At 69.3% G+C, this 55,768-nt stretch carries 53 protein-coding genes, 2 tRNA genes and 1 riboswitch (1 of these 56 only partly in view); of the genes, 32 read left to right on the top strand and 23 right to left on the bottom strand.

The window, feature by feature from the left end; genetic code table 11:
- Together ACFFIO_RS10405 and arsB are read right to left on the bottom strand one after the other, a co-directional pair.
- Positions 1–260, bottom strand: the 5' portion of a protein-coding gene (locus ACFFIO_RS10405; protein WP_378041560.1) for an arsenate-mycothiol transferase ArsC. It extends 187 nt beyond the left edge of the window; only the first 260 of its 447 coding nucleotides appear in the window; it begins with the start codon at positions 258–260; the stop codon falls past the left edge of the window.
- 28 nt (positions 261–288) lie between these two features.
- Positions 289–1,401 carry an ACR3 family arsenite efflux transporter gene (gene arsB / locus ACFFIO_RS10400; RefSeq protein WP_378041558.1) on the bottom strand — a complete coding sequence of 371 codons (1,113 nt, stop codon included), beginning with the start codon at positions 1,399–1,401 and terminating at the stop codon, positions 289–291.
- 80 nt (positions 1,402–1,481) lie between these two features.
- Between arsB and ACFFIO_RS10395 the strand changes: the two genes are divergently transcribed.
- Positions 1,482–1,859, top strand: coding sequence for an ArsR/SmtB family transcription factor (locus tag ACFFIO_RS10395; RefSeq protein WP_378041556.1), 378 nt, complete (start codon positions 1,482–1,484; stop codon positions 1,857–1,859).
- Positions 1,860–1,872: 13 nt separating this feature from the next.
- Here the strand turns inward: ACFFIO_RS10395 and ACFFIO_RS10390 are convergent, their stop codons facing one another.
- Positions 1,873–2,769, bottom strand: coding sequence for a dihydrodipicolinate synthase family protein (locus tag ACFFIO_RS10390; protein ID WP_378041554.1), 897 nt, complete (start codon positions 2,767–2,769; stop codon positions 1,873–1,875).
- Positions 2,770–2,944: 175 nt separating this feature from the next.
- Between ACFFIO_RS10390 and ACFFIO_RS10385 the strand changes: the two genes are divergently transcribed.
- The 8 genes from ACFFIO_RS10385 to ACFFIO_RS10350 all read left to right on the top strand — a co-directional run bounded on the left by ACFFIO_RS10385 (position 2,945) and on the right by ACFFIO_RS10350 (position 11,965).
- Entirely contained in the window at positions 2,945–3,298 is a 354-nt protein-coding gene (locus tag ACFFIO_RS10385) for a ribosomal maturation YjgA family protein (RefSeq protein ID WP_378041552.1), read from the top strand.
- On the top strand, positions 3,279–3,932 hold the full coding sequence (locus ACFFIO_RS10380) for a GNAT family N-acetyltransferase (RefSeq protein ID WP_378041550.1): 654 nt from the start codon (positions 3,279–3,281) through the stop codon (positions 3,930–3,932). The genes ACFFIO_RS10385 and ACFFIO_RS10380 overlap by 20 nt, the downstream gene beginning before the upstream one ends.
- An 83-nt stretch (positions 3,933–4,015) precedes the next feature.
- Positions 4,016–4,312, top strand: coding sequence for an Asp-tRNA(Asn)/Glu-tRNA(Gln) amidotransferase subunit GatC (gene gatC, locus ACFFIO_RS10375; protein WP_159549672.1), 297 nt, complete (start codon positions 4,016–4,018; stop codon positions 4,310–4,312).
- A 53-nt stretch (positions 4,313–4,365) separates the two neighbouring features.
- On the top strand, positions 4,366–5,925 hold the full coding sequence (gatA, locus tag ACFFIO_RS10370; protein WP_378041596.1) for an Asp-tRNA(Asn)/Glu-tRNA(Gln) amidotransferase subunit GatA: 1,560 nt from the start codon (positions 4,366–4,368) through the stop codon (positions 5,923–5,925).
- Positions 5,925–7,439 (top strand): Asp-tRNA(Asn)/Glu-tRNA(Gln) amidotransferase subunit GatB, encoded by a 1,515-nt coding sequence (gene gatB / locus ACFFIO_RS10365; RefSeq protein WP_378041548.1) that lies wholly within the window; start codon positions 5,925–5,927, stop codon positions 7,437–7,439. Before gatA ends, gatB begins: the two co-directional genes overlap by 1 nt.
- Before the next feature lie 122 nt (positions 7,440–7,561).
- Entirely contained in the window at positions 7,562–8,494 is a 933-nt protein-coding gene (locus tag ACFFIO_RS10360) for an aminoglycoside phosphotransferase family protein (protein ID WP_378041546.1), read from the top strand.
- A 103-nt stretch (positions 8,495–8,597) separates the two neighbouring features.
- Positions 8,598–9,917 (top strand): ATP-grasp domain-containing protein, encoded by a 1,320-nt coding sequence (locus ACFFIO_RS10355; RefSeq protein WP_378041544.1) that lies wholly within the window; start codon positions 8,598–8,600, stop codon positions 9,915–9,917.
- On the top strand, positions 9,914–11,965 hold the full coding sequence (locus ACFFIO_RS10350; RefSeq protein ID WP_378041542.1) for a CocE/NonD family hydrolase: 2,052 nt from the start codon (positions 9,914–9,916) through the stop codon (positions 11,963–11,965). The genes ACFFIO_RS10355 and ACFFIO_RS10350 overlap by 4 nt, the downstream gene beginning before the upstream one ends.
- 56 nt (positions 11,966–12,021) lie before the next feature.
- Here ACFFIO_RS10350 and ACFFIO_RS10345 read toward each other — a convergent pair whose 3' ends face one another.
- The 4 genes from ACFFIO_RS10345 to ACFFIO_RS10330 all read right to left on the bottom strand — a co-directional run bounded on the left by ACFFIO_RS10345 (position 12,022) and on the right by ACFFIO_RS10330 (position 16,159).
- Entirely contained in the window at positions 12,022–13,416 is a 1,395-nt protein-coding gene (locus ACFFIO_RS10345; protein WP_378041540.1) for an MFS transporter, read from the bottom strand.
- Complete coding sequence (locus ACFFIO_RS10340) at positions 13,409–13,915, bottom strand: MarR family winged helix-turn-helix transcriptional regulator (RefSeq protein WP_378041539.1); 507 nt, start codon at positions 13,913–13,915, stop codon at positions 13,409–13,411. The genes ACFFIO_RS10345 and ACFFIO_RS10340 overlap by 8 nt, the downstream gene beginning before the upstream one ends.
- 97 nt (positions 13,916–14,012) lie before the next feature.
- Positions 14,013–15,050, bottom strand: a complete 1,038-nt coding sequence (gene zapE / locus ACFFIO_RS10335) for a cell division protein ZapE (RefSeq protein WP_378041537.1) — start codon at positions 15,048–15,050, stop codon at positions 14,013–14,015.
- Positions 15,047–16,159: a phosphotransferase gene (locus ACFFIO_RS10330; protein WP_378041535.1), complete on the bottom strand. Its 1,113-nt coding sequence runs from the start codon at positions 16,157–16,159 to the stop codon at positions 15,047–15,049. The genes zapE and ACFFIO_RS10330 overlap by 4 nt, the downstream gene beginning before the upstream one ends.
- A 90-nt stretch (positions 16,160–16,249) precedes the next feature.
- Between ACFFIO_RS10330 and ACFFIO_RS10325 the strand changes: the two genes are divergently transcribed.
- Positions 16,250–17,161: a CPBP family intramembrane glutamic endopeptidase gene (locus tag ACFFIO_RS10325; protein ID WP_378041533.1), complete on the top strand. Its 912-nt coding sequence runs from the start codon at positions 16,250–16,252 to the stop codon at positions 17,159–17,161.
- Between the two features lie 30 nt (positions 17,162–17,191).
- On the opposite strand, the gene ACFFIO_RS10320 is transcribed toward ACFFIO_RS10325, so the two are convergent.
- The gene (locus tag ACFFIO_RS10320) at positions 17,192–17,848 is read right to left on the bottom strand and encodes a VOC family protein (RefSeq protein ID WP_378041531.1); all 657 of its coding nucleotides are present in this window, start codon (positions 17,846–17,848) and stop codon (positions 17,192–17,194) included.
- Positions 17,849–18,051: 203 nt separating this feature from the next.
- Positions 18,052–18,166: riboswitch (SAM riboswitch) on the top strand.
- Positions 18,167–18,247: 81 nt separating this feature from the next.
- Here ACFFIO_RS10320 and ACFFIO_RS10315 point away from each other — a divergent pair.
- Together ACFFIO_RS10315 and metX are read left to right on the top strand one after the other, a co-directional pair.
- Entirely contained in the window at positions 18,248–19,624 is a 1,377-nt protein-coding gene (locus ACFFIO_RS10315; protein ID WP_378041530.1) for an O-acetylhomoserine aminocarboxypropyltransferase/cysteine synthase family protein, read from the top strand.
- A 16-nt stretch (positions 19,625–19,640) separates the two neighbouring features.
- Positions 19,641–20,762, top strand: coding sequence for a homoserine O-acetyltransferase MetX (gene metX, locus ACFFIO_RS10310; RefSeq protein WP_378041528.1), 1,122 nt, complete (start codon positions 19,641–19,643; stop codon positions 20,760–20,762).
- A 4-nt stretch (positions 20,763–20,766) separates the two neighbouring features.
- Here metX and ACFFIO_RS10305 read toward each other — a convergent pair whose 3' ends face one another.
- From ACFFIO_RS10305 to ACFFIO_RS10290, 4 genes are all read right to left on the bottom strand, one after another.
- Entirely contained in the window at positions 20,767–21,327 is a 561-nt protein-coding gene (locus ACFFIO_RS10305) for a DUF2231 domain-containing protein (protein WP_378041527.1), read from the bottom strand.
- Between the two features lie 5 nt (positions 21,328–21,332).
- The gene (locus ACFFIO_RS10300; RefSeq protein WP_378041526.1) at positions 21,333–22,169 is read right to left on the bottom strand and encodes a class I SAM-dependent methyltransferase; all 837 of its coding nucleotides are present in this window, start codon (positions 22,167–22,169) and stop codon (positions 21,333–21,335) included.
- A 107-nt stretch (positions 22,170–22,276) separates the two neighbouring features.
- On the bottom strand, positions 22,277–23,125 hold the full coding sequence (locus ACFFIO_RS10295; protein WP_378041525.1) for an SGNH/GDSL hydrolase family protein: 849 nt from the start codon (positions 23,123–23,125) through the stop codon (positions 22,277–22,279).
- A gap of 179 nt (positions 23,126–23,304) precedes the next feature.
- Positions 23,305–23,748: a hypothetical protein gene (locus tag ACFFIO_RS10290; RefSeq protein ID WP_378041598.1), complete on the bottom strand. Its 444-nt coding sequence runs from the start codon at positions 23,746–23,748 to the stop codon at positions 23,305–23,307.
- Between ACFFIO_RS10290 and ACFFIO_RS10285 the strand changes: the two genes are divergently transcribed.
- Positions 23,666–23,899: a 2Fe-2S iron-sulfur cluster-binding protein gene (locus ACFFIO_RS10285; RefSeq protein WP_378041594.1), complete on the top strand. Its 234-nt coding sequence runs from the start codon at positions 23,666–23,668 to the stop codon at positions 23,897–23,899. The two genes, ACFFIO_RS10290 and ACFFIO_RS10285, sit on opposite strands and share 83 nt — an antisense overlap.
- A gap of 82 nt (positions 23,900–23,981) precedes the next feature.
- On the opposite strand, the gene ACFFIO_RS10280 is transcribed toward ACFFIO_RS10285, so the two are convergent.
- On the bottom strand, positions 23,982–24,566 hold the full coding sequence (locus tag ACFFIO_RS10280; RefSeq protein WP_378041523.1) for a TetR/AcrR family transcriptional regulator: 585 nt from the start codon (positions 24,564–24,566) through the stop codon (positions 23,982–23,984).
- A gap of 47 nt (positions 24,567–24,613) precedes the next feature.
- Between ACFFIO_RS10280 and ACFFIO_RS10275 the strand changes: the two genes are divergently transcribed.
- Positions 24,614–25,351 (top strand): alpha/beta hydrolase, encoded by a 738-nt coding sequence (locus tag ACFFIO_RS10275; RefSeq protein WP_378041521.1) that lies wholly within the window; start codon positions 24,614–24,616, stop codon positions 25,349–25,351.
- 16 nt (positions 25,352–25,367) lie between these two features.
- Here the strand turns inward: ACFFIO_RS10275 and ACFFIO_RS10270 are convergent, their stop codons facing one another.
- Entirely contained in the window at positions 25,368–26,786 is a 1,419-nt protein-coding gene (locus ACFFIO_RS10270) for an AAA family ATPase (protein WP_378041519.1), read from the bottom strand.
- 98 nt (positions 26,787–26,884) lie between these two features.
- Complete coding sequence (locus ACFFIO_RS10265) at positions 26,885–27,172, bottom strand: RNA-binding S4 domain-containing protein (RefSeq protein WP_378041518.1); 288 nt, start codon at positions 27,170–27,172, stop codon at positions 26,885–26,887.
- A gap of 162 nt (positions 27,173–27,334) precedes the next feature.
- Here ACFFIO_RS10265 and ACFFIO_RS10260 point away from each other — a divergent pair, with 162 nt between their 5' ends.
- The 4 genes from ACFFIO_RS10260 to ACFFIO_RS10245 all read left to right on the top strand — a co-directional run bounded on the left by ACFFIO_RS10260 (position 27,335) and on the right by ACFFIO_RS10245 (position 31,695).
- Positions 27,335–28,726, top strand: coding sequence for a glycine--tRNA ligase (locus ACFFIO_RS10260; RefSeq protein ID WP_378041517.1), 1,392 nt, complete (start codon positions 27,335–27,337; stop codon positions 28,724–28,726).
- A gap of 14 nt (positions 28,727–28,740) precedes the next feature.
- The gene (locus tag ACFFIO_RS10255; RefSeq protein WP_378041515.1) at positions 28,741–29,790 is read left to right on the top strand and encodes a GNAT family N-acetyltransferase; all 1,050 of its coding nucleotides are present in this window, start codon (positions 28,741–28,743) and stop codon (positions 29,788–29,790) included.
- A gap of 106 nt (positions 29,791–29,896) precedes the next feature.
- The gene (locus ACFFIO_RS10250) at positions 29,897–31,126 is read left to right on the top strand and encodes a YibE/F family protein (protein WP_378041513.1); all 1,230 of its coding nucleotides are present in this window, start codon (positions 29,897–29,899) and stop codon (positions 31,124–31,126) included.
- Positions 31,123–31,695 (top strand): cysteine hydrolase family protein, encoded by a 573-nt coding sequence (locus tag ACFFIO_RS10245; RefSeq protein ID WP_378041512.1) that lies wholly within the window; start codon positions 31,123–31,125, stop codon positions 31,693–31,695. The genes ACFFIO_RS10250 and ACFFIO_RS10245 overlap by 4 nt, the downstream gene beginning before the upstream one ends.
- Before the next feature lie 4 nt (positions 31,696–31,699).
- Here ACFFIO_RS10245 and ACFFIO_RS10240 read toward each other — a convergent pair whose 3' ends face one another.
- From ACFFIO_RS10240 to ACFFIO_RS10230, 3 genes are all read right to left on the bottom strand, one after another.
- Positions 31,700–32,386, bottom strand: coding sequence for a hypothetical protein (locus ACFFIO_RS10240; RefSeq protein WP_378041510.1), 687 nt, complete (start codon positions 32,384–32,386; stop codon positions 31,700–31,702).
- Positions 32,387–32,736: 350 nt separating this feature from the next.
- Positions 32,737–33,915 (bottom strand): hypothetical protein, encoded by a 1,179-nt coding sequence (locus ACFFIO_RS10235; RefSeq protein WP_378041509.1) that lies wholly within the window; start codon positions 33,913–33,915, stop codon positions 32,737–32,739.
- A gap of 14 nt (positions 33,916–33,929) precedes the next feature.
- A complete protein-coding gene (locus ACFFIO_RS10230; protein ID WP_378041507.1) occupies positions 33,930–34,949 on the bottom strand; it encodes an LLM class flavin-dependent oxidoreductase in 1,020 nt (339 codons plus the stop codon).
- 112 nt (positions 34,950–35,061) lie between these two features.
- Here ACFFIO_RS10230 and dusB point away from each other — a divergent pair, with 112 nt between their 5' ends.
- Positions 35,062–36,270, top strand: coding sequence for a tRNA dihydrouridine synthase DusB (gene dusB / locus ACFFIO_RS10225; protein ID WP_378041505.1), 1,209 nt, complete (start codon positions 35,062–35,064; stop codon positions 36,268–36,270).
- 94 nt (positions 36,271–36,364) lie between these two features.
- Positions 36,365–37,651 carry a deoxyguanosinetriphosphate triphosphohydrolase gene (locus tag ACFFIO_RS10220; RefSeq protein WP_378041592.1) on the top strand — a complete coding sequence of 429 codons (1,287 nt, stop codon included), beginning with the start codon at positions 36,365–36,367 and terminating at the stop codon, positions 37,649–37,651.
- Here ACFFIO_RS10220 and ACFFIO_RS10215 read toward each other — a convergent pair.
- Positions 37,648–38,358 carry a DNA alkylation repair protein gene (locus tag ACFFIO_RS10215; protein WP_378041503.1) on the bottom strand — a complete coding sequence of 237 codons (711 nt, stop codon included), beginning with the start codon at positions 38,356–38,358 and terminating at the stop codon, positions 37,648–37,650. The two genes, ACFFIO_RS10220 and ACFFIO_RS10215, sit on opposite strands and share 4 nt — an antisense overlap.
- A 226-nt stretch (positions 38,359–38,584) precedes the next feature.
- On the opposite strand from ACFFIO_RS10215, the gene ACFFIO_RS10210 reads away from it, so the two are divergent.
- Together ACFFIO_RS10210 and dnaG are read left to right on the top strand one after the other, a co-directional pair.
- Positions 38,585–39,973, top strand: coding sequence for an MFS transporter (locus ACFFIO_RS10210; protein ID WP_378041501.1), 1,389 nt, complete (start codon positions 38,585–38,587; stop codon positions 39,971–39,973).
- A 9-nt stretch (positions 39,974–39,982) separates the two neighbouring features.
- The gene (dnaG, locus tag ACFFIO_RS10205; RefSeq protein WP_378041500.1) at positions 39,983–41,893 is read left to right on the top strand and encodes a DNA primase; all 1,911 of its coding nucleotides are present in this window, start codon (positions 39,983–39,985) and stop codon (positions 41,891–41,893) included.
- 66 nt (positions 41,894–41,959) lie between these two features.
- Here the strand turns inward: dnaG and ACFFIO_RS10200 are convergent, their stop codons facing one another.
- Both ACFFIO_RS10200 and ACFFIO_RS10195 read right to left on the bottom strand, forming a co-directional pair.
- Positions 41,960–42,646 carry a PepSY domain-containing protein gene (locus ACFFIO_RS10200; RefSeq protein ID WP_378041498.1) on the bottom strand — a complete coding sequence of 229 codons (687 nt, stop codon included), beginning with the start codon at positions 42,644–42,646 and terminating at the stop codon, positions 41,960–41,962.
- 134 nt (positions 42,647–42,780) lie between these two features.
- Positions 42,781–42,856, bottom strand: a tRNA-Asn gene (locus ACFFIO_RS10195).
- A 117-nt stretch (positions 42,857–42,973) separates the two neighbouring features.
- On the opposite strand from ACFFIO_RS10195, the gene ACFFIO_RS10190 reads away from it, so the two are divergent.
- On the top strand, positions 42,974–44,494 hold the full coding sequence (locus tag ACFFIO_RS10190; protein WP_446681842.1) for an MFS transporter: 1,521 nt from the start codon (positions 42,974–42,976) through the stop codon (positions 44,492–44,494).
- Between the two features lie 39 nt (positions 44,495–44,533).
- On the opposite strand, the gene ACFFIO_RS10185 is transcribed toward ACFFIO_RS10190, so the two are convergent.
- Positions 44,534–46,114, bottom strand: coding sequence for an ATP-binding cassette domain-containing protein (locus ACFFIO_RS10185; RefSeq protein WP_378041588.1), 1,581 nt, complete (start codon positions 46,112–46,114; stop codon positions 44,534–44,536).
- A 372-nt stretch (positions 46,115–46,486) separates the two neighbouring features.
- On the opposite strand from ACFFIO_RS10185, the gene ACFFIO_RS10180 reads away from it, so the two are divergent.
- The 9 genes from ACFFIO_RS10180 (at position 46,487) to ACFFIO_RS10140 (ending at position 54,241) form a co-directional block, all read left to right on the top strand.
- Entirely contained in the window at positions 46,487–47,710 is a 1,224-nt protein-coding gene (locus ACFFIO_RS10180; protein ID WP_378041497.1) for an MFS transporter, read from the top strand.
- Between the two features lie 110 nt (positions 47,711–47,820).
- A complete protein-coding gene (locus ACFFIO_RS10175; RefSeq protein WP_159549756.1) occupies positions 47,821–48,333 on the top strand; it encodes a ferritin in 513 nt (170 codons plus the stop codon).
- Between the two features lie 228 nt (positions 48,334–48,561).
- Entirely contained in the window at positions 48,562–49,458 is an 897-nt protein-coding gene (locus ACFFIO_RS10170) for a phage holin family protein (protein WP_378041495.1), read from the top strand.
- Between the two features lie 29 nt (positions 49,459–49,487).
- On the top strand, positions 49,488–50,132 hold the full coding sequence (locus ACFFIO_RS10165; RefSeq protein WP_378041494.1) for a CDP-alcohol phosphatidyltransferase family protein: 645 nt from the start codon (positions 49,488–49,490) through the stop codon (positions 50,130–50,132).
- The gene (locus tag ACFFIO_RS10160; RefSeq protein ID WP_378041492.1) at positions 50,129–51,043 is read left to right on the top strand and encodes a DMT family transporter; all 915 of its coding nucleotides are present in this window, start codon (positions 50,129–50,131) and stop codon (positions 51,041–51,043) included. The genes ACFFIO_RS10165 and ACFFIO_RS10160 overlap by 4 nt, the downstream gene beginning before the upstream one ends.
- Positions 51,044–51,096: 53 nt before the next feature.
- On the top strand, positions 51,097–52,296 hold the full coding sequence (locus ACFFIO_RS10155) for a glycosyltransferase (RefSeq protein WP_378041490.1): 1,200 nt from the start codon (positions 51,097–51,099) through the stop codon (positions 52,294–52,296).
- Between the two features lie 10 nt (positions 52,297–52,306).
- Positions 52,307–53,809: a lipase maturation factor family protein gene (locus tag ACFFIO_RS10150; protein ID WP_378041489.1), complete on the top strand. Its 1,503-nt coding sequence runs from the start codon at positions 52,307–52,309 to the stop codon at positions 53,807–53,809.
- Positions 53,810–53,846: 37 nt separating this feature from the next.
- Positions 53,847–53,920, top strand: a tRNA-Ile gene (locus tag ACFFIO_RS10145).
- Positions 53,921–54,070: 150 nt separating this feature from the next.
- Entirely contained in the window at positions 54,071–54,241 is a 171-nt protein-coding gene (locus tag ACFFIO_RS10140; protein WP_159549772.1) for a hypothetical protein, read from the top strand.
- A gap of 16 nt (positions 54,242–54,257) precedes the next feature.
- On the opposite strand, the gene ACFFIO_RS10135 is transcribed toward ACFFIO_RS10140, so the two are convergent.
- A complete protein-coding gene (locus tag ACFFIO_RS10135; RefSeq protein ID WP_378041487.1) occupies positions 54,258–55,427 on the bottom strand; it encodes an S-layer homology domain-containing protein in 1,170 nt (389 codons plus the stop codon).
- Positions 55,428–55,768 lie beyond the last annotated feature (341 nt).

Genomic DNA, 55,768 nt, shown 5'->3' with positions numbered 1-55,768 from the left:
ACCACGCGGTCCACGCGGGCCAGCAGCCCCGGGTCGATGGGCTTGGGGCGCCCGGCGGACATGTCCGCGCCGGATTCGGCGACGACCTCGGCCGAGAGCGCATTGAGCGTCTCGCCCGGCTTGGTGCCGGCGGAGTGGACCTCGACCGTGCCGCCGGCGTGGTGTTCCATCAGGGCCGCGGCCATCTGGGACTTGCCGCCGTTCTTGGCACAGACGAACAGCACGGAGGGTCTGGATGAGGATCGTGGCTCGGTGGTCATCTCTACGGGTCTCCTGTCGGGCGAAGGTTCAGGCGCGGGTCGCGGAGACGGTCTCAGCGCGAGCGGGGAGGGTGGAGTCGCCGGGGAAGAGCTTGCGGCCGGCCCACAGGGAAACGTACACAAGCCCGACAAGCACGGGCACCTCGATCAGGGGACCAACGACGCCGGCCAGGGCCTGGCCGGAGGTGACGCCGAAGGTGCCGATGGCCACGGCTATGGCCAGCTCGAAGTTGTTGCCGGCGGCGGTGAAGGCGACGGTGGTGGACTTGGCGTAGTTCAGCCCGACGGCCTTGGATGCGATGAGGCTGATACCGAACATCAGCACGAAGTAGGCCAGCAGGGGCAGGGCGATCCGGGCGACATCCCACGGGTTGGTGGTGATGGCCTCACCCTGCAGGGCGAACAGCAGCACGATGGTGAACAGCAGTCCGTAGAGGGCCCAGGGGCCGATGCGGGGCAGGAATGTCTCTTCGTACCAAGTGCGTCCCTTCGCTTTCTCGCCGAAGTGACGGGTGAGGAACCCGGCCAGCAGGGGAATGCCCAGGAACACCAGGACGCTGAGCACGATCGACCAGACGGAGAAGTCGGCCGAGGTGGTCGGCAACCCCAGCCAGGACGGGAGGATCTGAAGGTAGAACCAGCCCAGGGCGCCGAAGGCGATGACCTGGAAGACGGAGTTGATGGCCACCAGGACGGCGGCGGCCTCCCGGTCCCCGCAGGCCAGGTCGTTCCAGATGAAGACCATGGCGATGCAGCGGGCCAGGCCGACGATGATCAGGCCGGTGCGGTACTCGGGCAGGTCCGGCAGGAGCATCCAGGCCAGGGCGAACATCAGGGCCGGTCCGACGATCCAGTTCAATGCCAGGGACGTGATCATCAGCCGCTTGTCCCCGGCAACGCGGTGGGTCTCGTCATAGCGGACCTTGGCCAGCACCGGGTACATCATCACCAGCAGGCCGATGGCGATCGGCAGGGACACCTCGCCGATCTTCACCGCTTCCAGGGCGGTGTTCAGGCCGGGAATGAAGCGGCCCAGGGTCAGCCCGACGACCATGGCCAACAGGATCCAGGCCGGCAGCCAACGGTCGAGGAAGGACATCTCCTTCATCACCGGTTGGGGCCGGGCGGTGGTGGTGCTCATGCAGGCCCAACTCTCGTATCGATAACCATCGATGGGAACACTACTGGTCATATCGATGAGCGTCAATGTAAGATGGGGCGATGGTACCGACAGCTACCCAGACCGCCATTGACGCCTCTGACCGCCACCACTCGGCCTCCGCTTCATCCGGGTGCTGCTCCCTCTCGGCCGGTCCGATCGGCGTCGACGACGCTCAGCGCTCAGCGGGCATGTTCAAGGCTCTGGCCGACCCCATGCGACTGCGCCTGCTGTCCCACGTGGCCGCGCAAGGGTGCGAGGCGGTCTGTGCCTGTGACCTCACCGAGGACCTGGGCATCAGCCAGTCGACCGTCAGCCACCACATGAAGAAGCTGGTCGACGCCGGTCTGATCGCCCGCGAACAGCGCGGCAAATGGGCGCACTACACCGTGGTGCCGGAGGCCTTTGCCACCCTGCGCGGGCTGCTCGAGATCGGCTGACCCGAGACGGCTTCTAACCCTCCAGACCGAGTACCTCGATCACCCGGGCCACCTCGGCTCGCTGGTCCTCCGTCAGTCCCAGCAGCGGCAACGGCAGGCTGGAGTCCTGCGCCAGCCCCAGCTGTTCCGCCACGGCGGCCATCACCCGGATGCTCCCGCCGTGCCGGGCGAAGAGCTCCCAGAGCGGAGCAAGGCGCTGGGACTCCACCTGTGCCTCCGCCGGTGAGCCCTGGTGGACGGCCCGGACGATCCTCAGGGCCGCCTCGGGCAGGGTCCCGGCGATGACCGAGTACCAGGCATCACAGCCGGCGAGCAGGCCGTCTGCCGCGTGGGCATCCCCGGAGACACCAATGGTCACCTCTGCCGGAAGGACATCGCGGATCTGCTGGACGTGGGTCCGGGCGGCCTCCGGATCCGCGGGCACGCCGGGGATCTTGATGGAGGCGATCCCTCCGAGCGCGGCGATCCGCGCGTACAGCTCCGTGGTGAAGGTGAAGCGCGTGGTGCCCGGATTGTCGTAGACGATCACCGGCACGGACGAATTGCTCGTCACCGTCCTGAACAACTCGAAGACATCATCCTCGGTCAGCGGCTGGTAGCTCACCGGCGCCAGCAGCAGTCCCGCAGCGCCGGCCTCCTGCGCCGCCTCGGCATGGGCCATGACCTGAGAGGTCCGGGTGGCACCGACGCCCACGAAGACGGGCACGTCCCCGGCATGCGCGACGGCGGCGCGGGCCACCCGGGCGCGCTCGTCCCGGTCCAGGTACGCGTACGATCCCGTCGAGCCGAGCGCGGTGATGGAATCGACGCCGGCGGCCACCAGACGCTCCACCAACCCGATGAAGGCGGGCTCATCCACCTCGTCGTGGCGCAGAGGGGTGAGGGGGAAGGCGCTCAGCCCGGTAATCATGGTCGTGCTCCTTGGTGGTGGTTCACCACCAGAGTGGCACACGGTACAGCAGCGAGACTCGTGTCTACACTCAACGGGAGCCCGAACCACCTCCCGGAAGGCGGCTGCCATCTCTGAGCCGACCCAGGCCGTCCCCGCCCGCACCAGGTGCCTTCTCCTCGGCGCCGCCGTCCCCGTGACCATTGCGCTCGGGCTGGGCATCCGCGCCCTCAGCACGGCAGCCTGGACGGGTCCGGCCGGAGACACCCTGTATGCCGTGCTGATCTACCTCCTCGTCGCCATCCTGCTTCCGGCCCGGCCCCGGGTCCTCGCGGCCGGCCTGGCGCTGACCGTGTGCCTGGCGGTGGAGTTGCTCCAGCTCACCGGTCTCTCGGCGGAGCTGGGAGCACTGTGGGCACCGCTGCGCCTGGTCCTGGGCACCACGTTCGGGTTCGCGGACCTGGTGGCCTATGCCGGAGGGGTCGCCCTCGCCTACGCCGCCGACCGTCTGTTCGGCGTAGGATTCAGCCGTGCCGCACGAACGCCCTGAGAACGCCGACCCGACCGAAGACCTGCACCCGGCCCTCCGCGCCGCCGGGTGGCCGCAGGCGGCCTCGCGCGTGCCAGGCGTCACGGTGCGTGACGCGCAGGCGGAGGATCATGCGGCGATCGCGCACCTCACGGTGACCTCCTACATCGACGGCGGTCATATCGACCCTGAGGACGAATACATCGCGAACCTCCAGGACGTGGCTACCCGCGCTCGCCAGGCCCGCGTCCTCGTCGGAGAGGTGGAGGCGACTGCGCTGGCCGGCCCGGCCACGCCCAGCGCGGCGGGCACCGTCGTCGCCGGCTCGGTGGTGCTGACCCTGCCGGGGATGCCGATGTCCGAGACCGCCCGCGAGGGTGAGTTCGAGTTCCGGATGCTGGCGGTGGACCCGCGGGTCCAGCGCCGCGGGGTGGCCCGTGCCCTGGTCCGTGCCGCGATCGACCGGGCCGAACAGCTGGAGGGGATCGACGCCATCGTGTTGACCACCATGGTGACCATGACCGGAGCGCACCGGCTCTACGAGTCCGAGGGGTTCGTCCGGGTCCCCGAGCGGGACTGGCGCCTCCCGGACATCGGCCAGGCGCCGACGTCGGGCGAGGACCCGTTGTACTGGGTCTACCGGCGCTCGGTCTGAACCCAGTGCTGAACCCAGCCCGCCAGTAGTCCCCACTAGACTGGGTGACCGAACCACCCCGCCCGCGGAACCACAGGAGATTCATGTCCGCCATCACCCGTGAGGACGTCGCCCACCTGGCGCGACTGGCCCACATCCGGATGGACGAGAACGAACTGGACAAGATGTCCGGAGAGCTCGCCTTCATCATGGATGCCATCACCTCGGTCAGCGAAGTCGCCGGCCAGGACGTGCCCCGCACGTCCCACCCGATCCCGCTGCGCAACGTGTTCCGTGAGGACGTGCCCTCGGGCATGCTCACCCAGGAACAGGCACTCGCCATGGCACCGGACGCCGAGGACGGCCAGTTCAAGGTCCCCGCGATCCTGGACGGGGAGTGATCGGCGTGACTGAACTCTCCGCGAATGAACTCATCAAGCTGACCGCCCTGCAGATGGCCGAGCGCCTGCGCGCCGGCGAGATCACCTCGGTGCAGCTCACCCAGGCCCACCTGGACCGCATCGCCGCGGTGGACGGCCCGGCTGACGGCCAAGGCACCGGCGTGCACGCCTTCCTGCACGTCAACACCGAGGAGGCGCTCGCCGTGGCCGCCGAGGTGGACGCCATCCGCGCCGCCGGCGGCACCGAGGCGCAGGACCTGCACCCGCTGGCCGGCGTGCCCATCGCGGTGAAGGACCTCATCGTCACCGTCGGCCAGCCGACCACCGCGGCCTCGAAGATGCTTGAGGGCTGGATGAGCCCCTATGACGCCACCGTGGTGGAGAAGATCCGCGCGGCCCGCCTGCCGATCCTCGGCAAGACCAACCTGGACGAGTTCGCCATGGGCTCCTCCACCGAGCACTCGGCGTTCGGTGACACCCGTAACCCCTGGGACCTGGGCCGGATCCCCGGCGGCTCCGGGGGTGGCTCCGCCGCCGCGGTGGCGGCCTTCATGGCCCCCCTGGCCCTCGGCACGGACACCGGCGGCTCGATCCGCCAGCCGGGCGCCGTCACCGGCACCGTGGGCGCCAAGCCGACCTACGGTGCGGTGTCCCGCTACGGTGTCATTGCCATGGCCTCCTCCCTGGACCAGGTGGGCCCGGTGACCCGTACCGTCTCCGATGCCGCCGCCCTGCAGGAGCTCATCGGTGGTCACGACCCCAAGGACTCCACCTCGCTGCCCGAGCCCATGGACGGACTGCTCGAGGCCGCCCGCAACGGCGAACTCGCCGGCCTGCGCATCGGCATCATCGCCGAGCTCGAGGGCGAGGGCTTCCAGGAGGGCGTGCTGGCCCGGTTCCAGGAGTCGGTGCAGGTACTCAAGGACGCCGGGGCAGAGGTCTCCGAGGTCTCCTGCCCGCACCTCGGCTACGCCCTGGGCGCCTACTACCTGATCATGCCCTCGGAGGTCTCCTCCAACCTCGCCAAGTTCGACGGTGTCCGGTTCGGCAACCGCGTGGTCCCGGACGGCGGCGGCACCATCGAGCAGGTCATGGGTGCCACCCGTGCGGCCGGCTTCGGTGACGAGGTCAAGCGCCGCATCATCCTCGGCACCTACGCGCTCTCGGCGGGCTACTACGACGCCTACTACGGCTCGGCGCAGAAGGTCCGCACCCTGATCCAGCGCGACTTCGCCGCCGCGTTCGAGCAGGTGGACGTGCTGATCTCGCCGACCTCGCCGGTCACCGCCTTCCCCCTCGGGGAGAAGCTGGATGACCCGGTGGCCATGTACAACAACGACATCGCCACCATCCCCGCCAACCTGGCCGGCATCCCCGGCATCTCGGTGCCGGCCGGCCTGTCCGAGGGCATGCCCGTGGGCATCCAGTTCCTCGCCCCCGCCCGGGGCGACGCCACCATGTACCGCGCCGCCGCCGCACTCGAGTCCCGCCTTGAGGAGGCCTGGGGCGTCCCCTTCTGGGCACAGGCCCCGGAACTGGCCGCCTCGAGCGCCGCCGCACCGGCCGGCGTCGGGAACGCCCCCGCTACCGCAACTGCAGGAGGAGAGAACTGATGGCCGCCGTCACTGACGAGGTGCTCACGTTCGACGAGGCGATGGCCCAGTACGAGCCCGTGCTCGGCTTCGAGGTCCACGTGGAGCTCAACACCAGGACCAAGATGTTCTCCTCGGCACCCAACGGTTTCGGGGACGAGCCGAACACCAATGTCACCCCGGTGGACCTCGGCCTGCCGGGTGTGCTGCCGGTGGTCAACGGCAAGGCCGTGGAGTACTCCATCAAGCTCGGGCTGGCACTGAACTGCCAGATCGCGGAGGTCTGCGGTTTCGCCCGGAAGAACTACTTCTACCCGGACACCCCGAAGAACTTCCAGACCTCCCAGTATGACGATCCGATCGCCCACGACGGCTGGCTGGACGTCGAACTCGAGGACGGCACGGTCTTCCGGGTGGAGATCGAGCGCGCGCACATGGAGGAGGACGCCGGCAAGCTGACCCACCAGGGCGGGGCCTCCGGCCGCATCCAGGATGCCGCCTCCTCGCTGGTGGACTACAACCGCGCCGGCGTGCCGCTGGTGGAGATCGTCACCAAGCCGATCACCGGGGCCGGTGAGCGCGCCGCCGAACTGGCCAAGGCCTATGTCACCCAGATCCGGGACATCGTCAAGAACCTCGGTATCTCGGACGCCCGGATGGAGCGCGGCAACGTCCGTTGCGACGCCAACGTGTCCCTGATGCCCAAGGGCACCACCGTGTTCGGCACCCGCACCGAGACGAAGAACGTCAACTCCACCCGGGCCGTGGCCCATGCCGTGACGTACGAGATCCAGCGCCAGGCCGCCGTCCTCTCCTCGGGCGGCACCGTGACGCAGGAGACCCGGCACTGGCAGGAGGGCACCCGCACCACCACCTCGGGCCGTCCCAAGTCGGATGCGGACGACTACCGTTACTTCCCGGAGCCGGACCTCGTGCCGATCCACACGAACGCGGAGTGGATCGAACGCCTGCGCGCCGAGCTGCCGGAGCCGCCGGCCGAGCGCCGCAAGCGCCTGCAGGCGGACTGGGGCTTCTCGGACGAGGAGTTCCGGGACGTGGTCAACGCCGGCGTGCTGGACGAGATCGCCGCGACCATCGAGGCCGGTGCGAGTGCCTCTGCGGCCCGCAAGTGGTGGATGGGGGAGATCGCCCGCCTGGCCAACCTCGCCGAGAAGGACATCGCCGAGCTCGGGGTCACCCCGGCGGACGTGGTCGAGGTCGAGGCGCTGATCGCCGAGAAGACCATCAATGACAAGCTGGCCAAGCAGGTCCTCGGTTTCGTCGCCGACGGCGAGGGTGCTCCGCGCGGCATCGTCGAGGCCCGCTCGCTTGCCGTGGTCTCGGACGACGGCGCGCTGAACGCCGCCGTGGAGGCCGCCATCGCCGAGAACCCGGGCGTGGTGGACAAGATCAAGGCCGGCAAGCTGCAGGCCATCGGTGCCCTGATCGGCCCCGTCATGAAGGCCACCCGCGGCCAGGCCGATGCCGCCCGTGTCCGCGAGATCGTGATGGAGCAGTTGGGCGTCAGCGAGTAGTCCACCCATCAGCCTCTGTATCTGCAGGTCGAGAACGCCCCATAATTACCCTGAATCCGGGAAATTATGGGGCTTTTTCGACCGCCAGTTGCCCAGAGACCAGGTTCCCAGAGAGGGGCAGCATGCCCTGGGACTTGCGTGACGGTGAACCGGTCATCGACCCGGCGCAGGTCCGCGCCCTGCTCAGAGAGCAGCACCCAGACCTCGCCCACATGCCGCTGGGGGAGCCGGTCCGCGGTTGGGACAACACCATGGTCCGGCTCGGGGAGCGCCTCGCCCTCCGCCTGCCCCGGCATGCCCAGGCCGAGACGCTGCTTGACCGGGAGGCCGCCTGGCTGCCGCGGCTGGCGTCCCAGCTGGCCGGCTTGCCGTCCGGCACGCCACACCACGCCATTCCTGCCATCCCGACGCCGGTCCGCACCGGGGTGCCACGCACCGGTTACCCGTTCCGCTGGGCGGTGGTCCCCTGGGTGGAGGGGACACCGGCGGTTCACGTACCCCTCGAGGTCCGGGATGCCTACGCTCCCAACCTGGCCGCCACCCTGCGTGGGCTGCACCAGCCGGCACCCGAGGACGCCCCCGCCAGCGCCTTCCGCGGGATAGGCCTCGCGGACATCGAGGACCGTTTCGCCCGGCGGTGGGATGCCCTGGCCGGTGGTCTTGGCCGGGAACGCCGGGACCAGCTCGCCGAGGTCTGGAGGCGGGCGGTGAATGCGGCGCCGTACGCCGGTCCCCGGGTCTGGCTCCACGGGGATCCGCATCCGAACAACACGGTGCTGGCCGGCGTCGGACCGGGGCCCATGGCCAGTTCTCCGGTACTCGTGGATTTCGGTGACCTGTGTGCCGGGGATCCGGCCTCGGACCTGGGCTCGGCCCTGTTGCATTTCTCACCTTACGGCCGGGAGGCCTTCATGGCCGCCTACGACGCCGGCCAGGTTCCCGATCCTGCCCTGTGGGCCCGGGCGCAGGGCTGGGCGGTGAACTACGCGCTCATCTTCGCGGCCCAGTCCCCGGGGGAGGCGTTGCGCCCGCTGGGGCGGGGTTTGTTGGCCTGAGGCTCGACGCGCCCGTCCGGTCCCACGTTGTGTTCCGTCCACGGCCGTGCCTACGGTGGCCGCAGGCTCGAGAAGAGCTGTTCGACGACGATAGGTGCATCAGATGGCAAAGACCAACGTCCACGTCCTGGGCATGACCGAGGTCCAGCGGCACGAACTCGAGACCGTCTCTGGTGCTGAGAACCTGGCGTTCCACAACGTGCTCGACTACGAGCGGCTCGTGGAAACGGCCGAGATCGATTTCGAGGAGTTGTTGGCGGCCGCCCGGAGCCAGCTCGATGCCTTCGACGGGACGGTGGATGCGATCATCGCCCACTGGGACTTCCCCGTCAGCGTGATGGTGCCGATCCTGGCGGCCGAGCGCGGCCTGCCAGCCCCCTCATTGGAGAGCATCCTGAAGTGCGAGCACAAGTATTGGAGCCGGCTGGAACAGCGGGCCAGCATTCCGGAGTGCGTGCCCGGTTTCGCCGCCTTCGACCCGTTTGACGACCACGCGCTGGACACGATCGATCTGGACTTCCCGTTCTGGGTCAAGCCGGTCAAGGCCCACTCCTCAAACCTCGGCTTCAAGATCGAGGACGAGGCGGGCTTCCACGAGGCCCTGGCCGAGATCCGGGAGCACATCGAGGAGATCGGTGACGCCTTCGACGCCGCCCTGTCCATGGTGGACCTGCCTCCGGAACTGCAGCAGTGGGGCGGCAACACCTGCCTGGCCGAGCAGTTCGTGCAGGGTACCCAGGCCGCACCGGAGGGCACGGTGTTCCGGGGGACGTTCCGCGTCCACGGGGTCCTGGACATGCACAAGGATGCCGACGGCACCAGCTTCGACCGGCTGGATTACCCGGCGAGCAGCGTGCCGGAGAATGTGCAGCAGCGCATGATCGATGCCACCGAGCGGTACATGAAGCACGTCGGTTTTGACAACGGCTGCTTCAACTCCGAGTTCATGTGGGACGAGGAGGCGGACCAGCTGTGGATGATCGAGGTCAACACCCGGATCTCACAGTCCCACAGCGACCTGTTCGCCAAGGTGGACGGGGCCTCCAACCACGAAGTCGCCATCGACATCGCGCTGAATCGGGAACCGCGGATGCCCCAACGGGAAGGTCAGTTCCACGTGGCCGCTCAGTGCATGGTCTTCCACGACGGTGACGCGGTGGTCACCCGCGTGCCCACCGAGGAGGACAAGGCGGCGCTGGCGGAACGGTACCCGGGAATTGTCCTGACCTCGACGGTGCATGAGGGGGACCGGCTCTCCGAACTGGCCGGCCAGGACAGCTACCGATACGTCGTCGGCAAGTTCTATCTGGGGGCCAGTAGCCACGACGAGCTGGGCCGACTCCACGCGCAGATCGTGAAGGAGCTTCCGTTCGAGTACGCCAGTGCAGGGCCTGACGTTGACGACGAGGAGGGAGGACGATGAAGACCATCACCGAGTTCCCGCATGAGACGCGGGTCATCGAGAACGTGTACATCCCCATGCGGGACGGTGCCCGGCTGGCCGCCCGGATCTGGATGCCGGTCAACGCCGAGCAGCAGCCGGTTCCGGCCATCCTGGAGTACATCCCCTACCGGAAGCGGGACAGCAGCCGCGCTCGAGACGAGCTGAACCACCCGTACATGGCCGGGCACGGCTACGTCTGCGCCCGGGTGGACATGCGCGGCAGCGGCGACTCCGACGGCGTCATAGTGGACGAGTACCGGACTCAGGAGCACGAGGACGCCGAGGACGTCATCGCGTGGCTGGCCGAGCAGCCGTGGTGTGACGGCAAGGTGGGCATGATGGGCATCTCCTGGGGCGGGTTCAACAGCCTGCAGCTGGCGGCCCGCCAGCCCCCGGCTCTGAAGGCCATCATCAGCGCCTCGGCCACGGACGACATCTACGTGGACAACATGCACTACATGGGCGGGTGCCTGCTTGGCGACAATCTCTCGGAGGCCACGGTGATGTTCGCCTTCAACAGCCTCCCGCCCGATCCGCAGATCGTGGGTGAACGGTGGCGGGACATGTGGCACGAGCGGCTGTCCGGCAGTGGGTTGTGGCTGGAGACCTGGCTAGAGCACCAGCGGCGCGATGACTACTGGAAGACTGCCTCGGTCTGTGAGGACTACAGCCAGGTGCAGTGCCCGGTGATGGCGGTCGGCGGCTGGGCCGACGGCTACACCAATGCCGTGTTCCGCCTGATGGAGAACCTGGACGTCCCGCGCAAGGGGCTCATCGGCCCCTGGGGCCACAAGTATCCGCACATCGGCGTGCCGGGCCCGGCCATCGGCTTCCTCCAGGAGGCGGTGCGGTGGTGGGACCACTGGCTCAAGGGCCAGGACACCGGGGTGATGGACGAACCCATGCTGCGCGTATGGATGCAGGACAGTGTCTCGCCCGCCGCCTCCTACGAGGACCGGCCCGGTCGCTGGGTCGCAGAGGACCGGTGGCCCGCACCGGAGATCGAGAACCGCGAGTTCACCCTGCGTGGCCATCACCTGGAAGAAGTCGGCTCGGACGCTGATCCGCACGGCGAGTCCGACGCCGAGGTCGCGGTGAAATCGCCGCTGAGTGTGGGCATGTTCGCCGGCAAATGGGCGTCCTACGCGGCCGTTCCGGACCTGCCCTTCGATCAGCGCGAGGAGGACGGTGGGTCGATCTTCTACGAATCACGGCCCCTCACGGAGGACCTGGAGATGCTGGGCCTGCCGCAGTGCCACTTCGAGGTCTCCGCGGATCAGCCGGTGGCGATGCTGGCCGTGCGGCTGTCCGATGTGAACCTGGACGGCGAGGCCACCCGGGTGACCTACGGCCTGCTCAACCTCACCCACCGGGACGGCAGCGAGGACCCGAGTCCACTGGAGCCGGGGAAGAAGTACCGGGTCACGGTGCCGCTGAACGGCATCGCACAGACCTTCCCGGCCGGGCACCGGCTCCGGCTGTCCATCTCGACGTCGTACTGGCCCCTCGTCTGGCCCTCCCCGGAGGCCGCCACCGTCACGCTGACCACCGGAGCCAGCAGTCTCAGCGTCCCGGTGCGGAGCCCCAGGGCGGAGGATGCTCGGCTGCGCGAGTTCGAGGAGCCGGAGGCCGCCACCCCCTTGGAGATCACCCAGACCGAGCCGGGTCAGCACCACTGGCGGGTCACCCGCGACCTGGCGACGAACGTCTCCACTCTGGAGATCGCCAATGACCAGGGCGCCTTCCGCATTGAGGATACCGACACCCACATCCGGCGCGGGACCGAGGAGTGGTACAGCTTCCGCTGGAATGACGTGAACTCCGTGCGCGGCGAGACCCGGACCGTGCGCCGGATCCAGCGTCAGGACTGGGGCGCCGAGGTCACCACCAACACGGTGCTGACCTCCACGCCCACGGAGTTCATCATCGACGCCGAACTCGACGCCTATGAACTGGACGCCCAGCGCGGTGATCCTCGCGTCTACTCGCAGAGCTGGCACCGCCGCGTCCCGCGGGATCTCGTGTAGTCCTCGTGCCCGGCACCGCCCTCCGGCCAGGTGCCGGGTGGGCGTCCCTGGTCGGCCTACTCCGGGCGGCGACTGCTGAACCTCCGCACCGCCGCCCGGGCCAGCAGGGCGCAGCACACCGCCAGGCACACCAGGGCGCCGAGGGCGAAGGCGCCGGTGATCCCGGCATCGGTGGTCTGGCCGCCCGGATCTGCGGTGACCGCGAAGATGGCTGCAGCGGCCGCGGTGCCGAAAGAGCTGCCGATGGTGCGCAGCACCTGGTTGAAGCTGACCGAGCTGCCCAGGCCCTCGGCCGCCACGTTCCGGGCGATCAGGGCGGGCATGGCCGCATAGCTGGAGCCGATGCCCAGGCCGAAGAGGAACATGCCGAGCAGGACCTCCCAGAGTTCCGTGTGGGCGAACCAGAGGAGTATCCCGGAGGCCGCGGCCAGTCCGGCCCCGATCGGCAACAGGGCCGTCAGAGGCACCCGATGGGAGAGGCGGCGGACCATCCGGTTGGCGGTGAAGCTGCCGACGGACAACGGCAACATGACGAAGCCGGCCCAGAAGACCGGGAGGGCCAGCCCGTATCCGCTGGACGCCGGGGCCTGGGCCACCAGGCTGGAGACCGAGAGGCCGATGTAGATGGCGGCGCCGAGCCCGATGGCCGAGGCGTTGGCCAGCAATACCTCACCGTTGGCGAATACGCGCAGATTGATCAGCGGGTGGCGCGAGCGCAGTGAGGTCCGCACCCAGAGGGTCAGCAGGACGGCGGCCAGGACCAGGGTGGCGAGGGTCCAGGGGGAGGACCAGCCCCAGGTGGGCCCTTCGCTGATGCCGAGCAGCAGGCTGCCCAGGCCGGTGCCCAGCAGGATTGCGCCGGCCGTGTCGAAGGGGGCCCGCACGGCATGGACGTCACCACCGGCGGGGACGGTCCGGGTGACCACCACCATCGCGGAGATCACGAAGAGTGCGGCGAACCAGAAGGCAAACCGGTAGTCGACCAGCCCGGCGATGATGCCGGTCAGCGGATAGCCGATGCCGAGCCCGGTGCTCACCGTGACGGACAGGCTGGAGATGGCCGGCTGCACCTGGGGCCCGGCGAGATACCGGCGCGCCAGGGCAATGGTCACCGGGACAATGCCGTAGGTCAGGCCCTGGAGGGCCCGGCCGATGAGGAAGACCGTGAAGTTCGGTGCCAGGGCGGCCACGACTGACCCGACCAGGATCACGGTCAGGGACACCAGCAGCAACCGCTTCTGGTTCGGCCCGTCGCTGATCCGGCCCATCACCGGGGTCGCGATGGCGCCCACCAGGAGGTTCACGGTGAGCATCCACTGGGCGGTGCTCACGGCGACGCCCATGTCCTCAGCCACGGACGGCACCAGCAGCATGCCCAGCGAGCTGACCACGGCCGTGCAGAGGGCCGCGTAGACCAGGGCCGGCTCCAGGCGGAGAGGGGTATCAGTCATGCGGCTCCTCGGAAGCTGTCTCAGGCGTAGGCGCAGGCGTTGACGCGGCCGGTGAGAGTGTCTCGGACGCCGTCTCGGTCGTGAGTTTGCGCAGGACCGGGATGGCGGAGACGAGCGACTGCAGCTCCTCCGGCGTCAGGCGTTCGCGGACGACCTCGTAGAGCCATGCGCGGCCGGTCCGGGTCTCCTCGGCCAGTTTGAGTCGGCCCGCCTCGGTGGGGTGGATCCATGAGCGCCGCCGATCCGTCACATCCGGGATCCGCTCGACCAGCCCCAGAGCCTCGAGTTCCCGGGCCGCGAGCGAGATGGCCTGAGGGCTGACCTGGACCTTGACGGCCAGCTCGGCTGTGCTGGCCCGTCCGTTCTCGGCGACGTGGCGCAGGATCCCCACTTTGCCGGGGGACAGGGTTCGCTCCACGTGGATCCGGTGCAGGATCGGGATCAGCGCCTCGAGCAGTTCGGCGGTCGGCTCGGAATCGGAGTTCAGGTCAGGGGGCACGCCCCAACCCTACAAGCAACTTGATCAAGTTGCTTGCGTATGTAGGGGAGGTCACGTTCTCGATGGTCGGCCAGCCCCACCACGCTGGCGGGTCAGTTCAGGCGGTGTTCGTCCGTCCGAGGCCCAGCAGGCTCAGTCGGCTGAGGAACCGGTCGGCATCCCGGGGCAGGTGAGCGGCCCGGACCCACTCGTGTAGGGGCAGCGCTGCCTCCACGTCCAGCCGCAGGTCGGCGTCCACCAGCACATCCACGAGGAAGGCGAAGCGCTGGAACGCCTGAACGTCGATCTCCTCGGGGCGCGGCACCGTCAGCAGGTGCCACCTCGAGTACGTCCGCGCCAGCCCGAGGAAGTCCTGCACGGACACCGGGGCGCCGCACAGCTGGCCGAAGCCGGCCACGAGTTCGCCGGCCTCCGGATCGGCGGCGGCAACCTCGAGTTGCCGGGTCCCGCTGAACCCCACCGGCACGCGCGCGGAGCTCCCGGCCGCCTTCGGCCCCGGCGATCCGGCGACCGTCCAGGATCCGGAGGCGAAGCCCGCGCCCCGGCCGTCACCGGCGTTCAACGGCCGGTAGTCCACCCCGTCCGGGATCTGCCACTCGGTCAGGGAGGACTGGATCATCTCGATCACGGGCACCATCGTGTGGTGGAACAGTGGGTCCGGCAGCAGACCGTCGGCCGGGTAGTTCGAGGTCAGCAGGAGCCCGGCATCCAGGGAAAGCAAACCGGGCAGGACACGGCGCAGCAGCATCGCATCGCCGACGTCATGGACGTGGAACTCGTCGATGAACACCAGCCGGGCGTCCCCGACGATCCGTGCCACCGCGTGGTCGATCCCGATCGGTTGGCCCGACTGGGCGCTCGCGACCACTTGGTTCACCTGCCCCAGCAGGGCATGCATGTGCAGCCGCAGCTTCGGCACCTCGAGCGCGTTGAAGAACTCCGCGCCCAGCCACGTCTTCCCGCGCCCCACCCCTCCGTGCAGGTACACCCCGCGCGTGATCCTCCGCCCGGTCAGCAGCTGCACGGTGGCCCGCTGCCCTGCATCCAACACCTTGCCGTCCGCCTCCAATGCGGCCGTCAGGGTCGTCTCCCGCAGGTGCGGCCACGGGCCCCGTTCCCGACGCCGGCCGCTCACCGGCCGTCTACCGCGCCGGCCGCCGGCGCGTGCTCGGCGTGCCACCGGCCCAGCGCCTCGGCGGCTCGTTCGATGCGGGGGAGCACCTTCCGCAACAGCTTGGGCCAGTTCGCCGGCGGGATCTCGCTCGCCGCCCCATCACGCAGGGAGGCATCGTAGATCGTCTCCAGGGCCATCCATCCCAGCCACACCCGTCCCCGGAGGGCCTCGTCGGCGTCCCGGGCGATGGCCTCCAGCTTCTCCTCGCCGTGCCACAGGGCCAGGTAGGCCGGGTTCAGTGCCGGGTCCCACACGGCGGCCAGGTCCCAGTCCAGGATCCCGGTCAGGTGCCACCGCTCTCCGGCATCTCCGTCACGTCCGACCCCTTCGACGGCAGAACGCTGCCATCGCATGTTGTGCCCGGCCAGGTCCCCGTGGACCAGTGTCGGCGTCACCACCGGATCCTCCGTCCACGCGGTGTGCGTGGTGGTCAGGGTGGCGACAGTCTCGGCCCAGCGGTCCGCTGAGGCCGCGCCTCCGGGGGCTTCCGGTGATCCGTCGGTCCAGACGCCGGGCCCGTGCGACGCCGCCAGGATCGACGGCACCGACTGCACTGCAGCGACCTTCTCCGCGGTCCAGGGGCCACGGTAGGCGAACGGCGGGCCGAGGTGGGGTGCCAGGGGAGCGGTGTCGATCCCCGCCAGCGTCCGGCACAGCTCGCGCAGCACCGGCACCTCGCCGGCGTGCGGTGGGTGCGCCTCGCCCGGGAGGTACTCCTGCACCACGGCGGCCATCCCCGCCGGCAGTCCGTCCGCCTCCCCGACCACCTCGGTCAGCGGCACGGGCACGGCGAAGGGGAGCGCCGCCGTCGTGCTGAGGATCTGCAGGGTGGCCATGCGGTCGCTGAGGTGTGCCGCGGCCTCGTGGGTGCGGGTCATCCGCACGGCGCCCACTCCGGGCAGCACGAGCACCCGGTGGAACTGTCCGCCCTCGTCGATCACGCCGGCAGGCCAGTCCGCCTCGGACAGCCGGCGAGCGAGTCCGTCGTCAGCGGCGAGGGCAGAGGCCAAGGGTCGGGCGGCCGCGGCGCAGGCGGCGGCGACGTCGTCAGGAGTCGGTGCGGAGGCCATGGATCCACGGTAGCGCGGCGGCCGGCTCTGACCGTGGCGGGACGAGGGGGTCGGAAGGCCAGGGGTCTCGGGCACTCCTACACTGGGGCGGTGACCACCCCAGCTTCGCCGTCTCCGAACGTCCCGACTCCGCCGACCCGTCCGGCAGTGTCAGAGGGGTTCGACGCCCTGGCGGCGCCCTCCGCCCGGATGGTCCGCTGGGAGATCGCCATCGTGCTGGCGCTGTCCCTGGGGAAGTCGGCGGTCTACGCGATCGTCAACCTCATCGACAAGTGGACGCAGGCGCCCCTGTCCGGGCAGACCACCACCCTGAACCCGGCGCTGGATGATCGGCAGTACTTCGACCTGATGTACCAGCTGCTGGATATCGGTTTCGCCCTGATTCCGGTGCTGTTGGTGCTGCACCTGGTGTGGATCCGGGGGCGCAACCCGTTCCGCACCTTCGGCCTGGACTTCCGCCGGCCGGGCAGGGACGTGGGCCTCGGAATCGGGCTGTTCCTGGCGATCGGCCTCGGGACCCTGGCGGTCTACGCGGCCGGACGGGCCGCCGGCGTCACCACGGCCATCGTCGGCAGCGCGCTGAACGAGTACTGGTGGACCACCCCGGTGCTGCTGTTCTCCGCCCTGCGGCACGGGCTGCTGGAGGAGATCATCGTGGTGGCGTGGCTCTTCGACCGGATCGGCTACCTGCAGCAGCGGCGCGCCGGGCTCGAACCGAGCCGGCCCGGCAGCGAGGGCGGGCTGCGCACCTGGGCGAGCGGCGCCGTCGTTCCCCTGCATCCCGCGGCTGTGCTGGTGGGCTGCGCCGTCCTGCGCGGCGCCTACCACCTCTACCAGGGGGTGGGCCCGGGGGTCGGCAACCTGCTCATGGGGCTGGTGTTCGGCGCGGTCTACCTGAGATACCGGCGGGTGATGCCGCTGGTGATCGCGCACTTCCTCCTGGATGCCGCCGGGTTCGTGGCCTACCCGTTGCTGGCGGCGGCGGGCCTGTTCGGCACCTGACCCCGGCTGCGGCACCTGACCCTGAAGGAACTACAGGGTGATGGTGCCCTTGGGGGTCTCGAAGGTGACCTCGAGGATGCCGGGGGTGCCGGAGGGCGATTCGAAGACCACGTTGAGGTCCTCGACCGTCTCCTCTGAATCGTCCAGGCCCAGCCAGCCGCGCACGCGGTCGCGGGAGCCGGCGATCGTGATGGAGGACAGTTCGGCCTGGGGTGTGTGGGCCTGCGAGGGGTGCAGGTCCTCGGTGCCCTCATCCCAGCGCAAGAGGTACGGGACCTGCGGGTCGGCGATGAGGCCCTTGATGCCGATCTGGCGCCACGTGAGTTCGCGGCCGTCCGGGAACTTGCGGTTGCCGGGCACGGACTGGCGCTCCAGGCGCTCCTCGAACGGGGCGAGGTCGTCCACGGTGACACACCAGCCCATCCAGCCGCCGCCCATCTCGGAGCGGGCGCGCACGGCCTGGCCGAACGGAGCCTTCTCGGAGGAGGGGTGGTCCAGGACCTCGACCACCTCGAGGTACTGGCGGTTGCGCAGCGGGAAGATCGCATTGCGCGTGCCGAAGCGCGGGTGGACACCGCCCTTGACGCGCTCGATGCCGAGCGTTTCGGCGAGGCGGGCCACCGTGGCGGCGAGTCCTTCTTGGGGTCCAACGGCGTACGAGACGTGATCCAGGCGCATCATGCCCATATCGTCGCACTTTCTTCAGTCACGGGCCGGTTAGGTTAACCTCACTTGAAATGTGGTCGAGGTCACAGGCCTCACGGCCGTCCGATGCTGGAGGCCGAAGTTCGTGAGGGCGATGGCCACACGAACCCCACCGTGAGGCGCATTGCGACGCTCCCTGGTGGCCGGGGATGAATCCCCGGAGCCGATCTGGCAGACTTGATGAAGGTCATGAGTGCCAGCATCAAGCCCCGGCTTGCTGGCCGGCAACCCTCCAGCTCGCGGTGGGGTGCCCCGGGTGAGGACCAGGCAGGTGCCAACCGGCACCGGCAAGCGCGGGCCACCACGCCGCGTCGGGTTGCTGGACGATGTCCGTGCCCGCCGGCACCCTGCAGGTGGCCCTGGACTGACAGGAGCCGTCACGTGACTGACACCCCCAATAACACCCCGAACGCCACCCCGAACACCGAGGCCGCCGCCGATCCGGCCCAGTGGGGCTTCGAGACCCGCCAGGTCCATGCCGGTATCCCGGAGGAGAACCCCTACGGCGCCACCGTGCTGCCGATCATCCAGTCGAACTCGTTCGACTTCCCCTCCGCGGAGGTCGCCGCGGACCGCTTCGCGTTGAAGGACCTCGGCCCGATCTACTCCCGCATCGGCAATCCCACGCAGGAGGCCGTGGAGGGCAAGATCGCCGCCCTGGAGGGCGGGGTCGGGGCACTGTTGCTGGCCTCGGGTCAGGCCGCCACCACCTTCTCCATCCTCAACCTCGCCGGTGCGGGGGACCACGTCGTCGTGTCGGCCTCGCTGTACGGCGGCACGCAGAACCTGTTCAAGCACACCCTGGCCAAGATCGGCATCATCACCACCTTCGTGCAGGATCCGGACAGCCCGGAGGCGTGGAAGAACGCCATTCAGGACAACACCAAGGCGCTGTTCGGCGAGACCCTCGGCAACCCCCGCGGGGACGTGCTGGACATCCGCGCCATCGCCGACGTCGCCCACGGGGCCGGGGTGCCGCTGATCGTGGACAACACCCTGGCCACCCCGTACCTGCTGCGTCCGATCGAGCACGGCGCGGACATCGTGGTCCACTCCGCCACCAAGTACCTCGGCGGCCACGCCGCGGCCATGGGCGGTGTGATCGTGGACGGCGGCACCTTCGACTTCGCCGCCCAGCCGGAGCGCTTCCCGGGCTTCAACACCCCGGATGAGAGCTACAACGGGATCGTCTTCGCCCGGGACCTCGGTGTGGACGGCATCCTCGGCGCCAACCTGGCCTTCGTGCTCAAGGCTCGGGTCCAGTTGCTGCGCGACTACGGCAGTGCGATCAGCCCCTTCAACGCCTTCCTCCTCAACCTGGGGCTCGAGACGCTGTCCCTGCGCATGGAGCGCCACGTGGCCAACGCCCGCCAGGTGGCCGAGTACCTGGAGGACCACGTCCTGGCCGAGACGGTCATCTTCCCGGGGCTGGCCTCCAGCCCGTGGCACGAGCGCGCCAAGCAGTACCTGCCCAAGGGCCCGGCCGGCTTCGTCTCCTTCGAGATCGCCGGCGGCCGTGAGGCCGGGGCCCGGTTTGTGGATGCACTGCGGCTGCACCACCACGTGGCCAACATCGGTGACGTCCGCTCGCTCGTCATCCACCCGGCGTCCACCACGCACTCCCAGCTCACCGAGGAGGAGCAGCGTGCCGCCGGCGTGACCCCCGGCCTGGTCCGCCTGTCCGTGGGCGTGGAGAGCATCGAGGACATCCTGGCCGATCTTGACAACGGCTTCGCCGCGGCTGACGTGAGCGCCTAGGTCCGGAGGTATTCGCATGACCACCACCACCCCCCAGCCGACCTCCACGGGCCTCCCCGAGGGCGGCCTGCACACCCAGCGCATCGGCGCCCTGGACTTCGAGACCGGTGGGCACCTGCCGGAGGCGGAGATCGCCTACGAGACCTGGGGCAGGCTCAACGCCGAGAAGTCGAACGCCGTGCTGGTGCTGCATGCCCTGACCGGGTCCACGCACGTGGCGGCCTCCTCCGGTGGTCCGGAGGAGGGCTGGTGGGAGGGCGTCGTCGGCCCCGGCTGCGCCATCGACACCAACACCTGGTTCGTGATCGCCCCGAACATCCTGGGCGGTTGCTACGGGAGTACCGGACCGTCCTCGCTGGACCCGGAGGGCAATCCCTGGGGCTCCCGCTTCCCGTTCACCACCATCCGCGATTCCGTCCACGCCGAGGCGCGGTTGGCGGACGCGCTGGGCATCGTGCGCTTCCAGGCGGTGATCGGCGGCTCCATGGGAGGCGCCCGCGCCCTGGAGTGGGCCGCGACCTACCCCGACCGCGTGGCCGGCATGGCCGTCATCGCCTGCGGCGCGCATTCGACCGCCGAGCAGATCGCCTTCGCTCAGGCGCAGGTGCAGTCCATCACCCTGGACCCGAACTTCCGCGGCGGGGACTACTATCCGGGCCCGACGCCGGACGGCGGCCTGGGCATCGCCCGCAAGATCGCGCACATCACCTACCGGTCCGAACCGGACATGGTCGCCCGCTTCGGGCGCGCCGCGCAGCCCGAGGAGAACCCGTTCGGCGAGCCGGTCCGGCGGCAGGGGCGCTATCAGGTCGAGTCCTACCTGGACTACCAGGCGGCCAAGCTGGTCAAGCGCTTCGACGCCAACAGCTACCTGGTCCTGACCGAGGCCCTGATGAGCCACGACGTCTCCCGCGGCCGGGGCCCGGAGGCAGAGGTGCTCGGCTCCATCCGGGTGACACCGTTCATCGCCGCCGTCGAGTCCGACCGCCTGTACTTCCCGGGCCAGTCCCAGGAACTCGCGCGCCAACTGCCCGGTGACGTCACGGTGCACATGATCGATTCGCCGATCGGTCATGACGGGTTCCTGACGGACCTGGACCAGGTGGCCGCGGAGATGACGCGGGTGCTCGGACTCTAGGTCCTCACCCGCCGCGCTCAGTCGGCCCGGCCCGTCCCGCAATGCCCCGTGTCAGGGCCAGATGGCCGCCGAGGAATCCTGCAGATGCCGCGACGGCGTTGCCGGCCGCAGCCAGTCCGACCCCGAGGGTGTGACGGTCCCGGAGGCGGGCGACGAGGGACCCCAGGAACAGGAAGACGGCGGCATCCGTTCCCAGCGAGTGGACCGCGCCGATCCGGTAATCGGTCCCTTCGGTCTCCGTCCAATCGGCAGCGCCGGCGAGGGCTGTCGGAATCGCGGCCAGCAACCCTGCCGAGACCAGGAGCGTGGCGCCGCGGCGTGACGGCTTCCCGCCGGCCAGGTCGAGGAGGGAGGCCCCCATCCAACTACCGAGGGTGATGTCGGTGAGGGGCGGGTGTACCGAGTGGCCGAGGGCGTTGGTGTGGAAGGGGCTGTGGCGCACCCGGTCGAGGATCGGCCCGTAGACGAATCGCTGGGCCTCGGCCAGGCGTTCCGCCATAGAACTCTCGGCCACCGTGCGCAATATCGCTGCCGAGAGGGGTTCTGAGTCCGTTGTCCTGCGCATGGGGGTCAGCTCCTGGTGCCGACGGAGAGCAGGTACTCCATCTCGAACCGGGCTGCGTCGGCGGTTCCACGGTTCCAGGTCGTCATCAGGTCATCGAGCGCGGAGTCGAATTCGTCCAGCCGGCCCTGGCTCCTGGCATGGGCCCGAGTGGAGATGGTGGGGCCGTAGGACGCGATGAAGTGCGCGGCGAAGTCACCGGGCCGCGGGAAGGCCGTGACCTCCAAGACCCCATGATCGGCGGAGTGGAACTGGACCCGTCCGCCGAAGAGCTCGGCCAGGTGGTCAGCGCTGCCCCATAGGGGTGCCGGTTGCGCCCCGGGTGGTGGCGCCGGTGCGAACGGTTTCATGGTCCGGAAAAGCGCGCCCACCATGCCCTCCGGAGTCCAGCTCAGCAGGGCGATCCTTCCGCCGGGCCGGCAGACCCGCACCATCTCGTCGGCGGATGGCTGATGATGGGGCGCGAACATGACACCGATCGATGACATCACCACGTCGTATGAGCCCTGCCCGAAGGGGAGGTGCTCAGCGTCGGCCTCGACCCATTCGAGGTCGAGGTTCTCGGCCTCTGCCCGGCGACGGCCGGCGTCGAGCAGTTCCGGGGTGAGATCGCTGGCGGTGACCGCGGCCCCGGCGGCAGCGGCCGGGAGGGAGGCGTTGCCCGTTCCGGCGGCCACGTCGAGGACGCGGTCCCCAGCGCCGATTCCGGCGGCGCGGACCAGGCGTGGTCCCAGGGGCAGGAGAAACCTCTCCACCATGGTGGGGTAATCGCCCGAGGCCCACATCCCTCGATGCTTCTTCTTCAGGTCCAGATCGGATGGTTCGGGCACAGGCGTCGTTGACATGACGGGACTTCCTGGGAGATGCGAGGAACCGTTCCCCGCAGGAGAATTATCCCACCGCGTCCTCAGTGGGGGGAGCCCTCGACGCCGCCGGGTTGAGCCCGGCAGCCCTATGATCCGGAGCTGTCCGCGCCCTGGGGCATCGGGTGCCCGAACATCGGCTCGGCGAGTGGCCGCTTCGGGGACAGCCCGTCACCGGAGGACTGGCGCCGCAACCGCCGCAGCACCCAGGGCATCAGGTGCTCACGGGCCCAGAGCACGTCCTCGGTGGCTGCTTGACGCCACGTGCGCGGCACCGGCGGCTTCGGCTCCAACGGCACCAGGTCGTGGGGGACGTTGAGGGTCTCCAGCACCATGGCGGTGATCGTGTGGTGCCCTGTGGGGGAGAAGTGCAGCCGGTCCGCGGCCCACATCTCCTTCCGGGTCAGCTCGCGCAGGGCCCATAGATCCGCCACCACAGCCTCGTGCCGCAAGGCCACGGTGTGCACGTTCTCGTTGTAGATCGCCACCTTGCCGCGGATGCGACCCATCACAGGGGTGTCCCGGATGTCAGGGCCGGTGAAGAGCACCACCGTGGCCCCGCTGGCGGCGAGGTTCCCGACCAGGTCGTCCAGCTTCTGGGCAATCGCGTCCGGGTCCCCGCCCGGCCGGATCACGTCGTTCCCCCCGGCGCAGAGGGTGATGAGGTCCGGTTTCAGCTCGATGGCCGGCGTGGTCTGCTCGGCGGCGATCTGATCGATCAGCCGGCCGCGGATGGCCAGGTTGGCATAGGAGAAGTGCTCGCTGTCCGGGACCCGGTGGGCGAGCTCCTCGGCCACCCGGTCCGCCCAGCCACGGTGCGAGCCGGGCTGCTGCGGGTCCGGGTCGCCGATGCCCTCGGTGAACGAGTCGCCCAGGGCCACGTAGCGGCGCCAGGGGTGGATCGGGTGCAGGGGCGTGCCGGGAGTGCTGGAAGACATGCTCTGATCCTAGGCCCCAGGTTACCCGCCGGTCACTTCCATCAGCTCCTCGTTCCATCCCGAATCGTGAGGGCGATCCACGTCTTTCACTAGACAACGAGCTGGAATTCCTGCACATGGCTCTGCTACCTGTACGCCGGTCACTTCATGTCACCTGGGACCTGGCCGATGTGGAGCACTCACGCGAGCGGACCGTCCGCACGCTCAACCTCCAGGTGGCCCGGCGCGCCGAGGCCTCGGACGGCGTCGTGTCCCTGGAACTGTCCCACCCCGACGGCGGCGACCTGCCGCCGTGGAAGGCCGGCGCCCACCTGGACGTCCACGTCCCGAACCCGGACGGGGAACCGTTCGTGCGCCAGTATTCCCTGTGCTCCGATTCCGAGGACCTGTCCAACTGGGAACTGGTCTACGGCGGCCGGACCAAGGACTCCATGGCGTTCCTCGACGAGCTGGCACCGTACGGGGACCGGGTCACCCTGGTGCCGCAGGACGAGCTCGGACACCTCCTTCGAGGTCGAGTTCGCCCGGTCCCGGAAGACCATCACCGTAGGCGCGGACGAATCAATCCTGGAGGCGGCAGAGAAGGCCGGGCTGCCGGTGATCTCCTCCTGCAAGGAGGGCACCTGCGGCACCTGCGAGACACCCGTCCTCGAAGGCAGCGTCGAGCACCGGGACTCGATTCACTCACCTTCGGAGCAGGCGGCCTGCGAGACCATGATGATCTGCGTCTTCCGCGCCAACGGCACGTGCCCCCGCCTGAAACTCGACGCCTGACATCCCCAGGAACATCCCAAGGGCGGGGCGGGGCGGGGAGGGGCGGACACGGATCATCGGCAGTGTCCGCCCCGCACTCGGTTCAGCTGTGGAACAGGTGGTACCACTGGCGGGCGAGTGAGCGCAGGATGCGGCCCTCGTCCAGATAAGGGCGTCTGCGCAGGTACAGGACGTCGAAGTTCCGCTCGGTGCTGAACATCAGGGTGGTCATGTGTGCCGCTCGGTCGAGGCGCTCCTCCTCGTCAGGGAAGAGCCGCGTCAGCCACTGTTGCCGGGCGACGATCCGTTCGTGTAGGCGGATCCACTCGTCGAGGACCTCGTCGTCGGCGGACATGGCCTGGGAAATGGCCTCGAACTCGGCCGGATGGTCCCTATAGGTGCTCCGATCGTCTTCCAGCCAGGCCGTGAGGTTCTCCAGGGAGAAGTCCTGCATCGCGTCGAGCCGGTCGAAGAGGGCCACCACCTCGGGCTCGATCTGGGTCATCCGTTCCTGGACGATGTGCGGTTTGCCGCTGAAATGCAGATAGAGGTTGGCCCGGCTCGTCTCCGCAGCCTTTGCGATCTGGCCCATCGACGTCCGGTCGTATCCGCGGTCGGCGAACAGCCGGAGGGCGGCGTCCACGATCCGCTGGCGCGTATCCGCCTTGTCCCGGTCCCGCTGGTTCATGTTTCCTCCTGGATGGCCACCCTCCATTCTGCACTTACCCTGTGACTATGACTGATTTCGCCACCCGGCCCGCCTCCGGCCCTGCCGAACCGTTCGTCCGCTGGTCCCGCCCCGAGGCCGAGCGCGAGGGAACCCATCTGCTGGTGGTGCTGCACGGCTACGGCGCGGATGAGAACGACCTGTTCGGGATCGTCCCGGAGCTGCCCGCCAAGTTCACCATCGCTTCCGTCCGCGCTCCGCTGGTCATGGACCACGGCGGCTACACGTGGTTTCTGCTGACCAACTCCCTGCAGTCCTCACCCCTGGCGGTACGGGCCGCCATCGAGGACCTCCAGGAGTGGGTGGCCGCGCAGCGCCCGGACTTCGCGAGCACCTCCCTGCTGGGATTCTCCATGGGCATGGCGATGGCCACCTCGCTGCTGCGCCGGGAACCGGAGGCTTATGCCTGCGTCGTCGGGCTCTCCGGCTTCGCGATCGACCCGACCATGGTGCCCGGTGCAGAATCCGCAACACCGGGGGCCGGCGTCGTGCCCTCGGAGGTGTCCGGTGCCGGCCCCCTGGCCGGGTTCTTCGATGACGCGGCCGTCAAGGCGGCCAAGCCCCCGGTGTTCTGGGGCCGGGATCAGGCCGACCCGGTCATCACCCCGGACAAGATCGAGTACACGCACGCCTGGATGAACGACCACGTGAACATGACCAAGGTGCTCTACGCCGGCATCGGACACGGCATCGGCCCGCAGGAACTGCGCCACGTGGGCGAGTTCCTGGACTCCACCGTGAGATGAGACTCCGCGAGAACGATTAGTCCCGCGGTCCCTGGCCATCAAGGTTCGTCAGGTCCTCATTCGCCGCTGTCTCGCCGAGCAACCGGCGCGTGAGCGCCTCGCGGGAAGAGAGCAACTCGTCCAGGGCCTTGTCGAGGTGTTCGTCCGAGGCGGTGCGGGCACCGTCCAGGGCGGCTCCCAGAACCGCGCGACGCACGAGCTCCTTGGCGAACGAACCGGTCGTGCCCTCGGACCGTTGTGCCGTCCGGTCCACAGCGTCGGCGGAGACGGGCAGGTCACCGGCATACAGACTCAGCAGTCGGCGCCGTTCATCCAGTTCCGGCAGGGGAATCTCCACGGCCAGGTCCACGCGGCCCGGCCGCTCGGCCAGGGCGCGTTCCAGGACGTGGACTCGGTTGGTGGTCATGATGAAGGCCACATCCGCGTCACCGTCGAGTCCGTCCAGGGCATCCAGAACCTCGAAGAGCAGCGGTTGCGGGGAGGAACCGCGTTCCATGGCGATCAGGTCCACGTCTTCCAGGACCACGATCGCCGGTTGCATGACCCGGGCCAGCTCGGCGGCCTCCGTGATCAAGGCAATGCTGGACCCGGTCAGCACGATGGCTGTCACGTCCGGAGTGATCGACAGCAGGTGGCGCACGCTGTGGGTCTTGCCCGTGCCCGGTGGCCCGTAGAGCAGCACCCCGCGCTTGAGGTGCTGGTTGGCTGCCAGTAGGTGCTCGCGTTGCTGTCCGATGCCCACTACGTGCCGGGTCATGGCATCCAGGATGCCTTCGGCCAGCACCACCTCATCGGCGGGGATCGACGGCCGTGGCAGGAAGGTGGCACCGGCAGCCTGGCCGTACTCGGACGCGTTGAAGGACAAGACCTGGCCGCGCAACACGCTCCGCTCCACCATGAGGGTCCTCAACGCGGCAAGGAACGAGTCAACGGTGCGCGGGGAGCCGGCAATCACCTCGACCTGGGCCTCCGGCCGGCCGTGCTGCGGGGAGGCAGACCGTTGCAGCAGTGCGATCGGCTCGCCATCATGGTGCAACAGGCGCACGCCGTAGGAGACGACCTGACGGGTACTGGCCGGCCCGGTCGCCAGCGAGCTGTAGTCCACGGGGCCGGTGCCGAACGGCATATACGGGTTGGCGATCAGTTCGGACAGGCCGTGGTGCAGCTTCTGCTCGCCACCGCTGATGCCCAACATTCGGCTGTCGACGGACGAGGACAGCTGCTCGAGGGCGACGTCCGCGTCCACCAGGCGGTGGCCGGGAAACGAATGCACCACCACGGGAAGTTGCTGTGCATCCGTGCCCAGGTGTTCACTGAGCAGCTGCCCGATGGGCGAGGGCCGGGACTGCAGCGACTGTTGGGCGGCCACATTCGCATGCTCCAAGTAGCGGCTCACGTGGCGCATGATGGCGCGGTCGTCGTCGGTCAACTCCATGGTGGCTCGCGTTTCTCTTGGAGGGCCCGTCCGTCTGGGAGCCGGTGGATCCGAGGGTACGTGCTGGCTGAAACGGCGGTGCGCCACCCCAGGAACGCTCAGCTTCCGGACGGGACCACCTTCACGGCCTCGCCGGAGAACTCGAACACGTCCCCTGGGTGCAGCTGGCGGCCGCGGCGGGTCTCCGGATCCCCGTTGACCTGGACCAGGCCGGCCTCGATCACCGCGCGTGCGTCCGCCCCGTCCTCGACCAGGTTGGCCAGCTTCAGGGCCTGTCCCAGCCTGATCATCCCGTCGCGGATCTCCAGCGGTGCCGGATGTGCGGACGGGGCCTCGGGGGCGTGGCGGTGACGGTGAGGGGCATCGGGGCTCGGGTGTTCGGACATACCTCCATTGTGGCCCGAGATCCGTGCCGGTGCACCAGCCGCGGCCCGCGGGGGACCTAGACTGGGCCGGTAACCGACGAATGCCGGCGTGCCACGCGCGCCGGCTCCAGTGCGCTGACCGCAGCCAGCGGCCGAAGTAACAGACACGGATGTGATGCCCCCATGGCCCCCAAGACCACCCTCGACCAGGTCATCTCCCTCGCGAAGCGACGCGGCTTCGTGTTCCAGGCCGGAGAGATCTACGGCGGCTCCCGCTCGGCGTGGGACTACGGGCCCCTGGGTGTGGAGCTCAAGGACAACATCAAGACGCAGTGGTGGAACACCTTCGTGCGCGGCCGTGAGGACATGGTCGGCCTCGACTCCGCCATCATCCTGCCCTCAGCCGTGTGGAACGCCTCCGGTCACGTGGCCACCTTCACCGACCCCCTGGTCGAGTGCACCTCCTGCCACAAGCGCCACCGCCAGGACCACCTCATCGAGGGTTTCGTGGCCAAGAAGGGCCGTGCCCCCACGGGCGGGATCGGCGGCATGGACGAGATCGCCTGCCCCGACTGCGGCACCCGCGGATCCTGGACCGAGCCGCAGATGTTCTCCGGGCTGATGAAGACGTTCCTGGGCCCCGTGGACAACGAGGAGGGCCTGCACTACCTGCGCCCCGAGACAGCCCAGGGCATCTTCGTGAACTTCCTCAACGTGGTCAACGCCGCCCGGCGCAAGCCCCCGTTCGGCATCGGCCAGATCGGCAAGGCCTTCCGCAACGAGATCACCCCGGGCAACTTCATCTTCCGCACCCGCGAGTTCGAGCAGATGGAGATCGAGTACTTCACCCACCCCGAAGCCGCTACGGAGCACTTCAACACCTGGGTGGAGGCCTGCTGGAACTGGTTCATCGATCTGGGCATCAACCCGGACAACATGCGCCGCTTCGACGTCCCGGACGGCGAGCGCGCCCACTACTCCGATGCCACGATCGACCTGGAGTACAAGTTCGGCTTCGCCGGATCCGAGTGGGGCGAGCTCATGGGCATCGCCAACCGCACGGACTTCGATCTGAACTCCCACACTTCAGGCTCCGGAACGAAGATGCAGTACTTCGACCAGACCTCCGGGGAGCGCTACACCCCGTACGTGATCGAGCCCAGCTTCGGCCTCACGCGGTCGATGATGGCCTTCCTGGTGGACGCCTACCGCGAGGAGGAGGCGCCCAACACCAAGGGCGGAACCGATGTGCGGACCGTGCTCGGCCTCGATCCTCGGCTGGCCCCGGTCAAGGCCGCCGTCCTGCCGCTCTCCCGCAAGGAGGAGCTCGTGCCCACGGCCAAGCGCCTGGCGGACGAGCTCCGGGGCGTGTGGAACATCGACTATGACGACGCCGGCGCCATCGGCCGCCGCTACCGCCGCCAGGACGAGATCGGCACCCCGTTCTGCATCACCGTGGACTTCGACTCCCTCGAGGACCAGGCCGTCACCATCCGTGAACGCGACTCCATGTCCCAGGAGCGCGTGGCCCTGGACCAGGTGCGCGGCTGGCTGTTCGAGCGGCTGTCCAAGTAAGGGGAGGGGTACAGATGACGGTTCCTGACGCCGGCCCCCAGCTCCCAGCGGGTGTCTCCCTGCGGCCGTGGGCCGAGGGAGACGACCTGCGGCTCCTGGAGTTGTGGGGAGACCCCACCGACGCCCAGCACCACCAGGACCGGGCCATGCTGCGCCCCTCGAGTACCCGGCCGGACGAGCCCTGGGCCCGGTGCCTGGTGGCGGAGGACGAGGGCATCCCGGTCGCCGCCGCGGTCGTGTATGTCTCCTCCGTGCATCCGCAGCGCCTCTGGTTCTACGCCGAGACGGCTCGCGAGTTGCGGGGCCGCGGCCTCGCCACCGCACTGCTGACCGCACTGCGCGCCGAGGCTGAGGCCGCCCGGGCCGAGGGGACGTTGGTGACCACGGAGCTCAAGACCCGTTTCGCCGTGGCCGCGGACGCGCTGCCGGAGACCGCGCCGGATGCGGATGCGGCCGGGGCCGGCGCCGCGGCGCACCACCCGACCGACCACCCGGCCGCGTCCTTCCTGGCGGGGAAGGGATTCGCGCCGCTGCAGCGCTCCCGGCGCATCGCCGTCGGGCCCGGGGTCATCAAGGCGCCGGAACTGGACGGCACCGGGCTGGCCGTGGAGGACCTGGCGACGGGTTCGGTGGAGCTGACGCAGGCGGTGGCGGCGTTCTACGCGGCCACGCATGACTGGGACCCGTCCGATCTGAGCATCGGCCAGGCCCAGCAGCTGCTGCTCGGCCCCTCCACCGGGGCCTCCGGAGCGGTCGTGCTGCGCTCCCAGCCCAAAGCCCGGGGTGGCGGGATCGACGCCTTCACCATCTCCTACACGCCGGAACGCACCGAGGATCCCACCGACGTGCTGCTGGGCTGGAACCCTGAACTGGCCCGGGCGGACGCCCAGGCCGCGGTCGCCTCGCTCCTGGCCCTGCTGACCACGCAATACCCGGTCCAGCTCGAGGTGGACGACTCCATGGACATCCTCACCCCGATCCTCGACCAGCTGGTCACCACCGGCCACGCCCGGGTGCTGCTGGACACGCGGATCTGGGCCACCGACGTGCCCGATGCCTCCTGAGCACGGCCCTGGGCCAGGCCACGAACACGGCCACGGGCACGGCCTGCCGGCGGGGCCCGGTGCCGACGAGGCACTGACCGGGACGGGTGGGTCAGGCCGCAGGCGGGTGGTCATCGCCCTCGCAGCGATCCTCGGTCCGCTGACCGTGGTGCTGATCGCGGCCATGATCGCCCTCTGGCCCTCCGGTTCCCACCAGGAACTCTCCCTGGCCGACCCCTACGGCACCTCGCAGGGCATCACCATGGTCACGGGCACCGTCACCGGACTTCAGCCCCGGGACTGTGGCCCGGAGGCCGGGACCCTGGAGACCCCGACCGGCGGGATGGCCGGGGACCCCTCGGCCGCGCAGGTGGCGTGCGTGGATGCCGTGGTGGATCCGGACGGTGGCGGCACCGACAGCGCGGTGGTGCCCATCCCGACGTCGATCAGTGCCTCCATGGACGTGGAGGTGGGGGACCGGCTCAAGGCTCTGGACCTCAGCGCGCTGCCGGGCGGGGACACCGGCGCCGGCGGGGAATCGGACTATGTGTTCGTGGACTTCGAACGGACCGTCCCTGTGGTGGTCCTGGCCCTGCTGTACGCCCTGGTGGTGGTGGCCGTGGCCCGTTGGCGGGGGTTGCGGGCCATCGTGGGTCTCGGCCTGGCCTTCACGGTGCTGTTCGGCTTCATGTTCCCGGCACTGCTGGAGGGCGGTCCACCGCTGTGGATCGGGCTGGTCGGCTGCTGCCTGATCATGCTCGTGGTGCTGTACTTCGCGCACGGGTTCTCGCTGCGGACCACCACCGCGTTGCTGGGGACCCTGATCGGCCTGGCCCTCACCGCCGTGCTGGCGTTGTGGGGGACGGATGCGGCGTATCTCACCGGCCTCGGGGACGAGTACTCCTATGTGCTGGCCACCGTGGCCCCCGAGGCGCGGCTGTCCGGGATCGTGCTGTGCGGGCTGCTCGTGGCCGGGCTCGGGGTGCTCAACGACGTCACGATCACCCAGGCCTCCGCCATCTGGGAGCTTCAGGCCGCGAACCCCGCGGTGTCCAAGCGGGAGCTGTTCGCCTCCGGGATGCGCATCGGCCGGGACCACATTGCCTCCACCGTGTACACGATCGCCTTCGCCTACGCCGGAGCGGCCCTGCCTGTGCTGATGGTGGTCTCCCTCTACGACCGCAGCCTCTGGGACACCCTGATGTCAGGCGAGCTCGTGGAGGAGATCGTGCGGATCCTCGTCGGCTCGATCGGGCTGGTGCTGGCGATCCCGATCACCACGGGCATCGCGGTGGCGGTGGCGAAATCCGTCGCGGCGCCGGTCTCCCAGGCTCCCGCCTCTAAGGTGGATGCATGACTGAGCTATCGACCGCCGTGGTCTTCATCGACCTGCAGGAGGGGTTCTTCGAGGACCCCTCCTCACGGGACAACCGTGAACTGATGGTCGCGGAGTCGAACCGACTGGCGGGACTCGCCCACCAGGCCGGCACCCCCCTCTTCGTGGTCAGCACCGTGCACGCGCGGGACAAGTCGACCTGGACGCTGAAGATGCTCGAGGACGACCAGGGCTTCAACTTCCCCGGCACGCCTCAAGTCCGGCTGCTGGACGGACTGGACCTGGAACCGGCCACGCACCTGGAGAAGATCCGGGACAGCGCCTTCCACGGAACCTCCCTGGCCCAGCGGCTGCGGACCGTCGGCGCCCGGACCGTCATCCTGGCCGGGGTGACGGCCGAATCGTGCATCGCGGCGACCGGACGTGATGCCTTCGCCCACGACTTCCGCGTGGTCTACGCCCGCCAGGCCATCGCCTCGTCCACAGCGGAGGTCGGATGGCCCCTGCTGGAAGGACTCTGCGACACCTTGCGCCAGCAGATCCTCAACCGTCCGGACCTGGAGCGGTTGCTCACGGTTCAGCGCGTCTGAGGCATCACTGGACGGCCGGCTGATAGGAGCCGACCATCTCGCGCAGGACCTCGTGCAACGTGGAGTCCGCGGCCTCCTCGGCACCGTTGGCGGAGGCCAACGGGGTCGTCCCATAGACCACCACGCGCTGGTCGCCGTCGTGGATGGCCAGGTCCCACGCCTCGAGGGTCTCCGGGTCGGTGCCCTCCGGCACCGAGACCAGGTCCACCATCAACTGGGTGCCGGAACCGGCTTCCACCACGAGGGAACGCAGGTAGACGGTCTCCGCGAGCGCACCCGTGTAGTCCGGCTGTTCAGTGACGTCGAGGACCTCGACCACCTCGGCGCCCTCCGGGGCACCGCCGGAGACGTCAGCGCGGAAGCCTCCGACCTGCTGGCCCGTCGAATCGGCGATCGTCAGGCCGTTGAGGGCCCCGCCCTCCTCATTCGCTGCGTCGGGCGTCACCTCGAACGAGGACGGGATGGCCATTCCGCCGCCGGTCTCCGTCGGGCAGTAGGCCCAACCCTCGGTCAGGGCCTGGCCCGACTGTGTGGACCAGGGGGTGACGGACAGCTCACCGTCCTCATCCTGGCCGGTTCCCTCCGTGTCCGGGACCTGCTCGTCACCGGCGAGCGCCTCCAGGCAGGCCAGGTGATAGACCTCGTCAGTGGGACGCGGATCGCCCTCGTAGCCGCTGCGCTCCAGGGGCACGGCCGGCAGGTCAGCGGCGGCCGCACTGCCGTCATCGCGGGGCCGGCCGGAGGTCGTTCCGGAGTCGGCAGCCGACGAGGAGGTCGAAGCGGAGGTCGAAGCGGACGTCGAATTGGAGGCAGAGGCAGAGGCAGAGGCAGAGGCAGAGGCCGAGGTGGGGCTGGTGGCCGACGCCGACGTGTCCGGCTCTGAGGTTCCGCAGCCAGTCAGGGCCAATCCAACCGTGGCAACTGAAGCCAGTGGGAGTGTGAGGCGACCTCGCCATGGACGGTGGGTCGTTACTCGGACGGACATGAGGTTCACCTATCAGTGGGTAGCCATACCTGCGCCACGGTACCCACTCCGAAGGGCTACCGCCGGTAGGTGCTGGGCCAGCCGCTCCGCAGCCGCCGGACGAGCCCGTCGGGCTGCCGCTGCAGCCGGCCGGTCACGAGCCCCTCGTGCAGGCCCTCGCTCAGCAACTGCCGGATCTTCGGGGCGGAGGTCGGCAGGAAGACGCCGTGGGGGACGGCGCCGTTGATGGTGCGCTGCACACCCGCGGGCAGACTCTTCAGCCCGCGGGCGATGCCGTCGTTGAGGCTCTGGGTGAGACCGGACGTGAAGCCGGCGGTCAGGGCCAGGTGCTGCTGGGCCAGTTCGAGCAGTTCCTCGTCCGGCATTCCCCGGTCCGCGGGCAACAGGGCCCACAGGGCGTTGGCGACCTCCACCGGGGGGATGTCCTGGATGCTGACGTCCGCGTCGCGGCCGAAGGTGCGGTAGACGCCCCAGTGCTCGACCACCGTGGAGCCGGGCCACAGGAAGCCGTGGCGGTCGGCGGTGTACCGGCGGGTCTGGATCAGCTGGTCGAGAGCCTTCTGGGCACGGTGGGCGTGGCCGGCTCCTGTGCTCCGTTCTCGCAAGGCCTTGAGGGCCGTGTCCCGGCGGAGGGGGTAGGCGGCATCAAGGAATTCCTTCACCGACCGTGCGGCGCTGGCCTGCTCGAGCGAGCCCAGGCGGGGGAGCACGGCGGACCGTCCCCACCGGGGGTCCAGGAGGAACTGGGGGTGGGGGACCTGCAGCGTTCCGGGGCGGGTCCAGCCCACGGACCGCACGGCGCGGTCGGTGTCCCGGTAGGCGTCCTCCAGGCGTTCGACGAGCAGTTCGAACTCCTGCAGGTCCTGCTCGGTGGGATCCAGGCCCGAGGCCGGATCCCGGCTCCCGCTGCCGAGCTCCCGTCCGGCGCGGCCCGGCGCACGGGAGACCGATCGCTTCAGCTCGGCCCGGTCCCTCTGGGCGCGCTTGAGCGTCCCGGAGAACCCTCGGACCACGGGGCTGGATCGATCCAGCCAGCCGGGGGCCGCCAGCGCGTCGTCCGGGCTGCGCTCGTAGCGGTCGGCGTCCAGGGTCACCTGGTTGAAGCGGCTCTCCAGGGCACGCCACCGGTCCTGCCGCACCGTCAGCATGCGGCGCTGGATGGCGGCCACTCCGGCCCACCCGCCGAGCCCGACCACGACGGCCAGCATGAGGAGCAAGACGACCCAGAGATCCATGCTTAAAAGTTACTTCACTTCCAGCCCAGTGCCCTCGCCACCTCGGCCCACTGCGTGAACAGGTGCGCGTTGTAGTCCACGCCCAGCTGGTTCGGGTTGGCCATCAGCACGTAGTCGGCCGCCTGGACGGCCTCGTCGGCGAGCAGCAGGTCCACCACCTCGTCGAAGGTGCCGGAGTACGTCGGGCCGCCGCGGGCCTTGCCGCCCTCGAGGTGGCCGTGGGAGTCCGAGCGCTCGCGGCGTCCGCCGAAGTACATGTCGTCCTGGGCGGAGACGATCGGGAACACCGAACGGGTCACCGCCGTCATTCCGCCGGTCGTGTGACCGGAAGTGGCATAGGCCTGCCGGTACTGGGCGATCTGGTCGGCCTGCTGGACGTGGAAGGGCCGGCCGTCGTCCTGCAGCAGCAGCGTGGAGGAGAGCAGGTTGTAGCCCTGCTCTCCCGCCCGGACACCGGAGACGGTGTTGCCGGACCCCCACCAGATGCGGTTCACCAGTCCGGGGGACTGGGGCTGGATGGTCAGCTTCTCCTGGCCGGGCTGGGCCCAGCCGGAATCCGGATCGGCGTGCGCCACGAGCCCGCCCGAGATGGCGTCCCGGAAGCGCTCGCCCCGGGCCTGGGCCAGCTCGGACCAGGACTGGCCCGGTTGAAGGTCATAACCGAACTGGTGCTGCCCGTCCCGGGCGGCCTCGGGGGAGCCGCGGGAGATGCCCAGCTGGAGCCGGCCGCCGGAGATGAGGTCCGCCGTCGCCGCCTCCTCGGCCATGTACAAGGGGTTCTCGTACCGTAGGTCGATCACGCCGGTGCCCAGATCGATGGTCTTCGTGGCCGCTCCCATGGCCGCCAGCAGCGGGAACGGTGCGGAGAGCATGTTCTGGAAGTGGTGGGACCGGATCCAGGCTCCGTCCAGACCAGATTCCTCAGCGGCCACCGCCATCTCGATGGTCTGGCCGAGGGTGGCGCCGGCGTCCGGCGTGCGTGATCCGGGCACGGAGCTCCAGTGCCCGAAATTCAGGAATCCGATCTTCTTCATGACTGCAAGAACATCACGGTGACCGGGGTTCTTCCAGCGTTGGCCTGTGGCGTTGGCCTCCACCGGTGGACGGAGCCAGCGGAAGCCGGCCCGTTCTGGGATAATGAGTGAAATGACTGCCGTGACCGACGCTTCCCAGCGCACCGAACCCGCGGCCCGGACTCCAGAGCGCTTGAACCTGCCCGCCCTGCAGCTGGGCCCGCTGACCGTCGAGACCCCCGTGGTGCTGGCCCCCATGGCCGGCATCACCAACAACGCCTTCCGCCGGCTCTGCCGTGAATACGGCGGCGGACTGTACGTCTCCGAGATGGTGACCGCCCGGGCGTTGGTGGAGCGCCGGGCAGAGTCGCTGCGGATCATCCACCATGATCCCGATGAGACCCCGCGCTCCGTCCAGCTCTACTCCGTGGACCCGGTCACCACCGGCCAGGCGGTGCGCATGCTCGTGGAGGAGGACCGTGCCGACCACATCGACCTGAACTTCGGTTGCCCCGTCCCCAAGGTCACCAAGCGCGGCGGCGGCTCCGCCCTGCCCTGGAAGTCGGAGCTCTTCGCCTCCATCATCGGCGCTGCCGTGCGGGAGGCCTCCAAGAAGGACATCCCGGTCACCGTGAAGATGCGCCGCGGCATTGACGAGGACCACCTGACCTACCTCGACGCCGGCCGCACCGCCCGGTCCCTGGGCGTCGCCGCCGTGGCCCTGCACGGGCGAACCATGGAACAGCACTACTCAGGACAAGCTGACTGGGACTCGATCGCCCGGTTGCGTGAGGCTTTGCCGGACATCCCGGTCCTGGGCAACGGGGACATCTGGAGCGCCGAGGACGCCATCGCGATGGTGCGGCAGACCGGGGTGGACGGGGTCGTCGTCGGCCGCGGCTGCCAGGGCCGCCCGTGGCTCTTCGGGGACCTGCAGAACGCCTTCGAGGGTTCGGATGAGCGCTTCCGCCCGGGGCTGGCGAAGGTCGCCGACACCTTCTATCGCCATGCAGAGCTGCTCGTGGACACGTTCGGCGGGGACGAGGGCAAGGCCTTGCGGGACGTCCGCAAGCACGTGGCCTGGTACTTCAAGGGCTACCAGGTGGGTGGTGAGCTGCGGGCACGGCTCGCCCAGGTCCCGGACCTGGCGACCTTGCGCGAGCTGCTGGACGAACTTGATCCGCACGCCCCGTACCCCGGGCCCGACGCCGAGGGGCCGCGTGGGCGCGCCGGTTCGCCCAAGCGCCCCCACCTGCCCGAGGGCTGGCTGGACTCCCGGGAGCTGAACGCCGAGCAGAAGACGCTGATCCAGGCAGCCGAGCTGGACGTCTCCGGTGGCTGAGCCGGCGTCGGTCCCGGTGCCTTCCCGGCGGGTCCGGCACCATCAGGCGGTGCTCTTCGGCGCCGAAGGCCGACCGCCCTACGCGGGCCGTCCGATGGAGCTGCCCGGGTATGCGCCGCAGGACCGGGAGCGCTGGCTGCCGGAGCCGCCCAAGAGCTCCTACCGCTCGGACTTCGAACGGGACCGGGCCCGGATCCTGCACTCCTCGGCCCTGCGCCGGCTGGGGGCCAAGACCCAGGTGGTGGCCCCGGACGAGGACGATTTCGCCCGCACCCGGCTGACCCACTCTCTGGAGGTGGCCCAGGTGGGCCGCGAGCTCGGGCGGTCGCTGGGCTGCGACCCGGACGTGGTGGACGCCGCGTGCCTGTCCCACGACCTGGGCCACCCACCGTTCGGGCACAACGGGGAGAAGGCCCTGGACGCGCTGAGCCAGGACATCGGCGGGTTCGAGGGCAACGCCCAGACCCTGCGGCTGCTCGCCCGGCTGGAGACGAAGAAGTTCTTCGAGGACGGCCGCTCCGCCGGACTCAACCTCACCCGCGCGTCCCTCGATGCCTCCTGCAAGTACCCGTGGACCAGGGACGAGGCGCCGCTGAAGTCTGACGGCGAGCCCACCCGCAAGTTCGGCGTCTACAGGGACGATCTGCCCGTGTTCGAGTGGTTCCGCCGTGGGGTCTCCGGAAACCGGAAGACGGTGAAATCTATGGAAGCGCAGGTCATGGACCTGGCGGATGACATCTCCTACTCGGTGCATGACGTGGAGGACGGGATCGTCAACGGCCAGTTCCAACTGAAGTGGCTCACCGACCCGGAGCACCGGGCCCTCGTCATCGAGCGCACCCGCCAGTGGTACCTGCCGGACACGGACCCCGCCGCGGTCGAGGCCGCCCTCGACCGGCTCGAGGCCACGGACGTCTGGGTCACCGAGGCGGACGGCACCCGCCGGTCCCGCGCCGCGCTGAAGGACATGACGAGCCAGCTCATCGGCCGGTTCTCCAATGCGGCGTTCGACGCGACCCGTGAGGTCTTCGGCAACGAGCCCCTCACCCGCCACGGCGCGGACGTGGTGATCCCCGAGGACACCGACATCGAGATCGCGACCATGAAGGGCATCGCCGCCGCCTACGTCATGAGCTCCGACGCCCGCCAGCCGCTCTACGCGCGCCAGCGTGAGATCCTCACCGAGCTGGTGGAGCTGTTCTGGGAGACCGGGGAGAGATACCTCGACCCGATGTTCGCCGGGGACTGGCGGGAGGCCGCCGACGACCGAGGGCGCCGCCGCGCCGTGATCGACCAGGTCGCCTCGCTGACGGACTCCACCGCCATCGAGTGGCACGCCACCCTGGTCCGTGGCGAGCAGTTCCGCCGCAGCTGGGTCTAGTTGGCCCGTTCCTCGTTCCGCCGGACGATCTCGGTGATCCAGATCGGAGCGAACGGTGAGGTGCAGTTCGGGGGAGTGGGATAGTCCTTGAGCACCTCGAGGCGCTCACCGATGGCCAGGGCCCGGGGGCGCAGGTCTGGGTTCTCGATCCCGATCGCGGCCAGCGTGTTGTTCATGGCCCATTGCAGGTCCTTCGGGGCGTCCTTCATCTGCGCCTCGATGGTGTCCAGCAGGCCGGGCAGGTCCAGCACCTCCGGCTTCTTGTACACCTGGTGGCTGTTCAGGTCCCAGCCGGCGCTCGCCACGAGCTGGTCCGCATCCTCGGTCCACGCCAGGCGCAGGTCCTCGAGATGGGCGCTCTTCCTGACCACATAGTTCACCAGCCAGTCGTGGACCTTGGGCGCACGGGCCTGGCGGATCATCTCGTCCAGCTCATCCCGGGCGAACTTCTTCGGCGAGCAGATCAACAGGGCGACCAGCCGGGAGGCGGAGTCGCCGGTGGCCCAGAGGTCTCTGGCCAGCTGCTGCTTGGATGCCGGATCGGTCTTGACGGCCTTCGCGACCGCGCGCAGCTTCGTCAGGTTCACCCCGTGGCCATCCCCGCGCTTCTCGTTCGCCGCGCGCATGGCGGGGTCCTCAAGGGCTGCGAGTTCAGCCTGCACCGCCTCGACGGTGGGGGAGATGGCGGGAGCGCCGGTGGTGGCCATGACATTCCTGACGAATCGGGTCTTGAGAACTGATCAACGGACAGTCCCAGCCTACGACCGGCTGGGGAGGTGTCCCGTGTCTCGGCGACCTGTGACCACCGCGACAAAAGTACGTATACGAATGGTAGAGTGTTCAGCGATCGTGTGAGCGCCGTCATGGACCGCCATGGCGCAGGACTCAATCCGGCCGCCCGCGAACCCCTGCCCGTCTCATCTCGGAGGTCCCATGGCCACGTCCACCCCCGCCCGTACCGGGTCCGACTCACTCGTGTTGCGCGGACGCAACTGGGTCGCGCCCCTGTGCTGGTTCGCCGTCCTGCTCGACGGCTTCGACGCCGTGGTCCTCGGCGCCATCATGCCCATGCTCACCTCGGATGCCTCCATGGGCATCGACAACGGCACCGGCACCGTGATCGCCACCGCCGGCCTGGTCGGCATGATGATCGGCGCCCTCGGCATGGGCTGGCTGACGGACAAGTTCGGCCGCCGCAAGCTGCTGATCGGCGCCGTGATCGCCTTCTCCATCCTGACCTTCGTCACCGGCTTCGCCCAGGACGCCGCCACCATCGGAATCCTGCGCTTCCTGGCCGGGCTCGGACTGGGCGGCTGCCTGCCCACCGGCATCTCCATGGTCACCGAGTTCGCCGGCCACAAGAAGGGCTCCAACGCCACCACCCTGATGATGACCGGTTACCACGTGGGTGCCGTGATCACGGCGCTACTGGCCATCTGGGCCGCCAGCGAGACCGTCTCCGGCTGGCGTGAGATGTTCTTCATCGGCGGCCTGCCGGCCCTGGTCCTGGTGCCGCTGATGTGGCGCTACCTGCCGGAGTCCCCCGACTTCCTGATCTCTCAGGGCCGCATGGAGGAGGCACGCCGGGTGGCCGACCACTATGGCGTGGAGATCGAGGAGCAGCCCGAGCGCGCCTTCGCGGACGCCACCCCGGAGCGGGCCGACCACGAGAAGCAGGGTGCCTCTCTGCTGCTGTCCGCCACGTACCGCCGCAACACCATCTTCATGTGGATCGCCTCCTTCATGGGCCTGCTGCTCGTCTACGGCCTGAACACCTGGTTGCCGCAGATCATGCGCGAGGCCGACTACGACCTGGGAAACTCCCTCGGCTTCCTCGTGGTTCTCAACGCCGGCGCCGTGATCGGCCTGATCGTCGCCGGCAAGGTCGGCGATGCCATCACCCCGCGCAATGCCGCCATCCTCTGGTTCATCGGCTCGGCCATCCTGTTGGCCGCCCTGGCCATCAAGCTGCCGCTGCTGGGCATCTACGTGATGATCTTCATCACCGGCTGCTTCGTGTTCTCCGCCCAGAACCTCGTCTACGCCTTCGCCGCGACCAACTACCCGCCGAAGGTCCGTGGCACCGCCCTGGGCATGGCCGCCGGGGTGGGGCGCCTCGGAGCCATCTCCGGCCCGATCATGGGCGGCACCCTCGTGGCCGCCGGCATCGCCTACCCCTGGGGATTCTTCGGCTTCGCCGTGGCCGGGGCACTGGGCGGTGTGGCCGTGAGCGGCATGCGCACCATGCGCCGTGGACAGGGCAGGGGCCAGGGCGAGCCCGCACCTGTGGACAGCGACGACCGGGAGCAGGTCTCGGCCTAGACTGTCTGCATGGCAGGCCTGATCAAACGCGAGGACATCGATCTTGTCCGCGAGCGATCGGACCTCAAGGAGATCGTGGACGCCTTCGTGACGCTGCGCAGCGCCGGCGTCGGATCCTACAAGGGACTGTGCCCCTTCCACGATGAGCGCAGCCCCTCCTTCCACGTCCGCCCCTCGGTCGGCACCTATCACTGCTTCGGCTGTGGGGAGTCCGGGGACGCCATCGCGTTCCTGATGAAGATGGAGCACACCACCTTCGCCGAGACCGTCGAGCGGCTGGCCGCGCGAGCCAACATCGAACTGCACTACGAGGACGGCGGCTCCGGCCCGGACAAGGAGCAGGTCGGCCGCCGCCAGCGGCTGCTCGAGGCCAACAAGATCGCCGACGAGTACTTCCGGGACCAGCTCGGCACCCCCGGTGCGGCCACCGGGCAGCAGTTCCTCGCCGGCCGGGGATTCACCGCCGAGCACGCCCAGCACTTCGGTGTCGGCTACGCCCCGCAGGGCTGGGACAACCTGCTCAAGCACCTACAGCGCAAGGGCTTCCGTGAGGATGAACTGAGGCTCACCGGGCTGTTCTCGGAAGGTCAGCGCGGTATCTATGACCGTTTCCGGGGCCGGCTGGTCTGGCCCATCCGGGACATGACCGGCGCGACCATCGGATTCGGTGCCCGCAAGCTCTTCGAGGACGATCCCGGTCCCAAGTACCTCAACACCCCGGAGACCGGTCTCTACAAGAAGTCCCAGGTCCTCTACGGGATCGACCTGGCCAAGCGGAACATCGCCAAGAAACGCCAGCTCGTGGTCGTCGAGGGTTACACGGATGTCATGGCCGCGCACCTGTCCGGGGTGGACACCGCCGTCGCCACCTGTGGCACCGCCTTCGGCTCGGACCACGTCAAGATCGCCCGCCGGCTGATCTCGGACGACGGCACGGGCGGGGAGATCGTCTTCACCTTCGATGGGGACGCCGCGGGGCAGAAGGCCGCGCTGCGGGCCTTCGAGGAGGACAACAAGTTCCTCGCCAAGACCTTCGTGGCCGTGGAACCGTCCGGGATGGACCCCTGTGACCTGCGCCAGGACAAGGGTCCGGAGGCGGTCGTGGCGCTGATCGACTCGCGCCGCCCGCTGTTCGAGTTCGCCATCAAGGCGGGGATGAAGAACTTCAACCTGGACACCGTGGAGGGCCGCACCGGTGCACTGCGGCACGCCGCCCCCATCGTCGCCGGCATCCGCGACTCCGTCGTCCGCCCCGGCTATGAGCGGGAGCTGGCCGGCTGGCTCGGCATGGAGCCGGCCACCGTGCACCGCGCGGTGCAGAGCGCGCAGCGTGCGGCGGCCTCGCCGGCGTCGGGACATCGCCGGGGACGTTCCGACGGCGGCAGGTCGGCTGGGCACGGCGCCGAGGGCGACGCCGGCCGGCCCGGGGGAGCGGGGTCGGGCTTCCAGCGCCCGGACGTGCGAGATCCAGCGGCCCGCATGGAGAAAGAGGCGCTCGAAGTGGTGCTCCAGCAGCCGACCCTGCTCTCGGCGGAGCAGTGGCAGGCGTTCTACGTCGCCGACTTCAAGGTGCCCGCCTACGCCGTCATCCACTCCGGGATCCGTGCCGCCGGCATGGCCGGTGCCACCCCGTCACAGTGGGTGGAACAGGTCCGCCAGGAGGTGCCGGTCGAACTGGGATCACTCGTCAGCGAACTGGCCGTGACGCCGTTGCCGGCGCGGACCTCGGAGGACTTGGTGCGGTACTGCCGGGACATCATGAACCGGCTGTTCGAACTGCAGATCACCCATCAGAAGGGCGACCTCATGGGCCGGCTGCAGCGCCTGGGCCCCCAGGGTGATCCGGCGGAGTTCGCCGCGCTGAACCGCCAGCTGGTGGACCTGGAGATGAAGCGCCGGTCCCTGCGCGCCCGGGACTGATGGCCGGTGCCGGCGCGGAGCCGGCACCGCGCCGGCCTTCGAGCCGGGCGCGCAGGGACTGACCGGTCAGTTGTCGGTGGTGACCGCGCCGGTCATGGCGTCGACGTGCAGGTCGTCGTCCTCGCCCTGGGCGTTGTCGAGCTCGACCTCCCAGTGCAGGGCGTTGTCATCGTCATCCAGGCTCAGGCTGTCGATGGTGCTGCCGTCGCGGCCCTCCAGGGCGGCACGGGCGGCCTCCTCGGCGGTGATGTCCGCCTCCTGGGCGCGGCGGATGTCGTCCTGGTCGTCGTCGTCATCATCGGTGTCCTCGCGGACCTCGCCGTCCAGGGTGACGTCGAAGTCGAGGATCTGGTCGCCGACGACGGCCTCGATGTCATAGCGCGTGTCGTTGTCGTCCAGATCGATCTCCACGATGAGGGCGCCCTCCTGCTCGGCGAGGAACGCATCGATGGCCGCGAACACCGGGTCGCCCCCGGCCACCGCGGCGGTGGTCTCACCGGACGTGGACGTGCTGGCATCGGTGGCCGACGCCGACGCCGAGGCCGACTGGTCGCCGGTCGCCCCGCCGGTGCTGTCATCGGTGGCGTCCGATGTCTCCGCCGCAGCGCCAGAGGTGGCGGTGGTGGCGGTGTCATCAGAGTTGTCCGGTTCGGCCACCGAACATCCGGTCAGCAAGGCCAGGGCCAGGACACCGGTCCCGGTCCACGCGAGGGTCTGGGTGAACGTTTTCTGGGCTACCTTCTTCTGCATCATGGCACCAGTGTGCCAAATCGGCATGAGCCGGTCATGAGAGTCCGATGAAGCGCCGATGAGAAGGGCCTGCCGAACGCACTGCGGCGGAAACACGAAGTCCCCATCCTGGGATCAGGATGGGGACTTCGCGAGTGTGGCTCCCCCGACTGGACTCGAACCAGTAACCCTTCGATTAACAGTCGAATGCTCTGCCAATTGAGCTACGGGGGACCGCTGGTGCTGTTCGTGGAACTGCATGACAGCGGGTTCCACTGTACCGAAGTTCGGCGGAACTGTGAAATCGGCGCAGGGAATCCTGCCAGCCCCTGGCACGGCTAGAGTTTTTCGGTGACCACGTCCTCCACACCCGCCGAGATGACACCGTTGCGCCGGTGGCTGCTGCTGGTCGCCGTCAGCGCCGGAGTGTTGCTGATCACCCTGGACAACACGATCCTCTACACCGCGCTGCCGACCTTGACGGCTGAGCTCGGGGCAACGGCCTCGGAATCACTGTGGATCATCAACGCCTATCCACTCGTGATGTGCGGTCTGCTGCTGGGCGCGGGAACGCTGGGGGACCGGTACGGACATCGGAGGCTCTTCCTCATCGGCCTGGTGCTGTTCGGGGCCGCGTCCCTCGTGGCGGCCTTCGCGCCCGGCGTCACCGTCCTGATCGCCTCACGGGCCCTGTTGGCCGTGGGCGCCGCGTGCATGATGCCGGCCACCCTGGCCCTGATCCGCATCGGCTTCGACGATGTCCGCCAGCGCAATGTCGCCATCGGCGTCTGGGGGAGCATCTCCGTGGTCGGGGCGGCACTGGGACCGATCGTCGGCGGCCTGCTGCTGGAGCACTTCTGGTGGGGCTCCGTGTTCCTCATCAACGTCCCGGTCGTTCTGGGCGCCCTGGTCCTGACTCCCTGGGTGGCGCCGCGGGCCCGCCCGGACCGGTCCAAGTCCTGGGACGCGCTGTCCTCCCTGTACGCCATGGCCGCCCTCACGGGAGCTGTCTTCGCGATCAAGGAGGCCACCGGCCCGGACCCCTCGGGGTCACTGCCGGCGGTCACCGCCGCCTGCGCCGTGGCCGGGGCCTGGCTGTTCGTCCGGCGCCAACGTGAGTTGGAGGATCCCGTCCTGGACTTCGCCGTCTTCCGCAACCGGGCCTTCTCCGCCGGGTTCCTGGCGGCGGCCTGCTCGATGTTCGTGATCGGCGGCGTGCAGCTGGTCACCACGCAGCGCTTCCAGCTGGTCGAGGGCTACACGCCGCTCCAATCCGGGCTCCTGGTCGCCGCACTCGCCGCAGGGTCACTTCTCACCTCCCTCGCCGGAGGAGCCACGCTGCACGTGCTCGGACTACGCACGCTCATCACCGGCGGCTTCATCCTCGGCACGCTCGGCATGACCCTGGCGGCGCTCGGCGCCACCACGCACGTGGGCCTGCTGGTCACCGGACTGGTGCTGACCGGTGCCGGCATGGGCGCGGCCATGTCCGTGGCGTCCACGGCCATCATCGGCAACGTCCCGGCACGGCAGGCCGGCATGGCCTCCTCCGTGGAGGAGGTGTCCTACGAGTTCGGCAACCTGCTGGCCGTCGCGATCCTCGGCAGCCTCGCCACCCTCGTCTACACCCTGACCGTCCAGCTGCCGTCCGGCGCCCCGGCGGGAGCGGCGGACAGCATGTCCCAGGCCGTGACGGTGGCCCCCGGTGACCCGGCCGTGCTGGCAGCCGCAGGCGCCGCGTATGACACGGCGTTCGTGACCGTGCTCGCCATCATCACCGCCGTCGTCTCGGTCTGCGCCGTAGCCACCGGGTGGCTCCTGCGCCACTACGGCCCCGGAACCCCGGCCAGCGCCTACGAGAGCAACCACTAGCCCGGCCGGCGCAGGCCGTCACGCCCTGTCAGGGGAGCATCACCCACCGTCGGGTCCCTCCAACTCCAGCCGGGGCCAGGCGGCCAGGTCGCGCAGCAGCTGCCGGTCGTGCGTCGCGACGACGACGGCCGCCCGGGTGACCAGCAGCGCCTCGGTGAGGGCGTCCACCACCGGTGCGGACAGATGGTTGCTGGGCTCGTCCAGCAGCAGCAGGCCCGGCCGCTCCGCCAGCCGCAGGGCCAGGTGCAGCCGGCTCCGCTGCCCGGCGGACAGGGCGCCGACCGGGGTGCGCCGTGCCTCCGCGTCCAGCAGCCCGGTGGCACCCAGCGGCACCAGGTCCTCCTCGGAGTGGGTGCCGGCCGCGAGCAGCCGGTACGCGTGGTCCCGGTACAGCTCGTGGGCGAGCATCCGCGCCGGCCAGACAGGGGGCTCCTGGCCCACCAGCGCGATCCGGGCCTCAGAGGATTGCCGCACCTCGCCGGCATCCGGTGCGAGCCCGCCGGCCAGCACCTCCAGCAGGGTGGATTTGCCCGCCCCGTTGGGCCCGGTCACGAGCAGGCGCTCACCTCCGGCCAGCCGCAGGTCCACCGGCTCCCTCAGCCGGCCGGCCACCGTCACCCCACTGCAGTGCACCAACGGTTGTCCGGCCCGCACGGCCAGGTCCGGGAAGGTCAGCTGCGCCGGTGGTTCCGGCATCCAGATGCGGTGAGCCTCCAGGTCCGCCTGGCGCCGCTTCACGGCCTGCACGACGCCGGGCGCCCGGCTCTGGCGTTGGTGCTTGCCATGGCCCTTGTCCGGTCGCCACGCGGATTCCAGCCGGTCCCGCGCCGCGTCGGCGGCCTCGGCCAGGCGGTGGTGCTCGGCCCGTTGGGCCTCATGGGCCTGCACCCAGCGTTCACGGGCGGCGGTCCGGCCCGATTGCCACCCGTCATAGCCGCCGGCGTAGAGGGCGGGCCGTCCGTCCACGCTGGGGTCCAGGTCGAGGAACTCCTCCGCCACATCCCGCAACAGGGTCCGGTCGTGGGAGACCAGGGCCAGCCCGCCGGGATGCTCGCGCAGGCTCGCGGTCAGGAAGTCCAGGCTGCCAGCGTCGAGGTGATTGGTCGGCTCGTCCAGCAGCAGCGTGTCGTACCGCGCACCGAGCACGCAGGCCAGCCGGACCCGGTACCGCTGGCCCACGGACAACTCCGCGAGCAGGCGGGACCGGTCCTTCACGGCGTCCAGCGCCGCCAGCGCCATGTCCACCCGGCGTTCGGCGTCCCAAGCGTCGAGGACGGTGGCCGTCTCCAGGGCGGCCGCATAGTCATCATCCGCACCGGTCGAGCCCCGGGCCAGGGCGTCCGCCGCAGCGTCCAAGGCCTCCAGGGCCCGCTGTGAGGCCCCGATCGCCTCGCCCACGAGCGAGCCCACGGTCTGGCCGGGGCCGGCGTCGAGGGTCTGCTCGGCCACGCCGAGCGTGCCCACCCGGGTGACCGAGCCGGCGTCGGGCCTCAGGGTTCCGGCGAGGACGTGCAGCAGGGTGCTCTTGCCGCGGCCGTTCTCGCCGACGATGGCGAGGCGGGAACGGGGGGAGACGGTGACGCTGGCGTCACGGAGGATCTCTCGGCCGCCGCGCACCACGCAGAGGCCGTCCGCGCGGAGATGGGCGGCACCGCCCGCGGGAAGCGCAGACTCCGTGCGGTGGTCGGCGGGGGAGGAAGGGTGTTCAGGGAAACGTGGGTTCACGGTAGTGCTTTCGACTCGTCAGGGAGCCGGGCACGTCAAAGGACCGCCCGGCAGGATCCGGGACGGCGGTCGGGGGTGGATCAGTTGATCGTGGGGTGTCTCACCGGGCCGCCGTCAGCGGCCGGGACGTATCCTGATCATCGCGATGCTGGTGTGAACCATGCCGACCATTCTAATCAGGTCCCGTCTGTTCTTGTCCGTTCTCGCCTGTGCCCTGCCGTCCGTTGTGGACCGTTGTCCTCCGTGGGGCTGGACTAGTCTCAAGGCATGACGAGCACGCCCGGAGGGCCACCCGAACCCTCCGGACCGGCCGGCCGGCGGACCCGCTCCGTGCTGGTCTCCGTTCTCGCCGTCGTACTGATCGGCCTGAACCTGAGGGCCGGCATCGCCTCGGCCGGGCCGTTGTTCGAGGACCTGCAGATCCTGCTCGGCTATGGGCCGCTCACCGCCTCCCTGCTGCCGACCATCCCCGTGCTTTGCTTCGCGGTGGCCGGCGCGGGCACCGCCTGGCTGGTGCGCCGGTGTGGGCTGGAGCCGGCCATCGCGCTGGCCCTGGCGCTGCTCACCGGGGGACTGGCCCTGCGCGTCTTCGAGTCCACCGCCCTGCTGCTGGTCGGCACCGTGATCGGCATGTGCGGCCTGGCCGTCTGCAACGTGGCGATGCCCACCTACATCCGCCAGCACCACGGGGCCAGGGCCGCCACGATGACGGGGATGTACACGGTCTCCATGACGATCGGCGCCACCGCGGCGGCAGCGCTCGCCGTCCCCGTGGCCCGCGGACTGGGTTCGCCCACCGCAGGTCTGGCCGCCTGGGCGGTCCCGGCCGCCGTCGCGCTCGCGGTGTTCGTCCCACTCGCGGTGCGCAGCCGGTTGTCCGGGGACTGGGCCGCACGCCGGGACGTGCCCTACGTCTCGCCGTGGGCGCTGCTGAGGACACGCAAGGGACAGTTGTTCACGGCGCTGTTCGCCGCCCAGGCGTTCCTGGCGTACGGAGTCCTCGGCTGGTACCCGCACATCCTCATCTCCCGGGGGCTGGATGCGACCACGGCCGGGCTGATGCTGGGCCTGATGCAGCTGGTCGGCATCCCCACGATGATGGTGCTGCTGACGCTCGCCGGCCGTCCCTGGCTGCTGCGCACGGCGTTCATGATCACCTGCGGCGCCTCCCTGGCCGGTTACGTGGTCCTGCTGCTGGCCCCGGTGGACTGGGTCATCGGCACCTCCATCCTCATGGGGCTCGGCTTCTGCGTGTTCCCGCTGCTGATGCTCCTGATCAGCCGCAGCGGGGACACCCCGGCCGAGACCACGGCGCTGTCCACGCTGGCCCAGTCACTGGGGTACCTGGGCGCCGCGCTGGGCCCCTTCGGCCTGGGGCTGATGAACGGGCTGCTGGGGGACTGGACCGCCGCCATCGTGGTGGTGATGGCCGTCTCCGCCCTCCAGCTGGTCCTGAGCCATCGCGTCAGTTCCCCGGCGGCCCGGTTCTGAGCCGGGTCCGCGCGTCGGCGCATTGGACGTGCTGATGAGCCGAGCCTTGCCTTCTTTAGCAGAGCCTTTCCTTCGGTGACAAGGCGCTCGTGCGGTTCTACTGTGGTCCCATGAAGATCTCAGAAGACCTCTTGAAGAAGTTCAACGAACAGATCACCCTCGAGTTCGAGTCCTCCCTGGCCTACCGCCAGCTGGCCATCGAGGCGGATGAGCAGGACCTGACCGGGTTCGGCTCGTGGCTACGCCACCAGGCCGACGAGGAGATCGTCCACGCCAACAAGTTCATCGACCACGTGGTGGACCGCGGCAACCATGCCGAGATCGGCGCGATCAACGCCCCCGTGGTGCGGGCCGGCCTGAGCCCGCTGGAGATCTTCGAGGAGTCCCTGGCCAACGAGATCAAGGTGTCCAACGCCATCCGCGACCTGTACCGGGAGACCGAGGCCGCCGGCGACCTGGACTCCCGTCCGCTGCTGAACTGGTTCGTGGACGAGCAGATCGAGGAGGAGGCCACGGTCAGCGAGATCATCGGCCGCATCAAGCTCATCGGCAATGACGGCGCCGGCCTGTTGCGTCTGGACGCCGAGCTGGGCTCGCGTTCCGTGGGGACCACCGAGGCCTGATGACCGCCCTCGGGGAGACCCGACCGGAGATCGCAGAAGCCGGCGCCGCTCATCAGGGGGAGAGAGGGCGCCGACTTCAGCTCGACCCTACTCGCGTAGCTTGAACTGTCAAGCGACGATCCTGGGACGATCTCTGGGAAAGGACGGTCGGTGGTAGGTTTGACCTGCCCGGACCGGTCCGGGGCAGCACCGAATTCCAGTCGTAGACCACAGGGAAGGCACACTCACATGGCCAACCAGAGTTCTCCCCGCGTGACGGACCAAACCCGCTCCAGCTCGTTGCCAGACCTGGTGACCACGGCGGGCCGCCTGCTTCCCCTGCAGCTCAAGGACGAGCTGGCCATGGTCAAGAGCCAGATGGGCAAGAAGGCGATCACCGCCGGGATCGGGGTCGGTCTCGCCGTCGTCGGCCTGGTATTCCTGTTCATCATGGTCGTGGCACTGATCGTCGCGATGATCGGCGGCTTCGCCCAGGACCGGCCCATCTGGTTCTCCGCCCTCATGGTGGCGGCCGGCGCCCTGCTGGTCGCCCTGATCTTCCTCCTGATCGGGGTGTTCCGTGTGAAGGCCGCCATGCCGCTGGTCCCCGCCGAGACCATCCAGGGCGTGAAGTACGACGTGGGGTATCTCAAGGAGGGCAACGCCTTCGACCCGGCGGAGTTCGACCGCCTCGAGGCCCAGAAGGCCGAGGAGAAGAAGGTCGCCGCCGCCCGCGACGCCGAACGCCGCAAGGCCGCTGCCGCAGAGGACAAGGCCGCCAAGAAGCGTGGCGAGGCCCCGCAGCACGCCACGGTTCAGAGCCCGTCCTACGCCGAGTTGCGCCGCCGCACCCAGTTGCGGCGCCAGCACCTGGGTGACATCCGCTCGGGCCTGGAGGAGAAGACGGACGTCAAGTCCCAGTTCTCCGCCTTCACCTCCCAGTTCAAGGGCGATTCGTCCAGCGCCGGTGCAGGCTCCGCCGAGCCGGATCCGACCTCGCCGACCGCTCCGCACCACACCGGCGCCCGGGCTGGCCAGAAGGCCAACGACGCCGGCGAATTCGTGAAGGACCGGTGGCAGCCGCTGGCGATGCTCGGTGCCGCGACCACCGCCGTCGCGGTGTTCGCCCGCCAGCTCAAGAAGTAGCCGCGCCCACGGCGGGCGCGAGTCACTCCATGCGTTTGATCGGTGCGGGCACCCGGGACGATATCGACTACGTGGTCACGGACCGGTTCTGGACCGTCCCGAATGCCATCACGCTCGCGCGGTTCTGCCTGGTCCCGTTCTTCGTCTGGCTCGTCTTCACACAGCAGTACCTGGCCGCCTTCATCGTCCTCGCCGTGCTCTCCTGCACTGACTGGGTGGACGGCTACATCGCCCGCCGCTTCAACCAGATCTCCACGGTGGGCCAGTGGCTCGACCCGATGGCGGACCGGTTGTCCCTCATGGTCATCGTGGTCACCATGGTGCTCGCCGGCATCGCCCCCCTGTGGCTGGTGGTCAGCGTCCTGGCCCCGGACCTGGTCCTGGGGATCACCGCCCTCATCCTGTTCCGCGGCAGCCCTGAACTCGAGGTGACCGCCCTGGGCAAGATCCGCACGGCACTGTTGCTCGTGGGCACGCCGTTGCTGCTCCTGGGGCAGGTGCCCGGGCTGGCCGAGGACGCCCTCACGGTGGCCGCCACCATCCTGCTGGGGCTCGGCTGTGCCGGGCACATCTGGGCCGCCGGGGACTACCTGGCCGGCTGTGTGCGCAAGCACCGCGAACTCCGGAAACGGGGCATCGACCCCCGAGACCGGGCCAGCTGGTCCCTCGCATGAAATGGCTCTCCATCCTGGCGGCCCTGCTGGCCGCCTGCTGCCTGGCCCTGGGCAGTGAACGCCAGTCCGTCGGCGTCCGCCGCCACGAGGCCCACCTCCGCATCCATCCCCGGTCCGGGTTCCTGAGCCTCTTCGGTTCCCCCGTGTGGCTGGCCGGCGGCGCCCTCATGATCCTGGGGATCATCCTCAACGTCTACGCCCTGGCCACCGCCCCGCTGACGGTGGTGCAGCCGATCGGTGCCGTCGCCGTGGTCATCACCACGGTGCTCAACGCCCGGATCCAGCGCCTGAAGCTCAACCGCGTCACGATCTGGGCCATCGTCGCGTGCGTGGCAGGCTCAGCGGGATTCGTGCTGATCGCCTTCATCGCCACGGAGGAGAACCCGGCGCCCACGCTGGTGCAGGAGCACCTCACGGCGATCGTCGCGCTCACCGCCACGGCCGTCTTCGGCCTCGTGGCGGTGATGTCCCGACGCCGGCCCAGCGCCTTCCTGTTCATCCTCGGCGCCGGCGTGCTGTTCGGCTTCGTGGCGGTCTTCGTTCGCCTGGCCTCGATCCACCTGCTCCGTGGTGATGCCGGTGGACTGCTCGGCATTCCCTGGTATCAGCTGGGCATCATGGCCCTGGCCGGGCTCCTCGGCGTCTATTTCGTCCAGATGGCGCATCGGTACGGCCCGCCGGACCTCGTGGTCGCCGGCCTGACGGTGGTCGACCCGATGGTCGGTGTCCTCACCGGCATCATCGTGTTGGGTGAGCTTCAACCGAATCTGCCCTGGTGGGTGGGTTTATGCATGGTGGTGGCGGCCGCCATTGCTACGCTCGGAGTCGTTGCCTTGTCACGTCATCACCCGGACGTGATCAAGCGCCGCGAACAACGTCGCCGTGCGGCCAGTGCGCCGGCCGAGGACTAGTACGGTCCGGTTCCGAGCGGCACCGGCCCCCACCAGACAGGAGCCCCTTGCCCGTGACGGCAGCAACCGACCGCAAACTGAAGGTCCTCATCGCGGCGGACACCTACCCGCCGGACGTCAACGGGGCCTCCGTCTTCTGCTACCGGCTGGCCCGGGCCCTGCATGCGCGCGGCCACGAGGTCCACGTGGTCGCCGCCCGCAACGAGTCCGGACCTGACTCCGTCCAGTACAACGACGAGGCCACCGTCCACCGGCTGCAGTCCGTGGCCGCGCCCACCCACGAGTACTACCGGCTCGTGTCCCGCCGGCACGCCAGTCAATCCATCGGCGCCCTGCTCGAGGAGATCCGCCCGGACGTGGTGCACGTGCAGTGCCACTACATGATCGGCGAGGCCGCCATCAAGGAGGCGGAGAAGCGGCGCATCCGCACCATCGCCACCAACCACTTCATGCCGGAGAACCTGGAGCCCTTCCTGCCGTTCCCACAGTGGTTCCTGGACATCGTGTCCAAGAACTCCTGGCGGGACATGGGCCGCCTGATGCGCAAGACGGCCGCCGTCACCACGCCCACGGCGCTGGCGGCCAAGACCATGGCCGAGAACGCCGGGCTGGACTTCGTGCTGCCGATCTCCAACGGCATCGACTCCTCCGCGTACGAGTTGGCCCCGGGGGAGACGGTCGAGCGCCGGGAGCACCCGACGGTCCTGTTCGTCGGCCGCCTCGCGGTGGAGAAGAACGTGGACGTGCTCATCCGCGCCATCGGCGAGTTGGCCTCCACGGTGGGGGCCCACCTGGAGATCGTGGGCGACGGCGAACAGCGCACCGGCCTGCGCGCCCTCGTGGACGAGCTGGGACTCCAGGACCGGGTGCATTTCCTCGGCCACGTCAGCGACGCCGAACTGCACCGGGTCTACCTGCGCGCCGACGTCTTCTGCCAGCCCGGCACGGCCGAGCTGCAGTCGTTGGTCTCCCTCGAGGCCATGAGCGCCTCCCGCCCCGTGGTCCTGGCCGATGCCCTGGCGCTGCCGCACCTGGTCTCGGATGGTGACAACGGGTACCTGTTCACGCCGGGTGACCCGCAGGACCTGGCGGAGAAACTCACCGCCGTGCTGACGGCGAGTGATCAGGAGCGGGCGCGGATGGGGGCTTCCTCCCACGACCGGGCGGTCCAGCACTCCCAGGAGAAGACGATCGACCTGTTCGAGATGCTCTACCGCGGAGCAACCGCTGAAGAGGTCCGCGCACTGCTCTAGGATCGGCCGCGTGGAGTGGTTCACCGAGATCCTGCCGGGCTGGCTCGCGGCCCCTGACGGAGAATGGGCGCGGGAGATCCTGCAACGCGGGGTCGCGGCCCTGTATCTCGTCGCGTTCCTGTCCACGCTGAACCAGTTCCGTCCCCTGCTGGGGGAGCGAGGCCTGCTTCCGGCCCCGGAGCTGCTGGCAGCCGGACGTCAGCGCGGGCCCACCCTCTTTCGCCGCTGGGGCTACAGCGACCGCCGGCTGGTGGTACTGGCCGTCGTCGGGATGGCGGTCTCCGCACTCCTCGTGGCGGGGATCCCGCAGACCGGGCCGCCGTGGCTGCCGCTCGCGCTGTTCCTGGGGCTGTACGGGCTGTACCTGTCCGTGGTGAACATCGGGCATGTGTTCTACGGCTTCGGCTGGGAGATGCTGCTGCTCGAGGCCGGATTCACGGTGGGCCTGCTCGGCTCCCAGCAGGTGCCGCCGCCGGCACCGGTGCTGGTCCTCGTCGTCTGGCTGGTGTTCCGCCTCGAGTTCGGGGCCGGGATGATCAAGATGCGCGGTGGCCCCGAGTGGCGGGACCTCACCGCGCTGGACTATCACCACCAGACGCAGCCGATGCCGAATCCGCTCAGCCGGCAGGCACACCTCAAGCCCCCGTGGTGGCACCGCTGCGAGGTGGTCGGCAACCACGTGGCCCAGCTCGGGGTGCCGTTCCTGCTCTTCCTGCCCCAGCCGGTGGCCTCGATCGGCGCCGGAGCGATCATCCTGACCCAGCTCTGGCTCGTGGCGACCGGCAATTTCGCCTGGCTGAACTGGGCCACGATCGTCCTCGCCGCCGCTGCCCTGGGAGACGCGGTGCTGCACCGCCTCATCCCGGCCCTGCCAGCGGACCTGGGCGCAGGCGCCGCGCTGGAGTCCGGCACGGCGAGCGGCGGGTCCGCCGCCGGCGTCCCCGTGTACTGGACCGTGATCGTCCTCGCCGGATCGGTGGCCCTGATCGTGGCGTCCGTGCCGGCCCTGCGGAACCTGTTCTCCCGCCGCCAGCTGATGAACGCCTCCTTCAACCGGTGGCAGCTGGGCAACGCCTACGGGGCCTTCGGTTCGGTGACCCGGCAGCGGATCGAGATCATCATCGAGGCCACCGAGGCAGGCTCCGGGGACCACCCGCCGGAGGACGAGGCTGATTGGCGGCCCTACGAGTTCAAGGGCAAGCCCGGCGACGTCCGGCGCCGGCCGCGGCAATGGGCGCCCTATCACCTGCGGTTGGACTGGATGATGTGGTTCCTTCCGCTCAGCGGTCTCCACCAGCGCTGGTTCCACACCCTGTTGGCCCGGCTCCTGGTGGCGGACCCGGCCGTGCTGCGGTTGCTGCGCCAGGACCCCTGCGCCGGCCGGCCGCCGCGATTCATCCGCGTGAGGTCCTTCCGGTACCGCTTCACCACGCGTGCGGAGCGCCGCGAGACCGGGCACTACTGGATGCGCGACGACGGCCGGACCGTCATCGGGCCCGTCGCCGCCCGCTAGGATGGACACTTGCGCGCCCGGCACAGCCGTGCGCCGAGGGGCGTTAGCTCAGTTGGTCAGAGCAGGGGACTCATAATCCCTGGGTCGCGGGTTCAAGTCCCGCACGCCCTACCTCTAGGGCGATCGTCGATGTCTTCCTCTCGTCCTCCTCCGAGCGGCTGCACCACATGTCAGAGGAGGAGGGCGGACATCGCGTCGTCCCCTCGGCGGGTACGGTGGAATGAGTCGGACAGACCGGCATCCACCCGATGGGAGAATCGAATGTCTGCATACACAGAAGCACGCGAGGAAGCGGCCACGGCCCTCCTGAAGAAGATCACCGAACAGGTCGCGGAGAGTGACAGTCCCAAGTCCATCCGAGCGCTGGCGGAAGCCTTTGCCCTCGTGCGAGGGACACTGACCGGCGGTCCCAAGGTCGATGTGAAGTCCTGACCCGGCCCGCGGTCTCTCAGTAGTAGCGGCCGGCCTTCGCCAGCATGTTGTACGGGCTGTAGTTGATGCTGGTGATGGACAGGCCCTCGTTCTCGTTGCGGGCGTGGGCGATCTTGCCGCCCCCGATCACCACGGCGATGTGATAGACCCCGGATCCGGCGCCGTTGTTGGACCAATAGACCAGATCGCCGGGTTTCGCCTGGGAGACGGGCACATAGGACGTGGCGGCTCCGTACTGGGCCTTCGCGGTGCGGGGGAGTGACCGTCCGGCGGCCTTGAAGGCGCCCACGGTGAAACCTGAGCAGTCGTACTCCCAGGGCCCGTTCCCGCCCCACTGGTACTGCGCACGGGGGTCCTTCGCCTTGGCGGTGGCCCAGGTGACGACCTTCTTGCTCCAGGACGGGGCTGTGGTGGAGGGCTTGTCCGTCTGGCTCGGCAACGGGCTGATGGAGGGGGTGCTGACGTCACCCCGGTGGGCGATGAAGCGGTGGGCGTTCTGGAGCATGATGGCGGTCTCGCCGCGCGTGATTCTCTGCTGCGGTCGGAAGGTGCCGTCGGCGTAGCCGCGGGAGATGCCGTTCGTCCGCAGCCAGCTGGCCTCATGGTAGAAAGCCGTGGACCAGCCCATGTCCTTGAAGGGGGAGCGGCTCGGGCCCTTCTTCGTGGCCCCCGCCAGTCGGTAGATGAAGGCCGCCATCTCGCCACGGGTGACGTTCCGGGTCACCCCGAACGATCGATCGGCATGACCTGCGGTCACGCCGGCCTGGGCCATCCAGGTGATCGGACCGGAATAGGACTGTCCCGTTGCGGGCACGTCAGTGAAGTACTTCCTCCCGTTTCGGATGTACTTCGGGGTGACCTGGCGGAAGAGGTAGGTGGCCGCCTCGGCGCGGGTGATGTTCTGGTACAGGCCAAAACTGCCATTGGCGTGGCCCGTGGTGATTCCCTTGCAGTACGCCCAGGTCACGGCGGAGTAGTACGTCTTGTTGGTCTTCTTGACGTCGGAGAAGTTGGATGAGGAGCACTGGGCGGCCGAGGCCGGGACGGCCGTCATCACGTCCGCCGCCACGCCAGTGGTGGCGACGGAGGCCACCAGGGCCGTAGCACCGATGAAGGCTGCAACGCGGTGCCGGAAGGGTCGTTGCGCGCGGGGGAACCGGGCGGAGGGGCGAGCGGGTGAAGACATAGTGGTCCCCTTCAAGGTGCGAATCACGAGCATGACAGGTCCCACGCCGGACAAGCCGTGTCCAAGGAGAACCCAGGGACAGTCCAGAGAAAGGGGCGCGGGGGCGGCGGCCCACCGGCGGGTCAGGAGCTACCCGCCCGAAAGACATCGGGCCAGGAGTCAGGATATCCCACTGTTATGGAACTGACACCTCAAGGTCCCACGCTTCACCGGAGACATATGCCTCAGGCGCCTCACCGACCTGGGTCCTGTTGCCCGGTACCGTGGAACCGTGCCAGCCCCCGAGACTTCCGAGACCCCCCAGGTCCCCTCAGCAGCCCGAGCCACGGGCGTTTCGCGAC

The sequence above is a fragment of the Citricoccus parietis genome, from assembly GCF_042433045.1.
Taxonomy (GTDB): domain Bacteria; phylum Actinomycetota; class Actinomycetes; order Actinomycetales; family Micrococcaceae; genus Citricoccus; species Citricoccus parietis.
Note: the sequence above shows the minus strand (reverse complement) of the source record. Positions and strands in the feature narration are given on the sequence as shown.

Bases quoted from the DNA above. Each gene is read 5' to 3' on its own strand.
- ACFFIO_RS10220 (WP_378041592.1), top strand. From the start codon at position 36,365: ATGGAGCTGCCCGGGTATGCGCCGCAGGACCGGGAGCGCTGGCTGCCG.
- ACFFIO_RS10355 (WP_378041544.1), top strand. From the start codon at position 8,598: ATGGCAAAGACCAACGTCCACGTCCTGGGCATGACCGAGGTCCAGCGG.
- ACFFIO_RS10295 (WP_378041525.1), bottom strand. From the start codon at position 23,125: ATGTCTTCCAGCACTCCCGGCACGCCCCTGCACCCGATCCACCCCTGG.
- metX (WP_378041528.1), top strand. From the start codon at position 19,641: ATGACCACCACCACCCCCCAGCCGACCTCCACGGGCCTCCCCGAGGGC.
- ACFFIO_RS10305 (WP_378041527.1), bottom strand. From the start codon at position 21,327: ATGCGCAGGACAACGGACTCAGAACCCCTCTCGGCAGCGATATTGCGC.
- ACFFIO_RS10235 (WP_378041509.1), bottom strand. From the start codon at position 33,915: ATGGATCTCTGGGTCGTCTTGCTCCTCATGCTGGCCGTCGTGGTCGGG.
- ACFFIO_RS10140 (WP_159549772.1), top strand. From the start codon at position 54,071: ATGTCTGCATACACAGAAGCACGCGAGGAAGCGGCCACGGCCCTCCTG.
- ACFFIO_RS10160 (WP_378041492.1), top strand. From the start codon at position 50,129: ATGAAATGGCTCTCCATCCTGGCGGCCCTGCTGGCCGCCTGCTGCCTG.
- ACFFIO_RS10255 (WP_378041515.1), top strand. From the start codon at position 28,741: ATGACGGTTCCTGACGCCGGCCCCCAGCTCCCAGCGGGTGTCTCCCTG.
- ACFFIO_RS10270 (WP_378041519.1), bottom strand. From the start codon at position 26,786: ATGGAGTTGACCGACGACGACCGCGCCATCATGCGCCACGTGAGCCGC.
- ACFFIO_RS10245 (WP_378041512.1), top strand. From the start codon at position 31,123: ATGACTGAGCTATCGACCGCCGTGGTCTTCATCGACCTGCAGGAGGGG.
- ACFFIO_RS10260 (WP_378041517.1), top strand. From the start codon at position 27,335: ATGGCCCCCAAGACCACCCTCGACCAGGTCATCTCCCTCGCGAAGCGA.
- ACFFIO_RS10170 (WP_378041495.1), top strand. From the start codon at position 48,562: ATGGCCAACCAGAGTTCTCCCCGCGTGACGGACCAAACCCGCTCCAGC.
- ACFFIO_RS10330 (WP_378041535.1), bottom strand. From the start codon at position 16,159: ATGGCCTCCGCACCGACTCCTGACGACGTCGCCGCCGCCTGCGCCGCG.
- ACFFIO_RS10135 (WP_378041487.1), bottom strand. From the start codon at position 55,427: ATGTCTTCACCCGCTCGCCCCTCCGCCCGGTTCCCCCGCGCGCAACGA.
- ACFFIO_RS10345 (WP_378041540.1), bottom strand. From the start codon at position 13,416: ATGACTGATACCCCTCTCCGCCTGGAGCCGGCCCTGGTCTACGCGGCC.
- ACFFIO_RS10175 (WP_159549756.1), top strand. From the start codon at position 47,821: ATGAAGATCTCAGAAGACCTCTTGAAGAAGTTCAACGAACAGATCACC.
- ACFFIO_RS10360 (WP_378041546.1), top strand. From the start codon at position 7,562: ATGCCCTGGGACTTGCGTGACGGTGAACCGGTCATCGACCCGGCGCAG.
- dusB (WP_378041505.1), top strand. From the start codon at position 35,062: ATGACTGCCGTGACCGACGCTTCCCAGCGCACCGAACCCGCGGCCCGG.
- arsB (WP_378041558.1), bottom strand. From the start codon at position 1,401: ATGAGCACCACCACCGCCCGGCCCCAACCGGTGATGAAGGAGATGTCC.
- ACFFIO_RS10210 (WP_378041501.1), top strand. From the start codon at position 38,585: ATGGCCACGTCCACCCCCGCCCGTACCGGGTCCGACTCACTCGTGTTG.
- ACFFIO_RS10230 (WP_378041507.1), bottom strand. From the start codon at position 34,949: ATGAAGAAGATCGGATTCCTGAATTTCGGGCACTGGAGCTCCGTGCCC.
- ACFFIO_RS10395 (WP_378041556.1), top strand. From the start codon at position 1,482: ATGGTACCGACAGCTACCCAGACCGCCATTGACGCCTCTGACCGCCAC.
- ACFFIO_RS10180 (WP_378041497.1), top strand. From the start codon at position 46,487: ATGACGAGCACGCCCGGAGGGCCACCCGAACCCTCCGGACCGGCCGGC.
- ACFFIO_RS10320 (WP_378041531.1), bottom strand. From the start codon at position 17,848: ATGGGCATGATGCGCCTGGATCACGTCTCGTACGCCGTTGGACCCCAA.
- gatC (WP_159549672.1), top strand. From the start codon at position 4,016: ATGTCCGCCATCACCCGTGAGGACGTCGCCCACCTGGCGCGACTGGCC.
- ACFFIO_RS10275 (WP_378041521.1), top strand. From the start codon at position 24,614: ATGACTGATTTCGCCACCCGGCCCGCCTCCGGCCCTGCCGAACCGTTC.
- dnaG (WP_378041500.1), top strand. From the start codon at position 39,983: ATGGCAGGCCTGATCAAACGCGAGGACATCGATCTTGTCCGCGAGCGA.
- ACFFIO_RS10200 (WP_378041498.1), bottom strand. From the start codon at position 42,646: ATGATGCAGAAGAAGGTAGCCCAGAAAACGTTCACCCAGACCCTCGCG.
- ACFFIO_RS10165 (WP_378041494.1), top strand. From the start codon at position 49,488: ATGCGTTTGATCGGTGCGGGCACCCGGGACGATATCGACTACGTGGTC.
- ACFFIO_RS10390 (WP_378041554.1), bottom strand. From the start codon at position 2,769: ATGATTACCGGGCTGAGCGCCTTCCCCCTCACCCCTCTGCGCCACGAC.
- ACFFIO_RS10215 (WP_378041503.1), bottom strand. From the start codon at position 38,358: ATGGCCACCACCGGCGCTCCCGCCATCTCCCCCACCGTCGAGGCGGTG.
- ACFFIO_RS10280 (WP_378041523.1), bottom strand. From the start codon at position 24,566: ATGAACCAGCGGGACCGGGACAAGGCGGATACGCGCCAGCGGATCGTG.
- ACFFIO_RS10265 (WP_378041518.1), bottom strand. From the start codon at position 27,172: ATGTCCGAACACCCGAGCCCCGATGCCCCTCACCGTCACCGCCACGCC.
- gatA (WP_378041596.1), top strand. From the start codon at position 4,366: ATGGCCGAGCGCCTGCGCGCCGGCGAGATCACCTCGGTGCAGCTCACC.
- gatB (WP_378041548.1), top strand. From the start codon at position 5,925: ATGGCCGCCGTCACTGACGAGGTGCTCACGTTCGACGAGGCGATGGCC.
- ACFFIO_RS10300 (WP_378041526.1), bottom strand. From the start codon at position 22,169: ATGTCAACGACGCCTGTGCCCGAACCATCCGATCTGGACCTGAAGAAG.
- ACFFIO_RS10350 (WP_378041542.1), top strand. From the start codon at position 9,914: ATGAAGACCATCACCGAGTTCCCGCATGAGACGCGGGTCATCGAGAAC.